Genomic DNA, 57048 nt, shown 5'->3' with positions numbered 1-57048 from the left:
GCGTAGCCGAGGACGGTGAAGAACGCCCAGTTGTAGCAGAGCGCGGTCAGCGACATGGTCAGCAGGCCGCGGTGCCGCAGCGCGCGCAGCGGGTCCAGCAGGCTGGTCTTGCGCTGAGGGCGCGGCGTCCGCTCCACCAGCACGACCGTGGCGATCAGCGCGACGGCCATCAGCACCGACACCCCGTAGAACGGGCCGCGCCAGCTCACGTGGCCGAGCAGGCCGCCGAGCAGCGGGCCCACCGCGATGCCGAGGCCGAGCGCGGCCTCGTACAGGATGATCGCGCCCGCGAAGCCGCCGCTGGCCGAGGCGACGATGACCGCGAGCGAGGTGGCGATGAACAACGCGTTGCCGATGCCCCAGCCGGCCCGGAAGCCGACGATCGCCCCGATGCTCGGCGACGCCCCGGCCAGCGCGCTGAACACCACGATGAGCACCAGGCCCGCCATCAGCGTGAACTTCGCGCCGATGCGACTGGACACCCAGCCGGTGATCAGCATCGCGACGGCCGTGACCACCAGGTAGCTCGTGAAGAGCAGCGTGACCTGGCTGGGCGTGGCGTTCAGCTCGTGGGAGATCGCGGGCAGGATCGGGTCGACCAGCCCGATGCCCATGAACGAGACCACGCAGGCGAAGGCGACGGCGAACACCGCTTTCGGCTGCCTGAACGGGCTCGCGCTCGCTCCGGCGGGATGACCACTCATCAATGCTCCATCTCATGGCGGCGCCGGCCATCTGGCCTCGGCTACGACGCTCGGCGGTTGCTCGGTTCCAGGGACTCGGCGCGGGTCGTCCGGCTCCGGCGGGTCAGCGGGAGGCGTCGGACCGGTCGTCGGGGATCAGGCGCGTCAGGCTCTCGATGGCGGGGAGCGCGGCGACCAGCGCGTTCCGCTCGTCCTCCGAAAGCCGGGTCAGCAGCCGGGCGAGCGCGTCGGTGCGCACCTTGCGCCGCGCGGCCAGGGCGGCGCGCCCGGCGTCGGTGATGTGCACCCGGACGACCCGTCCGTCCCGCGGATCGCCGGCCCGCTCGGCCAGGCCCGCCTCCTGCAACCGGGAGACGAGCTGCGTCATCGCCGGCTGGGTGACGCCCTCACGTGCGGCCAGCTCGGTCAGGCGGCAGGGGCCCGAACGTTCGAGCGTGGCCAGCGTCGCGGCCGAGGTGAGCGAGAGCTCCCCGCGAGCGGTCAGCCGCAACACCATGCGAGTGAGCCGTTCCAGGGCGGTCGTCACCTCGGTCGCCGGAAAGTGGCGCGCGTCCGCCATGACCGGAAAATTCATAAGACACTTATATCAACGCATTATGTATCCGGCCACCCCAGCACCTGCGCAAGCGACGATGACCCGCGCAAGCGAGGTGACCTGCGCAAGCGATGTGGATATGCGCTGGCAAGGCATGTGCGAGCGATGAGGGCGCTCTCCGCCCGATACGGCCCCTGATGGAGGACTCGGGCGTCCAGTGCGCTGACCGCTTACCTGTCGCCGGCCGTGATGCCCTGGCCGCCTTGGCCGGACCTTTTCCGGTGCCAGGTCGCTGGGAAGGAGGTCGGCGGATCCGGCGCCGTGTCCGGCGAGCTATCCGGTGAACCTTCGCGGGCACAGGATCGTCCTGTGCCCGTCCTGGGGCCTTTTCTCTGGCGCCGGGTCGGTGGGAAGGGGGACGGTGGATCCGGCGCCGTGTGCGGCGGGCTGCGGCGGTCGCCGCGGCTCAGCGGCGGGGGTGTCTGAGCTTGATGTTGCCCATGCCGACGCGGCCGCTGACGCGCAGCACCGGCAGGCCCGGCTCGGCGACAGAGGTGATCTTGTTGACGACGTTGCCCATGCCGGTCGTCACGTTCTCGACCACGACCGCCCAGCCCCGGGGCACGATGACGATGATGTTGCCCGGCCCGCAGGTGATGTTCAGCAGCACCTCGGGGTGCGGGCAGGTCGCCGCGGTGAAGTCGATCTTGATGTTGCCCCAGGTGCACTCGGCGACGATGTGCCGGGGGACCGTCCACTGGCCCGCCTGGGCGATGGAACCCGAGCCGGTGCGCAGCACCAGCGGCTCGGTGGCGGCGGCCATCACGGCGGTGGAGGAAGCCACACGCGGCAGGTCCTCGATCAGCGCGTCCAGCTCGGCGTAGGTCCTGGCCGCGTAGGTCCGGTCGAGCCGTTCTTCCAGCTCCTCCAGAGTGATCCGGCCCTCGCCGGCGGCGATGCGCAGACGTTCGGACACGGCCTCCCGGTCGGCGTCCGACGCCCGTACGTTTCCGATCGCATCCGTCATATCACCACCGTAGCGAAGGATGCCGATCTGCCGGAGCCTCCGTACCGTAGAGATCGTGGCCGGGGGCGCGGGACAGGACGGGCGATTGTGCGGTACGACGGGAAGCGTGGCGGAACCTCCTCGCACTACCATCTCGGCTGCCCGGGATCCTATTGGTGTGATCGGCACCGGAACGGTGGAGATGGACGGTCGTGAACGTCGGCGGTTGCCCCCTGGCGTGCGCCCGTTGTTCGGCGACGGCGGAGAGGGGCGGACGCTTTCGGTTGAGTTGCCCGCCGGGTCGGTCGTGTGGCCCGACCCCACCTACCTCCGCTTCCCCTCGGCGGTCCGCGGCCGTCCGGCCTTCTGGCTGAGCGAGGCGCCCGCGACCGGCTCCCTGTACGCGCGGCTGCGGGCCGAGCACCCCCGTTCGGGGCTGTGGCCGGTGCTGCTGGAGGAGTCGGTGCAGCCGTGGTCGGTCGGGCAGATCGCCCCCGACGCCGCCGCGGAGATCGACAACTACAACGTCGGCGCCTTCATGGAAGAGGTGTGGGCCGACTGGGTCCAGCGGGCGTCGGAGGACCAGATCGAGATCCTCGACCCTTTCGGCCCCCTCTGCCCGGGCCCCGCGGAACCCACGGAGCTCGTGGAACCTGGCGGGACGAGGCCCGACCCCGGCGCGGTGGCCGACTGGTACGCCGCCACGCTGGCCGAGCAGGGCATGCCCGTGGGCCTGGCAGCGGTCGACCGCGGCGCCGACGCCCTGGCCGTCATGGGATGGCAGGGCGCGCTGCACCACAACGAGTGGAACGTCCCGCTCGCCGCCGTGGTGCGAAGCTGGGAGGACCGCTTCGGCGCGCGGCTGGTCTGCATGGGGTTCAACACGCTGGAGCTCAGCGTGGCGGCGCCGCCCACCACCGCGCACCACGCCGTCCATATCGCCGCCGAGCACTGGGCGTTCTGCCCGGACGCCATCATCCAGGGCGCCGGCACCCTCCAGGACTACGCCGAGCAGCTCCGCGGCCGGCACACCTGGTCCTTCTGGTGGGACTGACCTCCGGCGGCGGGGAGCGACCCCGGGCGGCGCGGCATCCCGGGAGAGATCGTCCGCGCCGCCCGTGAGATGATGGGCGCGTGCTTCGCCGGATCGGGTGTGACGTGGACGACGGGCGGGGCGCAGGCGCCGCAGGCCCGGCGGGCCGTCACGCGCGAGTCGCCGCGAGGCCGAGTGATCGCCCGTCAACCACCAGGAGGTCCGCATGACTGCCGACGCGCCCGAGCCGGCGACCGAGACCCGGGCCGCCGGAACGCCCGCGACCGACGCGCGGAGCGCCGACGCCCCAGACACCCCTGGCAACCCGGACACCGCCGGTACCGAGGCCTCCGCGGCGGACGTCCCCGGCCCTGAGACCCCCGACGACGAGCTGAAGCGGAAGTTCCGCGAGGCCCTCGAGCGCAAGCGGCGCACCCAGGCCGACTCGAACGGCGGCGGTGGCGGCAAGGAGGGCTCCAAGATCCACGGCGCCCACGGACCGGCCGCGGGCAAGCGTTCGTTCCGCCGCAAGAGCGGCGGCTGACCACCCTCATCGCGGGCCGGCCCTTCTGGGACAGCAGGGCCATCTCGCCACGTCGGGCCTCCTGGGGCGGCGGGTCATGCAGTCGGCCGGGATTCCCCGGACAGCACGGTCACCTCGCCGGGCCGGGACTCCCGGAGCGGCGGGGTCATCCACTCGGGGCGGGACGTCAGGGCAGCGGGGTCACCTGGTCGCCCAGGCGCATGTGGCCCGGGCCTTCGGGGATCAGGCGGACGCCGAAGAACACCCTCCCGTCCCACTTGCGATGCCGCGAGAGGGTGCGCACCGGTTCGCTGCCCGGCGTGAGCGTGCGGGTGTCGATGGTGGTGAGCACGCAGCGGTCGCAGTGCTCGGCGAAGCGGTAGCCGACCTCGCCGATGCGCACGCGCGTCCAGGAGTCCTCGGCGAACGGCTCACCGCCGTCGACGACGACGTTCGGCCGGAACCGGTGCATCGGCAGCGGCGCGGGCGGCTCCTCGCCGCGCTCGACGGCGTCCTGGGCGATCCAGTCGTCCAGTGACCGCAGCGACGCCAGGGAGGTCAGCAGCAGCGGTCCGTCGTCCTGGAGCACCATGGTGTCGCCTGGCCGGCCGCCGTGCGACGGGCCGACGGGGCGCCGCCGCGGGTCCTCCAGCCACACCAGCCGGGCGGGCGTGCCGAGCGCCCGCGACATCCACCGGTCGGCCGCTTCGCCCGCTCCCACCGCCACGTGCAGGCGGTCGAGGCGCACCGGCCGGCGCGGACCGCCGGCGGGCGGGCTCACCTCGATCGGCGCGAGCCCGGGGGCGGCCAGCGTGATCGCGCCGGCGGCGGCGGGCGTGGCGGTCACCCCGAGCATCGCGTGCAGATCGCGCGCGGTGTGGACCTGACCGTCCTCGGCCGTGACCGCCCAGCGGCGGTCGCCGGCGAGGCCCCAGGGCTCCACGGCGGCCGTGTCCACCGTCACCCCGTCGAGGGACTTGACCGGATAAATGTTGATCTCCGTCACGCGCACGAACCCACGGTAACGCTCGACTATTTGGGAGCGCTCCCACCTGGCTCGATGGACACTCCTCCCAAATGCCGAAAATGGGCCTCTCCACCGTCATTGAGCGGCATTCGCCCCCAGATCACGACAGAACGCCGCCGCGTGTGCCCCCCAGATCGGGGAACAATCTTGTTGCGAGTGATTCACATCACTGACTTATTGCCGTAATGTATGTGGGAGCGCTCCCACTAAGGAGATTCCCGGTGTCCGTCACCTTCCCCGCGAATCGCACGACCGGAGCGGACGTGCTCAGTGGCCTCCCCCTGCGGACGGCCGAATGGATACTGTCCGCGAGAGCCGAGAGCGTCCGCGCGGCACGTGCACTGGTGGGCAGGGAACTGCGAAGCTGGGGCACCGGAGGGCTGGTCGACGACTGCACGCTGATCATCAGTGAGCTGGTCACCAACGCCATCCAGCATGGCGGCACGGCGTTCTCGCTCAGGCTCGGCAGCGACGGGAACTGGGTGTACGGCGAGGTCTTCGACGCAGGCGACGGCCTGCCCTGCGTGGGCTCGGAAGACCTGGACGCCACCTGCGGGCGGGGTCTGCTGATCGTCGGCACGCTCGCCGACGACTGGGGCGTCGTCGAGGCCCAGGGCGGCGGCAAGATCGTGTGGTTCGTCGCGGGCCTCGGTGGCGAACCCGTGAGCTGACCTCGCGGTTCGGGGGTCTGTGAGGTCTCGCCGGGGCACGGTGATCACCGGGCGGTGCGTGCTTCGGCGATCCGGTACGGCTTGCGCCGATGGCGGAGCCCGCCCTCAGGGGCAGCAGCCCGCCCTCGGGCAAGCCGTACCGGCACCAATCTCCCCGTGAGGACGGCCGTGGCGGCGCGCGGGGTCAGCGGAAGGCGTCCAGGCCCGTGACCGCCCGCCCGAGGGTGAGCGCGTGGACCTCCTCGGTGCCCTCGTAGGTGGCGACGGTCTCCAGGTTCACCATGTGGCGCATCACCGGATACTCCAGGGTGATGCCGTTGGCGCCGTGGATGCCGCGCGCGGTGGCCGCCACCCGCTGGGCCGCCCGCACGTTGGCGAGCTTGCCGAAGCTGACGTGCGCGTGGTGGGCGAGGCCGGCGTCCTTGAGCCGTCCGATGCGCAACGCCGTCATCATGGCGTGGTTGACGTCCACGAGCATGTCGGCGAGCTTGCGCTGGGTGAGCTGGAAGCCGCCGATCGGCCGGTCGAACTGCACCCGGCTCTTGGAGTAGTCGATCGAGGCCAGCAGGCAGGTGCGGGCCGCTCCCGCGACGCCCCAGACGATGCCGAACCGCGCCTCCGACAGGCACGACAGCGGCGCCTTCAGGCCCTCGGCGCCGGGCAGTAGCGCCTCCTTGGGCAGTCGCACCCCGTCGAGCACCAGCTCGGAGGTGATCGAGGCGCGCAGCGAGATCTTCTTGTGGATCACGTTGGCCGAGAACCCCGGGGCGGAGGTCGGCACCAGGAAACCGCGGATGCCCTCGTCGGTCCTGGCCCACACGATCGCGACGTCGGCCACCGAGCCGTTCGTGATCCACATCTTGGTCCCGTCGAGCACCCAGTCGTCGCCGTCGCGGCGGGCGCGGGTGCGCATCGAGCCGGGGTCGCTGCCGGAGTCGGGCTCGGTCAGCCCGAAACAGCCCAGAGCCTCGCCGGTCACCATGCGCGGCAGCCACTCCTGCTTCTGCTCGCCGCTCCCGTACTTGTGGATCGCGGTCATCGCCAGCGACCCCTGCACCGAGACGAAGCTGCGCAGCCCGCTGTCCACGGCCTCCAGCTCGCGGCAGGCCAGCCCGTAGCTCACCGCGTTGGTGCCCGCGCAGCCGTACCCGGACAGGTGCATGCCGAACACGCCGAGCTTGCCCATGCTCCGGGCCAGGCCGCGCGGGTCGGGGATCGTACCGGCCTCGAACCAGTCGGCGACATGGGGGAGGAGCTCGGCGCTGCCGTAGTCGCGCACCGCGTCGCGGATCGCGCGCTCCTCGTCGGACAGCTCACCATCGACGTCGAGAAAGTCATGAGGGTTCATACGGTCACCGTCATCGGTCGCGGAGGTGCCCGGTGCGGCGCTCCTGTTACCAGCACCCAATCACAGCCGCCCGGCCGCCGCAGGAGAGGGGATGGCCGGGACCCGCTCGGCCCCGGCCGGTGACCTCAGTCGAGATCCTGCCGCCGCTTGGCCCTCGGCGAGAGGCGCTTGAGCGCCCGGTCGAAGACGTCGCCGAAGGGGTTCTCCTGGACGAGGTAGGTCCAGGTGGCCGTGGGACGGCGAAGGCCGCTGTCGGGCGCGTCCAGACCGTCCGCGGTGATGGTCGCCGTGCGGAACGTCTCGACCGAGCGGCTCTCGACCTCCTCCATCAGGTGGCGGTAGGCGGAGACGCCCTCGCGGTGGAACTCCTCCAGCGGCCTGAGCTTGTGGCCGAGCGCCCGCAAGTGGATGCCTTCCCGCACGTCGGACATGTAGCCCAGGTACTCGGTCCAGCAGCGGTCCAGGTGAAACAGGAGGATCTGGCGAGCCGCGTCCTTCAGTACAGGGTCCTCCACGCTCCCGGACAGCTCCTCCCAGCGGTCGGGGACGGCCTTGGCGAGCGCGTCGGCCGCGGAGTCGCCGTGCAGCACCTTGTCGCGCTGCTCCAGCACCAGGTCGCGCTGCTGCTCCAGGAGCCGGGTGTAGCGCCAGGTGTTGCGGTGGATCTCCAGGTGGGCGCCCTCGGCGACCCGCTGGGCGTGGCCGACGACGTACCCGGCCCGCTTGTGCAGGACGACGCCGTCGTCCCCCGCCTTGGGCAGGGCCTCGTCGGGGGCGTAGTGCGAGATCAGAGGGTCTTCGAGGCTGACCAGGAACACCGAGCCGCCCGGGTCGCCCTGGCGGCCGGCGCGCCCGCGCAGCTGGTCGTCCAGGCGGCTGCTCGCGTGCCTGCCCGAGCCGATGACGTACAGGCCGCCCAGCTCGGCGACGCCCTCGCCGAGGCGGATGTCGGTGCCCCGGCCGGCCATCTGCGTGGACACGGTGATCGCCGCCCGCTCGCCGGCGCGCGCGATGATCGCGGCCTCCTGCGCGTCGTTCTTGGCGTTGAGGACGACGCAGTCGAGGCCGTCGGCGGCCAGGTCGGCGGCCAGGCGCTCGGACTCCGACACGTCCAGGGTGCCGACCAGGATCGGCCGCCCGGTGGCGTGGACGCGGCCGATCTCCGCGGCCAGCGCGCGCTCCTTGTCGGCGACGGTGCCGTAGACGCGGTCGGGTTCGTCGACGCGCACGCACGGCTTGTTGGAGGGGATGACCGCGACCTTCAGCCCGTAGAACTCCCTGAGCTGCTCCTCGACCGCCACCGCCGTACCCGTCATGCCGCATATCTCGGGATATCTGCGGATGAGGCCCTGGATGGTGATCGAGTCGAGGATCTCGCCGGTCTCGCTGGCGGGCAGTGCCTCCTTGGCCTCCACGGCGGCCTGCAGGCCGTCGGGCCAGCGCTGGAGCGTCGCCACCCGGCCGCGGGACTGGCTGACCAGGTGGATGCGCCCGTCGCGCACCAGGTAGTCCACGTCGCGGGTGAGCAGGGCATGGGCGTGCAGGGCCAGGTTCACCCGGGTCAGCACGTCGGGGGTCTCGTACAGGTTGATGCCGCCCAGGGCCTTCTCGACGGCGTCGGTGCCCTTGGCGGTCAGGAAGACGTTGCGTTCCTGGTCGTCCAGCTCGTAGTGGTAGCCGCGGGACAGCCGGCGGACCAGTTCGGCGGTCTCGGGCGCGTCCATCCCGGAGTCGGTCGCGCCGGCCAGCACCAGCGGGACGCGCGCCTCGTCCACCAGCACCGAGTCGGCCTCGTCGATCACCGCGACGGAGGGCTCGGGGACGACCAGATCGTCCGGCGACGTCGCGACGCGGTCGCGCAGCACGTCGAAGCCGATCTCGCTGACCGGGGCGTAGGTGACGTCCTTGGCGTAGGCCTCCCTGCGCTGCTCGCGCGTGGAGGACTGCTCGATGAAGCCCACCGACACCCCGAGGGCCTCGTACAGCGGACCCATCCACTCGGCGTCGCGGCGGGCCAGGTAGTCGTTCACCGAGATCACATGGACGCGTCTGCCCCGCAGGGCGTACCCGGCGGCGGCGATGGCGCCGGCGAGCGTCTTGCCCTCACCGGTCGCCATCTCGGCGACCTGCCCGGACATCAGCGCGAGGGCGCCGACCAACTGGACGTCGAACGGCCGCATGCCGAGCGTGCGGCGCGCGGCCTCGCGGGCGATCGCGCAGTATTCGGCCAGGTCGTCCGGGTCAGGGCGGGGAAGATCGGCCAGCGCCTTGATCCGCTCTTCGTGGCCGCCCGCCTGTGTCGCAAGACGCTGAAAGGGGCCGATGTTTGCGCTTCCCGGACGATCCAGGAGATTTCTGATAAATCGCGGTATCGAGGCCACGTCACCTCCAACGCCTCCAACTGTAACCGCGATTCCGCCCTCCGGCCGCCGCCTCAGCCGCTGTGCGCGGGCACGTCCTGCTTGGCCGACGCCGGGCGCTCCGACAGCGGGACCTCCTTGACGAAGAACGCCAGGACCAGGCCCACCAGGATCAGCGGCACCACGTACAGGAAGATCGGCGGCAGCGCCTGCGCGTACGCCCGGGCGATGACCTGGCGCACCGAGGGCGGCAGGTTGTGCACCATCTGCGGGGTCATCGCGTTGACCCCGCTCGCCGGAAGCCGGGCGCCGCTTGCGGCCAGCACGTCCGACAGGCGGTGGATGAAGATCGAGCCGACCAGCGACGTGCCGAGCGAGGCGCCCGTCTGGCGGAAGTAGTTCACGGCCGAGGTGGCCGCGCCCACGTCGCGGTGGCCGACGGAGTTCTGCACGATCAGCACGAGCGTCTGCATCACCATGCCGAGCCCGAACCCGGTGACGAACATGTAGAGGCCGTTGAGGACCATCGAGGAGTCGGCGGTCATCCGCGACAGCAGCGCCAGGCCCGCCGCCAGGATCGCCATGCCGGCGATCGGGAAGGCGCGGTAGTGCCCGGTCGCCGAGATGACCCGCCCCGAGCCGATCGAGGTGATCGTCATGCCCGCCACCATCGGCAGCATCAGCAGCCCGGACCCCGTCGCGCTGGCCCCGTTCACCATCTGCAGGAACGTGGGCAGGTAGGCGATCGCGGCGAACATGCCGACGCCCACGAACACCGAGATCGCGGCGGGCAGGGTGAACAGGTCGTTGCGGAACAGGCGCAGCGGGATGATCGGCTCGGCCGCCACCCGCTCGGCCAGCACGAACCCGATCGCGAGCACCACCACCCCGGCCCCGAGCGCGATGATCACCGGCGAGTCCCACGCGTACTGCGTGCCGCCCCAGCTCGTCACCAGCACGATGCACGTGGAGGCGCCCGCCAGCAGCGCCGTGCCTAGAATGTCCAGCCTTGGGCGTGCCTTCGGCCTGGGCAGCCGGAGCACGACGGCGGTGACCCCCAGCGCGACCAGCCCGAGCGGCAGGTTCACGTAGAAGCACCACCGCCAGCTCGCGTGGTCGGTGAAGAAGCCGCCGATGAGCGGGCCGATGACCGACGACAGGCCCCACACCGCGCCGATGACGCCCACGTACCGGCCGCGCTCGCGCGGGGAGACCAGATCGGCCACGATCGCCTGCACGCCGATCATCAGGCCGCCGCCGCCGAGCCCCTGGAGGGCGCGGAAGGCGATGAGCTGCGGCATGTTCCGCGCCATGCCGCACAGCACCGACCCGACCAGGAAGATCACGATGGCGGCCTGAAAGACGATCTTCCGGCCGATCAGGTCGCCGAGCTTGCCGTAGATGGGCAGGCCGATGGTCGAGGCCAGGATGTAGGCGGTGACGATCCAGCCGATGTGTTCCAGGCCCTTGAGGTCGCCGACGATCGTCGGCAGGGCGGTCGACACGATCGTCTGGTCCAGAGCCGCCAGGAGCAGGGCGACCATGAGGCCCGCGAAGACCAGGCGCACCTGCCTAGGCCCCAGCGGGGCTGCCTCGGCGCTCATCCACGCCCCTCTCCTGTACGGCTGCAAGGCCTTTCCAGCCTACGCACGGTCGAACCTTCGCACCCGCCACACCCACCGGATGCACCCACCTTGTGATCTCCCGGCTCCGCCGTCTTCCCGGTGCGGCACGCCCTACGGTCTGACCGCACCCGGCGCACGTTCGTGGACGTGCCGGCCGGCGCCGCCTCGGCGGCCGCTCTGGCCCGGCTCGCCGGCGGCGAGGACCGCCACGGAGGCCAGCAGGACGGCCGCGCCCGCGGCCGAGGTGACCGTCAGCCGCTCACCGAGCAGCACCACGCCGAGGACGGTGGCGCCCGCCGGCTCCAGCAGCGCGACCACCGAGGCCGTCGTCGCCCGCACCGACGTGAGCCCGGCGAAGAACAGGCTGTAGGCCAGCGCGGTCGGCATCGCCCCGAGGTAGCCGAGCAGCGCCACCGAGGCCATCGCATCCCCGCTCGGCACAAGGCCCTCGGCCGCCGCCACCGGCAGCAGCAGCACCCCGCCCACTGCGAACCCCCACATGGCCGTCCCGGCCGTACGGGACTGATCGGAACGTCCGGAATGACGGGAAAGCAGCGTCACCCCGGCATAGGCGACGGCCGACAGCAGGGCCAGCCCGATCCCGGTCACCGAACCGTCCGAGGGACCGCCCATCAACAGCGCCAGGCCCGCGAGGGCCAGCCCCATGCTGATCGCCCCCCTGCGGCCGAGCCGCTCCGCCAGCAGCAGCCGCGCCCCGAGGGCCACCAGCGCCGGGCTCGCGCCCAGTGTGGTCGCCGTGGCCACGGCCACGCCGCTCGCCGCGACCGCGCCGAAATAGGCCGCCTGCGACACCGCCAGCCCGGCCCCCACCAACACCAGCCCGGCCCACCCAGCCCGCCGCCCCCGGACCTCGGGCCGCCGGTCGCCGAGCCTGGTCAGACGGGCGGCGGCGAACAGCAGCAGGGCGCCGAAGACGAAGCGCCAGAAGGACACGGCCACCGGGCCGAGCCCGCTGACCCGGTACAACATGGCCGCCGCGGGGCCGCCCGTGCCCCAGATGGCTGCCGCGACGGTGACGTACAGCATGCCTCGCCGTACGGAGACGTGCGTCATGAACTCTCTCCAGAAGAGTGAAAGCGGAAAAGGCCCCAGAACGCGGGCAGCCGCCACCCACCGAGCCGTCAGGCCCGGTCAGTCGGAGAGAAACCGCCCGCTAACGCGCGGGCGGCGGAGAAACGATCAGAACGCGACGCATGGCGCCAGAGTAGCGTCCCGGCCGGTGCCGGCGAATGTCCCTGTTCCCCTTCCGTGACCCGGCGAATTGGTGGATGTTGGGTTGAGGCATCTCGTCCAGTGGAGGCGTGCATTGACGAAGGTCGTGCGCACGGCCGATGGCAGGAGACTCGCGGTAGAGGAGAAGAGAAGACCCGGCAGGACCGTACACACGGCTGACGGCAGGCAACTGGCGGTCGACGAGAGGGGGAAACCCGACGGGGAACCGGTGTTCCTGCTGCACGGCACCCCTGGGAGCAGGGTGGGACCATGCCCGCGCGGCTCGGTCCTCTACCGGCTGGGCGTGCGGCTGATCACCTTCGATCGCCCTGGGTACGGCCTCTCCGACCGCCTGGTCGGCCGCTCGGTGGCCAGCGCGGCCCAAGACGTTGTTGCGATCGCCGACGCGCTCGGCCTCGACCGGTTCTCGGTGGTCGGCCGGTCGGGAGGCGGCCCGCACGCCCTGGCGTGCGCCGCGCTGCTGCCCGATCGTGTTCTGCGGGTCGCGGTGCTGGTCGGCATCGCTCCGCGTGCCGCCGAAGGCCTCGACTGGTTCGGCGGAATGACCGAGTCCAACATCACCGAGTACCGCTTCGCTCTCGCCGGGCGTAGCCGCTTCGCCGACTGGCTCGCTCCCACCGTGCGGCGAATCCGCACCGATCCGGGAAGCCTTATCGCCAGTCTGTACCACGAGCTTCCGGAGGCGGACCGGCGCATGGTCGCCAACCCTGGTGTACGTGCGATGCTCGTCGCCAATTTCGCCGAGGCGTTGCGCCACTCACAGGACGGTTGGCTCGACGACTCCATCGCCTTTCTCGCCCCGTGGGGGTTCGACCCCGCGGCCATACGGGTGCCGACTCTCCTCTGGCACGGAGAGAAGGACAAGATCTCCCCGATCGGCCATTCGCGCTGGCTGGCCGCTCGCATCCGCACGGCGACGATACAGGTAGAGCCGGACGCCGCACACTTCGGCTCTCTGGCCGCGCTTCCAGACCTGCTGCCCTGGCTGGTCAACGGCGAGAAGGCCGCCTGAGGGGCGCCGCCACGGCCGTCGCGTCAGCGGTCACCACGGCAGCGGTTCCAGGTCACGCGAGATCCTGCGCCAGGCGGCCAGGTCGGCGATGTGCGGATGATCGTCGCCGAGCGCCTTGCGCATCGCGTGCAATACCCGTTCGCGGCACTGGCGCGCTTCCGCCGTGCGTCCCACGGCGTTGAGCGTCATGGCCATGTTGGCCTCGCAGACGAGCGTGTCCGGATGTTCGCCGCCGAGGATTTCACGCAGGCGGGCGAGCGTGCGGCGGTCCATCGCCTCGGCAGCCGGTTCAGCCAGCTCCGCCAAGCAGCTCGCCAGGTTGATCGCCGCCAGCAGCGTCATGGGGTGGTTTTCGCCGACCTGCTCCGCGAGACCCGCGAGGGACGCTTCCGCGAGCCGTCTCGCGTCCGGAAGGTGGCCCAGTTCCCGCTGGTAGGAGGCGATGTTGTTGACGCAGGCCAACGTGTACGGGTGGTCGGCCCCCAGGGTGGCGGTGAAGTGCCGCATCACATCAGAGGCGCGTTCGTGGGCGGCCGCGGTCTCACCCATCGTGGCGAGGCAGGAGGCGAGTTCCAGACGGCACAGGAGCGTCTCAGGGTGGGCGTCGCCGTAGTGCTGGACGTAGCTGTTGTGGGTCTGTTCGATCAGCTGGTGGGCCTCTGCCTCGGCGCCGTTCCGGCGCAGCGAGGTCGCGAGGCTGGTGGCGGTGCGCAGGGTGTCGGTGTGGCCCTCGCCGAGCACCTGGCTGTAATGCGCCAGGTTCACCCGTGTCGTATCCACCGACTCGGTGAGATGCCCGAGCTCCCGCAGGTCACGTCCCAGGTTGGCGATGGTATTGAGAGTGTTGAGGTGCAGTTCACCGCTCACTTGGTGCCGACGGCGCACGATCTCCTGGTCGAGTTCCCTCGCCCGGGCGAAGTCGCCGGTGAGCCGTAGGCTGATTCCGAGGTTGTTGGCGGCCGACAAGGTGCGGTCGTGATCATCGCCGAACAGGTCCTTGACCCGCTCATAGGTCTGACCGTCCCAGTCGAGGGCTTCCTGGAATTTGCCGAGCGTCCGCAGGTCGGCGGCCAGGCTGCCGGCGGTCATCAGCGTGTAGGGATGCGACTCGCCCAGTTCTCGTGTCTGCTGGGTCAGCACCTCGGTGTCCACCAGGTGCGCCTCGGCGTACCTGCCCATGGAACGGAGGGTATTGGCGAGGTGGAACCGCAGGTGGACGGTCTGGCGGTCGCCTGTGCCGAGCTTGATGTTCCACACCTCCTCGAGCCTGTTGCCCAGGTCCAGGCTCGCCTGGAACTCCCCGCGTCTCCATAGATAGCGCACCCGGTCGATGAGCAGGCGGCGGGTTTCCTCCTCGTCGCACTCGGCCGCCTTGGAAGGAACGAGGTGCGGCCAGATCTCGTCGTAACGGGGCCAGTTCTTGGGGTTGTCGACCTCGCCCACCCGAGGACGGGCGGCGACCAGGACGCGGTGCACGTCGTGGACGGTCGTCTCCCGCTCTTCGGCGTTCATCCGGTCGCGCACGACGGCCTGGATGAGCCGGTGCACCTGGATGGAGTTGTCGGCCAGGTCCACACGGGCGAGGGCGTATCGGCCCAACTGGCGGATCGCCGGGCCCAACATGACCTTCTCCCGCATCGCGTCGTCGTAGGGGACGAGGCACTCCACCATCGCGTCGCTGTGGAGCATGTACAGCGAGACCGGTTCGGGACCGAAGAAGGCGAGCAGTTCCAACAGGCGCACCGACGCCGGCGACTGCTGGCGGAGCCGTTCGAAGGACACGTTCCACGTCGCGGCGACGGGAGTGGGGTAGTCGGCAGGCTGCTCACCGATTTTCAACATCTCGGTGAGCTGGCTGAGGTACTGCTCGGGCGGCATGCCGGTCTGCTCCAGCCACGCACCGGCCTGCTCGATGGCCAGGGGCAGGTCGCCGAGCGCGTTGGCCACCTTCGCGGCGTCCTCCACATCGAGCCCCGGCGCGCGCCGGCGCAGGTGCTCGATGCTCTCCTCGCGGGTGAAGACGTCCACCTCCAGGGGATCGGCCACCCGTGACCAGGCGGGATTGCGCGAGGTGATCAATATGTGCCCAGGACCGGTGGGCAGGTAGGGCTCCAGTTCCTTGGGGTCGTCCGCGTTATCGAAGATCAACAGCCACCGCGAGTACGGCCGGCCCATGCGCAGAGCCTCCCGGGCGGCCTTGGCCGCCTCGGCGACACTGTCACCCACCCGGACGCCGAGTTTCTCCGCCAGGTCCGCCATCTCGGGGTTGATGAGTTCCAGATGTTCTGCGGCGATCCACCACACCACGTCGTAGTCGGCCATGAACCGGTGGGCGTACTCCAGGGCGACCTGCGTCTTGCCGACGCCGCCGAGTCCGAAGAGCGCCTGGGGGAGGACCACGGTCGTGCTGTTGCCGACGATCTGGTCGCGGAGCTGCTCCAGGACGGCGTTGCGGCCGGTGAAGGCGGCGTTGCGATTCGCGACGTTCCACACGGGCGGTCGGATGCCCGGGAAGCGGGGACCTGCCGGCGCGGGGTCCTCCATGCTCTTGGCGCTCTGCGGTGGCCGGCCCAGCACACGCAGCAGCGCCTCGACGGCCTGCGACTCGTTGAAGCGGGTGAGATCGACGGTCGGGCGGTCGCCGAGCGGCGGGCCCATGCGCACGTCGGCGACCCGCACCGTCACGACCTTGGAGCGCGGCCCCTTGGCTTCGGCGGTCGTCGCCGGCTTCCACAACGTGAGCGGCTGCATGGAGCGCATGTACGCGGCGGAGACCACGGCGACGACGTGACGAGAGGTCGGGGTCTTCTGCTGGGCCGACTCTGAAGTGTTCGCCGCGTTGTCATGGTCGTGCCGCACCACCTCAAGGCCGGACAGCTCCAGCACGGAGGCGATCCAGTCGGCCCACATGCGGTCCTCGGGCACGTAGCTCAGCAGGACCTCAGCCGGGGAGGTGGCCGGTCTGCGGACGAAGGTCTCACGGACGGTCAGCCGAAGATCCTCGCGCAGCGTGGGAAGGGAGGCGATCTCCCCTCGCGTGATCATGCTCACCAGGCGCTCGAACGCCGCCAGCAGGGAGGTCGGGGATCCCGGCGCGTCACCGAAAGCGGCCAGCGTCTCCTCGTAGGCGTAGAAGGGCTTGTAAGGAATCTCGACCGAGCCCCAGTAGTGGCGCAGGTCGTCGGGGGTCATGCCTTGGGGGAAACCCTCGAACCGGCGCTTGGCGAGATCGCGGCCCGCGTCCAGTTTCTCCTTCTCACCGTCGTCGATGCGCATGGGGACGGGCAGGATGCGGATGTCGCGGTTGCGGTAGCGGGTCTTGATGGTCTCCGCGACCGCCGACGCGCCCTCGATGCTCTGGTCGCTCAGGGTGAAGCAGACCACGACCGTGTCGGGCAGGTGGACGGTGCAGATGTCGGCGATGTCGCTGAGGCCGGTGCGACTGTCGATGAGGATGTAGTCGTAATGGGCCTTCATGTCGGCGCGCAGCGCGTCGAAGAACTGGCCGCCGCCCAGCCGGGTGTAGAAGTTGTCCCAGTCGAAGCTCGCGATCAGGGAGGCGTAGTCGCGGTTCTGGCGGCCGGCCGAGACGAAGTCGATCGTCCCCTCACCAGGGAAGTCGTCCCACTCGAGGGACACCGCGTGGCGTTGCACTCGCGCGTAGTCCAGATGCCAGTCGGTCGGGCGCGTGCCGGCATTGAGCGTCGCCAGCGAGTACTCGTTGATCATGTCGATGATGCCGGGGGTGCCGCCGACGCTGTCCGCGTCGAGGAAGGGGTGGAAGAACTTGTGGAGGCCGGGCGACTCGAGGTCCCAGTCGAGGATGAGCACTCTCTTGCCGTTGCTCGCCAGGATCCACGCCGTGTTCGCGACGGCCATCGTGCGGCCGGTTCCCCCCTTGTAGGAGTAGAACGTGATGATGTGGCCCTCGGGGGCGTCACTCATGGCTGAGCCTCCGCGTCGGTTCCGTTGTACGGGGACTGGGGACCTTGCAGCCTCGGGCGCTCCATGGACGCGCGCCCTCCAGGCGGGTACGTCGGTGCGCGCCGGAGAAAGTGGTGTATCGCCGTCCGCACCATCTCTGGGACCGCTTTACAAAACTGGTCGAACGTGGAGATGTCGTTCGCGACCGACCGCTGGACCGGGTGTCCCTCGCTGAGCTTGTGCTCCAGAATCGCTCCGAGGTGCCGCTGCAACCGGTGTTCGGCCTCCGTGGTCTGCGCATCGCTGTGGTTGATCGGCACCATCACGGTGATCCAAGGCTTGTCACCCTGGTCGAGGCGGCGCAGCGGCTCCTGGTACTTCTCCGAGACGGTGGCCCAGCTGTCCACCAGGATCAGCCCCGGGCTCGTCGGCGAATCGTCACCGAAGAGATGGTCATAGTGGTCGTCGATGGATCCCACATCGGCGCGGAAGCCGAGATTGCGGATCAGTTCGACGGCGTGTTCGGCGAGCGGCCTGCCGATCTCCGGGCGGTAGGGGTTCCACTCTTGCGGAGTGTGTCCGTAGTGGTATGGCTCGCGACCTTCTGGCAGGTTGTGGATGTCGGGCGCGACCACGGTGACCTTTATGCGATGGCCGCCGGCCCGGGAGGACTCGAAGGCGTCGAACGCGCTGCGGAGCGAGTCGTAGTCGGGCGGCGCGGTCGGCGCGAGCCGGGTCGACTCCCCGACTTCGACGATGCGGCGCGCGAGGTTGTAGACGGCCATGTCGTAGGCGCTGCGGTACTGCCTGAGTTTCATGATGCCGTAGAAGCCGTGCTCGATATACCTCGGTCCTAGGCCGGCATGGTTGAACTGAATGGACCGCGCGACCTCGGGGAGCTCTTCGGGTGGTACGGGAACCCAAATGGCGGGGATGATTGTCTCTGCCTTCTCCCAGCCGCGTGCACGATGGTACAGAATCCGCTCGGAAAAGGCAGTCCACTCCTTGCCGCACTGCTCGCTTTCGAAGTAGCGCTTGGAGTAGAGGGGGACGAAGACCCTGCAAGTCGCCAGGCCTTTGGCGAGCCGGTCAGGCCAGTAGCTACCTGAGTGAAGCTCGCGATCCATGAATCCGGGCTTGGAGCCGTGATCGAGGCCGCTCAGGACCATAACATGGCGGCACAGGTCGGTGAAGAGCTTCTCCACCCATTGATCGGGATCATAGCGATCATTAGCGTCGTGCCGCGGAGTATGCGCGTAGCTCAGAAAGAAGTAGGGGCCAGCTTGTATAGCATCTGACACTTGCAGACGCACCTCCAGCCCATGCCCCGCGGGAACCACGACTATAGAATGGCAGGCTAGGTGGGAACAATGACGACGGGCAATCTAACCGGAGAAAATCACCACGCCATGTTTATGTGTCACACCGGAAATGGGGTATCGGCCTGCCGTCAACGGCTCTTTGGGGGCTGCGGGATCGTCTTATGGTATGCCGATCGGGCGCGGAACCGGCATGCGGGAAGCCGGCCGGGACGGCCTCCCGCATGCCGAGGGTCCAAGCAGGCCGGCCCGATCTCGTTGAACCGGTGGATCACATCACGGACGGAGTCCTCATCGGCTTGGACCAGGCGGGCGATCACCGGGAACGTGTTGCCGCCGGCTGAGGCCAACAGCATCATCGGTCGCCGGTAGCAGACCGAGTTCGTGCTGCCCGGCGGACGATCCGCTGCCGTTTCTGCCCTTCAGGGTCCATCAGCCTGCACACCCTGACCGGTTCCGCCACCGCGCCTCCCCATCGCCGATCGGACATCATCCGTTCCCGTCCAACCGGCGTTCGGTGCCTTAAGCGACCCGGTGATCGTTTCCGGTCACGGCACTAGGAGTATCCGGCGTTGACGCTGCGTGACCATTCGACCTTATGCGCTGCGGCGGCCTCCCGCGCTTCTCGCTCGGCGGCGGCGGATACGGGTTCCGCCAGCCAGGGCCGGACCGTCTCGCGCATGATGCCGATGAACTGCTCACCGAGCTCGGTGAGCGCCCCCGAACCGGCGAGAGTCCCGATGGACTCGACGGTCAGTGCTCGCCAGCGCGCGAACGCGACGGCTGCGCGGTGAGCGGCCCCATCGCGATCGAGAAGGCGCCGCACCCGCCAGAAGTCGGTCACGGCGAGATGGGCGTAAGTGCCCTGGAGTAGCCCTTCGAGTGGGCGAGGGTCCCTGCGCCAGGGGGCGTAATAGAGGCCGGTGTCCTTGGGGTCGTACAAGCTGTGGATGTCGAGGATGGCACCCATCTTGACGTGCTGGAATTCGTGGATCAGCAGCAGCGCCAGCGAAGTCGCGTTCCCGGGGAGCGCGACGGCCACGGCGCCGAAGGCGTCGCGGGCCGTAGAGCTGATCTCGGAGCCGCCGGGGTGCGGCGCGAGGGGGATCAGGGTGCCGAGCCCGGCCGCCAGAGCCGGTGCGTACACAGCATGATCGCGCTGTATGAGCTCCCACGCCTCACCGAACATGGTCGCCCAGCGGTCGAACTGCCGGTCGTCGAGCCGCTCGGCCGGCGGATACTGGTGGCAGTCGCGGTACAGGTCGACGTCGTCCAGCGCCACGGTCAAACCCTCTGTCACCAGGTGACGCACCGGCGACCACGCTGGGCTGTCGCCGGGGGCGTCGAGGTCGACGAACCAGCCGCGACCGCCGGTGCGGACGCTGAAGCGTCGCTCGCCGGTCTCGATTGTGGCCTCGGTGGCCCCGCCGACGTCGAGGCGGCCGAGCGAAGGCAGATGGAGCAGGCCGCTCCGAACGGGCACCCGCAGGACGGCTCGGACCCCGGCGCGGATGGCGGCGACGGTGGCGAACGCTGACAGGTGACCGTCGTCGATGTCGCCCTTGAGGCATCGCATAGCCCACACACGCATGTAAGGGTGAGCCAGCGTGGCATCGAGCACCGACCGGGCTTCGCCGTCGATCAGCGTGAGCAGACGCCAGGCGTCCAATGAATCCGACGCGCCGCCCACACTGGCGAGGAGGGTTCGGCGCAGACTCTGCTGTCCCTCTTCGAGTCTGGCGATCGACTCGGCGCTCCCGTGACCGGAGGCCAGTTCGATGAAGACGGACGAGGGGAGGCTGTGCGTGGCGCGGTCGATCGCGCGCACCGTGTTCTGGATATGAGTGATCAGCCGCAGCAGACCGGCACAGTAGACGCTCGGGTTGAGGAACCCGGAGCCGGTGCGGTAGCGGTGCGCATAGAGACCGCCGCCGCACGAGGAGACGACCGGGCAGTTCTGGCACTGCTCGCCGAGGCCGTCCAAGCCGGTCTGGCGGGCAGTGATGCCGGGGTGGGCGGCCACGACGTCGAGTGCGTGCCGTTTGATGTCCAAACCGGTCGCCGGGGCGCCGTCGAAAGCGGTCTTGAGGGAGTCGGCTTGTTCGTAGGAACCATCGGTCTCGATCACCACGAGATCGCTCGGTTCGAGCCCGAGGGACTCCGTCAGGCTGCTTTTGTTCGCCAGGGTGCGCAGTGCCGACTCGAACATGCGGACGCTCATCGGCCTGCCGTCGGCCAGCCACTGGTCGAAGATCTGTATGAGCCAGTCGCCGTACGCTGCGGGGTCACCGGGAGGCGGCTGGTCCCAGGTGGCGTGCGGGAGCAGGAAGTCCACCCGGGGGGGCTCGAGTTGTGCCAGCGCCTCGTAGACAGCGACGGGGTCGTTGGCGATGTCGATCGTGCAGAGCAGCCCAGAGTACAGGCTCGGATATCGCTCTCTCAGCAGGGTGACGGCACGGATGACCTTGTCGTAGCTGCTGCGGCCGTCGGCGTACTTGCGGTGACGGTCGTTGGCTATCCGATCTCCGTCAAGGGAGATGCCGACCTTGACGCCCCGTGAGGCGAAGAGATCGCAGAACTCGGCATTGAGGAGGACGCCGTTGGTGTGGATCTTCAGTTCCAGCTCGCAGACGCCGTCGAGTGAGCGCGCCAGCTTGTCGGCGAGGCGGCCAAGTCGTCCGACTCCGGCCAGCAACGGCTCGCCTCCGTGCAGAACAACGCTGACGCGGCTCAGCCGGTGCCGCCGTGCGTGCTCGGCGATCCTGTCGGCGGTCGACCCCATCGTCTCGTCGGACATGACGATGGGTCGCCTCCGCCAGCTCTGGTCGGCGTGCTCGTACATATAGCAGTGGTCGCAGGCAAGATCACAACGGCTGGCGATCTTGATGACGAATTGCCGAAAAGGGAGGGCAAGCTGACTCACGAGAATGGCTAGATCGAGGACTGGAATGCGGCGGCGCTCACTCCATTGACCGACGGGTCCGGAAGAATATGGCCGAGTAGGCCGGCCTTCGCCAGCGTCCCCACTCTGGAGAGGGGCATATGCAGTATGTCGATCTGATCTGTGGTGCTTCCCGACTTGGTGTCCCTGGACACATTGTTCATAAGACTATCCGTCCATATCAAGCTGGATTGAATAAATCCAGGGGTCAAAGCTGGAGAGTAATCACTCCGTCGCTCTGAGTACGACCTTACATCGGGATCTCTTCCCTTGGTGTCGCCCTAGGTGGCATGACATTAGGGGATGCAGTCGCTCCGTGCCCAGGTCTTTACCTCGGGTCGGGGGATTTTTGTCGACGATAGGGGATGCACTGGGGGGCCTTTAGTTGGAAAGATCACGTTTGGGAGAGTTATCCCGTCCTGCGTAGCCCGTCCCGGTTGTCGGTTGAAGTAAGGCCGTACGCACTTTGCGGTGATCGTCTCCTTGTGGTGCGGAGGATTGATCGGACTGTGCCGTACCGGCGGGACTCCCGGCGTCACCCTCCGACTCTAGGTTGTGAGCGGCGATCGCGCCGCCCCTTTTGGTTGAATTATCGGCTCATCGAACAAAGGGGTGAAAGAGCAGGCTGAGACCTGATGTGAGAACGCGGCGGTTAAGGATCCGAGATCATCGCATTGGTGTCGCGCCGTTATTCCAAGATCTTATGCATGGTTCCATTCCCCCTTGACAGAGGGGAGGGTGCAGGCTGCAGTGGTTAGGTGGTGGCCACCAACCCGGAGACAGGTTTTCCGGCGCTTTACCGCGCCGCCGACCGAGGCGCGATCGTGGGGCAGCGCAGGCTGCTGACCGCGACGGGGGTACGCCTCACATCACTGGTAGCCGCGGCGATCTTCGGGTCGTTCTCGCTGACGGCCGGACGGGTCGACGCGGCCGCGCTCGTCGCGGCGGGCGCGCTGGCCACGGCGCTCGTCACCGAGGTGTACCTCCTCACCGCGCGGCCCGATCGCCAATGGTACGAGGCGAGAGCCGCCGCCGAGTCGGCCAAGACTCTGGCGTGGCGCTACCTTGTCGGCGGCGCGCCGTTCGGGCGCAGCGCCGAGGACGACGACGCCGACATGGACCTCCTCCTGCACCAGCGCTTCTCTGAGATCATCCGGGGCATCAACGGGTTCGCTCCGGTGCCGCCGATGGAGGAGGAGTCCCAGATCACGGCCGTGATGCGCGAGATCAGGTCCCTGCCGCTGGAGGAACGCAAGCAGCACTACATGGCCGGACGGATCAACGAGCAGCGCACCTGGTACTCCGCCAAGGCCCGGTACCACGACCGCCGCGCGTCGCAGTGGTCGGTCTCGCTCGCTGCGCTGGAGGCCGTCGGCCTGATCGCCGCCATCCTCAACGCCGACCAGGTGATCGACATGGACCTGCCGGGCATCGTCGGCGCCGTTGCCGCCGCCGGCATCGCCTGGCTCCAGACCCGCCAGCACCAGCAGATCGCCACGTCGTACTCCATCGCCGCCCTGGAACTGGCCGATATCGTGTCGCGGGTGGAGTGGCCTCGGACGGAGACCGAATGGGCCCATTTCGTGGACGAGTCCGAGGAGGCCATCGCCCGTGAACACATGCTGTGGTGGGGCTCGCGGAGCTGAGGAAAATCGTTCGCGGGCGGTCCAAACCGCGGCCGCGCCCGTGCTGGACCAGAGCGGCCTCCGCCGTCCCGGCCCCCGTCCGCCGGTCAACGGCCGCAGCAGCCCCGCCAGGAACCCGTCCGGCGGTGGGGGGGACACGCAGCGACGCATCGCGATCTCCGGGCACCGGGGGTTGCCGGCGTCCACCGTCACGCTCGTCGAGAAGGCCATCCGCGGCATCCTCGCCCGGCACGCGCCCGAAATCAGAGGGGTCTCCTGCCTGGCCGACGGGGCCGACCAGATCTTCGCCAGGGCGGTCGTGGACCTCGGCGGGACGCTGGAGGCGGTCGTTTGCTCGCAGCGCTACCGCGAGGGACTGCCGCCCAACTCGAGGGACGAATACGACACGCTCATGACGGCCGCCGAGAAGGTCCACCGCCTGCGGTACGTCGAGTCCACCGACGAATCCCTCATGGAGGGCAGCAAGCTCATGCTCGACCTGGCCGAGGAGCTGTACGCCGTCTGGGACGGCAAGCCGGCCCGCGGCTACGGCGGCACGGCCGATGTGGTCGCCGAGGCGCGCCGGCGCGGCATCGAGGTGCATGTCATCTGGCCCGACGGCGCCCGCCGGGAGTAGCCCATCGTGGGCCGGTGCCGGTGCCGGTGCCGGTGCTTGGGCCAAGGCCGAAGCCGGGGGAGTGGGCCGGTGGCCCGAAGCCGTGGTTGGGGAGCGTCGTGGCGTTGAAATTCGCCACCAGTACCTGACGCTGGATGACAGGTATGCCGTCCACGATGGACCCATGACCACGAAAGCAACACTCATCGCCACGACCATCGACTGCGCCGAGCCGAAGAAGCTCGCCGAGTTCTATGCCGCGATCACCGGTTTCGAGGTGCAGTACGCCGAGGACGAGTACGCCGGCATCGGGGACGGGACGACGAGCATCTACTTCGCCCGGGTCCCCGAGCGGGAGCCGGCCGCCTGGCCCGGTCCGGGCAAGCAGTTCCACCTGGACTTCCGCGTCCCGGACGTCGGCAAGGCCGTCCAGGAGTACCTCGAACTCGGCGCCACCAGGCCGGACTTCCAGCCCGGTGACGGCTGGGTCGTCCTGGCCGACCCGGAGGGCCACCTCTTCTGCGTCTGCCCCGAGCGTTCCTGAGGGCGCGGTCACGGCTCACCGGCCCCTCGCGGTCCACGGCTGCTCACGGACCCTCGCGGTCCATGGGTTCGTTCACCGGCCCCGCAGGTTTCACGGCCGGCGGGCCGGGTGCGCATCCCGGCCCGCCCGTCGGCGGTGATTCGATTACAGGGGCCTTCTTTGGGCAGCGGTAGTCGCCATGTCCGAGAAGCACCATCGGAGCGCCGGGGACGGTGCGGGCGGCGGCCGGGCCACCCCAGATCATGGGGCAATGGGGCGATCGACATCCGCGTTCCTGGCATTTGTCCTTAAGCTGGCGGGGTGCTCCCTCTGATGACCCCACATGTGCTTCCCGCTGCCCGCGTCCTGCCCGGGGCCGCGTCATGATCTGGCTCGGCGTGTCGATCGCGCTGGTCGGCGCGCTGGGGTACGCGGGAGGCGCGGCCCTGCAGCAGTACGAGGCCGTCCACGGGGGCGCCAATCTCAAGCTGATCCGCAGGCCCCGCTGGCTGATCGGCGGGGTCATCGGCCTGCTCGGCGCCGGCCTGCACGCCGTGGCGCTGAGCTTCGCCCCGCTCGTGCTGATCCAGCCGGTCAGCGTGGCGACGCTGGTGTTCGCCGTTCCCCTGGCGGCGGTGCTGCACGGCAGACGTCCGCACAAGGCGGAGATCCTCGGCTCGATCGCGGTGGCCGCCGGGCTGCTGGGGCTCATGCTGCTGATCCCGCAGAGCAACACCCGCCCCGTGCTGTCCACCCCGGCGGCGCTGGCCTTCCTGGCGGTGGTGGGCGTGGTGGTCGCGGTGTGCAACGTCGCGGCGCGGCGCGCCAAGGGGCCGTCGAAGGCGCTGCTGCTGTCGGTCGGCGCGGGGGCGGTCACCGCCTCGGTCTCCACGTTCGTCCGCGTCGTCGGCGGAGGGCTGGGCGGCGACCTGTCGCGCCTGGTCCACTGGTTCACGATCGCGATCCCCGTGCTGCTGGTCTGCGCCATCGTGCTGCTGCAGAGGTCGTACGCGGTGGGGTACTTCGGCATCGCCTACGCCGGGGTGCAGGTCGTGGACCCGATCACCTCGGTGATCGCGGGGGCGGTGCTGCTCGGCGAGCCGCTGCCGACCGGCGTCGGCGACGTCATCCCGGCCATTCTCTCGGCCGCGGTGCTGATCGCGGGAACGATCACGCTCAGCCGCCTCACCCCCGAGACCACCCAGGCCGTCACCCCTCCGCACGCCGAACTACCCGTCCCCATCTCCACCCGCGCCGGCGTCCGATGAGTTCCGTTCTGGTGGCCGCCCGTTCCCACAGTGTCGGTATCCGATAGTGCCGGTTTCGGTCGCCATCCGTGTCCGCCGGAATCGGTGTCCGGTGGCTCGCTGGACCTGAGGGTCAGGCGGGTGGGCGCCAGGTGAAGACGTCCTGGAACTGGCGCAGGGTGAGGTCGTCGCCGAGGCGTCCGGTCAGGGCCATGGCGGCGTTCCTGGCGCGGACGGCCAGGGGGTTGGACCACCGGGTCACGCGGCAGATGGCGCGCGACCTGCGCATGATGGTGCTGGTGCGGCGCAGCCGGGCCGCGGTGTAGGCGGGGAGGTCGCCCGCGAGGTGGGCCAGGACCACCGCGTCCTCGATCGCCTGGCAGGCGCCCTGGCCGAGGTTCGGGGTCATCGCGTGGGCCGCGTCCCCGAGCAGTGCCACCCTGCCGGAGTGGAAGGCGGGCAGGGGAGCGGCCAGGCAGCGGATGTCGTGCCACAGGATCGTCTCCTCGGGGGCCGCCTCGATCAGCCGGGGGATCGGGTCGTGCCAGTCGCCGAACAGCCTCAGCAGCTCGGCCTTGCGCGTCCCGGCGTCCCCACCGCCCTTGTCGCGGTTCGCGCTCGTGCCGCTCGGTGGGACGGGGGCGGTGGCGTAGGAGTACACCCGGCCGCCGGCGAGCGGCGTGATGCCGAACACCTGGCCGCGCCCCCACGACTCGCTGCCGCGGAACTCGCCCTCCGGCCGGTCGGCCAGGAGCCGCCAGCTCGTCACGCCGGCGTGCACAGCACCCGGGTGCCGGGGGAACAGCGAGCGGCGGACGGCGGAGTCGATGCCGTCGGCCGCCACCACCAGGTCGGCCCGCAGGTCGCCGGCGCTGGTGGAGACCGTTCCGTCCTCAGGGTCGACGCCGTGGACGTCCGTGCCCAGGCGCAGCGCGCCGGACGGCAGCCGGCGCGCGAGCAGGTCGACCAGCGTGGCGCGGAGCAGGATCACCGTCGGCTCGCCGAACCGCACCAGCGCGGCCTCCGCGCTGGTGCGCAGCAGCCACCGGCCGTCCGGGGTGCGGATGCCCGCCTCGCCCTGGAGCGCCGCCAGCGCGCGCACCTCGTCGCCCACGCCGATCGTGTCCAGGGCCCTGAGCGCGTTGGGCGCGATGGCGAGGCCCGAGCCGACCGGTTCGATCGACGGCGCTCGTTCGCACACCGTGACCGACCAGCCCTTGCGGGCGAGCGCCACGGCGGCGCTCAGGCCGCCGATCCCCCCGCCGATCACTACCGCATGGGACATGTCCCCTCCTTCAACTACACCTGTAGTTACGTTACTACAGGTGTAGTCTGGCCCCATGCGCAGGGAGGAACTGATCGCGGAGGCGGCCATAACGCTGCTGGTGGAGCGGGGGATGCGCGGCCTGACGCACCGCGCCGTGGACGAGGCCGCGGGTCTGCCGCTCGGCTCGACGTCCAACCTCGCGCGCACCCGCGCCGCGCTCCTCGCGCTCACCCTCGCCCGGCTGACCGAACTGGAGGAGGGGTACTTCACCGCCGTCCCTCCGGCGGCCGGCGCGCCTTCGGGCTTCGGTGCGATGGGGACGCCGGAGGAGCTCGGCGATCTGATGGCCGGTCTGCTCCACCGTCAGCTCACCGAGGGGCGGCGTACGTCGCTCGCCCGCTATGAGCTCGCCCTGGAGGCCACCCGCCGTCCTGAACTGCGCCAGGTGTACGACGCGGCGGGGCGCCGTTTCCGCGAGGTGGCCACGGCCGTGCTCGCCGCGGCCGGCTCTCGCGACCCCGTACGGCACGGCGGGCAGCTTGTCGCCTTCGCGGAAGGGGTGCTGTTCGACGCGATCGCGGGCGCCGGAGCCGTCCCCGCGCCCGAAGATCTGCGCGCGGGGATGCGGGAACTGCTCCGCGGCATGCTCGCCTGAGCCTCGCGACGCCGCCGGCCCTGCCGGCCCTACGGGCCCCCACGCATCGGCCGATCTTCGCGCGCCGTCGTCCCCGTGTGTGGGCCGGACGGGTCGTCAGGTGCGGTCGAGGGCTTGTTCGAGGCGTTCCCGGTGGGCGGGCCATTCGTCGTCGAGGATGCTGAAATGGACCGTGTCGCGCCAGGTGCCGTCGGGGCGCCGCCGGTGCCGGCGCAGCGTGCCCTCGTACACGCCGCCGATGCGCTCGATGGCCCGCTGTGAACGGGTGTTGAGGATGTCGGTCTTGAGCAGGACGCGGTTGTGGCCGAGCTTGTCGAAGGCGTGGCCGAGCAGCAGAAGCTTGCACTCGGTGTTGACGGCCGTGCGCCAATAGGCTCTGCCGTACCAGGTCCAGCCGATCTCCACGCTGTCGTCGAACCCCGGCACGTCGTGCAGGGTGGTCGAGCCGATCGGCTCGCCGGTCCGGCGCAGGATGACGGCGAACGGCACGATGCCCGGGTTCTCGATCAGGGACTGCGCGACCCGCAGCATGTCCTGCTCGGTGCGGGGCGTCGCCACCGGCAGCCAGCGCCAGACGTCGTCGTCGCCTCCGCCCGCGGCGTGCAGGCCGGCGATGTGCTCGGGGCCGAGCGGCTCCAGGCGGACGAAACGGCCGGTCAAGGTGGTGGGATCGGGCATTCTCGCGGTCATGCCGTGAAGTGTGGCCGCCGGAGTGGTCTGGCCGACAGTGCCACCGGGGGCGGATTCCCGGCGACCACTTGGCGGCGGGGCGTCTGACTCTAGGCTGGAGGCCGGGACCGGCGGGGCGCGGGCCGTCCGCACGCAGGACGAGGGCCGCGCGCGGCGAGGACCGGCGAGCGGTCGACAGGCATACCGTCCGGTCGGTACGCTCCAGGCACTGGGACGACTGGGGAGCGCGATGTCCGCACAGATCGACACCGGCCCGCCGGGTCTGGATCTCGGCCGCCTGCGAGACCATCTCGGCCGGCACGGGCTCGCCGAGGGCGGCCTGGCCGCCGAGGTCATCCACGGAGGCCGGTCGAACCTCACCTATCTCGTGCGCGACGGCGAGCGCCGGTTCGTCGTCCGCCGCCCGCCGCTCGGGCACGTCCTGGCCACGGCGCACGACATGGGCCGGGAGTACCGCGTGATGACCGCGCTCCGCGACACCGGGGTCCCCGTGCCGCGCACGTACCACCTGTGCGAGGACCCCGAGGTGATCGGGGCGCCCTTCTACGTCATGGAGTACGTCGAGGGGGGCCAGCCCCCGGCGACGCCGGCCATCGAGGCCGAGCTGACCGACATCCTGGCCCGGCTGCACGCCCTCGACCCGGCCGCCGTCGGGCTCGCCGACTTCGGCCACCCTGAGGGCTTCCTGGAGCGCCAGGTCAAGCGGTGGAAGCGGCAGCTCGACGCCTCCCGCAGCCGGGAGATCCCCGGCATCGACGACCTGTACGACCGCCTGGCGGGAGCTGTGCCGCTCACCCAGCGCCACGCGATCGTCCACGGCGACTTCAAGCTGGGCAACACGCTGATCGCCGGCGGCCGGGTGCGGGCCGTGCTCGACTGGGAGATGTCCACCCTCGGCGACCCGCTCACCGACCTGGCCCTGTTCCTGCTGTACGGCGACTTCGCCGCGCTCGACACCGGCGGCCGGCCGGAGGCGGGCACGGCCCTGGTCTCCGCCGCGCCCGCGCTGGCGGAGCGGTACGCGGCCGGCGCGGGTCTGGACGTCACCCGGCTCGGCTGGTACCTGGCCCTGGCCTGCTTCAAGCTCGCGGTGATCGCCGAGGGCATCCACTTCCGCTACACCCAAGGGCTCACCGTCGGAGAGGGCTTCGGCGAGATCGGCGGGCACGTCGCGCCGCTCGTGGCCCACGGGCTGCGCGCGCTCGCGTCCCTGGAAGGCTGACGTCCCGTGCCGCAGATGGACTTCCCGTACGCGCTCACGCCACTGGAGGGCTGATGGACTTCGCCTACGACGACACCACCGAGGACCTGCGCGAACGGCTGCTGGCGTTCATGGACGAATGCGTGTACCCGGCGGAGGAGGCCTTCGAGTGGCAGGCGGCGGAGAGCGGCTGGACCGCCCCGCCCATGCTGGAGGACCTCAAGGACGAGGCGCGCAAGCGGGGCCTGTGGAACCTCTTCCTGCCGGGGGCGCACGGCGCCGGGCTGACCAACCTGCAGTACGCCCCGCTCGCCGAGATCATGGGACGCAGCCCGCGCATCGCCCCGGCGGCCACGAACTGCGCCGCGCCCGACACCGGCAACATGGAGGTCCTCTCCATGTTCGGCAGCGACCGGCAGCGCAAGACCTGGCTGGAGCCGCTGCTCAACGGCGAGATCAGGTCGGCGTTCGCGATGACCGAACCCGAGGTCGCCTCCTCCGACGCCACCAACATCGCCACCTCCATCGCGCGCGACGGTGACGAGTACGTCATCAACGGCCGCAAGTGGTTCGCGTCCGGGGCGATGAACCCGCGCTGCGCCATCTTCATCGTGATGGGCAAGACCTCCGAGGAGGGGCCCGAGCACCGGCGGCAGAGCATGGTGCTCGTGCCCCGCGACACCCCAGGCATCACCGTCAAGCGCGGCATGCACGTCTTCGGCTACACCGACGGCGACCACGGCGGCCACGCCGAGGTGCTGTTCCAGGACGTCCGCGTGCCGGTGGACCACCTGATCGGCGAGGAGGGCGGCGGGTTCGCCATCGCCCAGGCGCGGCTCGGGCCGGGCCGCATCCACCACTGCATGCGTCTGATCGGCATGGCCGAGCGGGCGATCGAGCTGATGTGCCGCCGCGCTCTGTCGCGGGTCGCCTTCGGCAGGCAGGTCGCCCAGCAGGGCGTCGTCCAGGACTGGATCGCCGAGTCGCGGGTCAAGGTGGAGCAACTGCGGCTGCTGGTCCTGAAGACCGCCTGGCTGATGGACACGGTGGGAAACCGGGGCGCGCACACCGAGATCCAGGCCATCAAGATCGCCACGCCCCGCGAGGTGGAGTGGATCCTGGACAAGGCCATCCAGGTGCACGGCGCGGGCGGCGTCAGCCAGGACTTCCCGCTGGCCGGCCTGTGGGCGGCGGCCCGCACGCTGCGGCTCGCCGACGGTCCCGACGAGGTGCACAAGCGCTCCCTGGCCCGCCGCGAGCTCAAGAAGCACACCCCGCCCGCCTCTCAGTGACCCGCTGAGTGACCGGCTCAGTGACCTGCTGGGCCACCGACCGGCTCAGTGACCCGCTGGGCGACCGACCCACCGACCCACCGACCGACCGGCCGAGCCGACGACGACTCGGCGACCGACGAAGGGACCTGTCTCAGTGACCGTGGACGAGGCGGCGATCAAGGAACGGGTGCGCGCGTTCCTGTCGCAGAACGACCCGGCCGCGACCGCACCGCCGGACTTCCTGCGGGCGCGGTTCGACGCCGGGCTGGCCTGGGTGCACTTCCCCGAGGGCCTCGGCGGCCTCGGGGCGCGCCGCGAGCTGCAGGCCGTGGTGGAGGCCGAGCTGGCGGGCACCCCGCAGATCGACGTCGGCAAGATGGCCATCGGGCTCGGCATGGCGGCGCCCACGATCCTCGCCTTCGGCACCGAGGAGCAGAAAAAGCGCTTCCTTCGGCCCCTGTGGACCGGCGAGGAGATCTGGTGCCAGCTCTTCAGCGAGCCCGGTGCCGGTTCCGACCTGGCGACCCTGGCCACCCGGGCCGTCCGTGAGGGCGACGAGTGGGTGGTGGACGGGCAGAAGGTCTGGACCTCCGGCGCCCACCACGCCCGCTGGGCCATCATGGTCGCGCGCACCGACCCGGACGTGCCCAAGCACCGGGGCATGACCTACTTCGTGTGCGACATGCACGCCCCCGGCGTCGAGGTGCGGCCGCTGCGGCAGATCACCGGCGAGGCCGAGTTCAACGAGGTCTTCCTCACCGGCGTCCGGCTGCCGGACGACCTGCGCCTCGGCGAGGTCGGGGACGGCTGGCGGGTGGCCCAGACGACCCTCATGAACGAGCGCGTCGCCATCGGCGGCTCGCCCGCGCGGCGCGGCGGAGGCGTGGTCGGAGTCGTCGCCGACACCTGGCGGGAGCGTCCTGAGCTGCGCACCCACGACCTGCACCAGCGCCTGCTGCATCTGTGGGTCGAGGCCGAGGTCACCCGGCTGGCCGGGGTGCGGCTGCGCGAGCAGCTCGCCGCGGGGACGCCCGGGCCGGAGGGGTCGGGCATGAAGCTGGCCTTCGCCCGCCTCAACCAGGCGCTGTCGGGCCTTGAGGTGGAGTTGCTGCGCGAGGAGGGCCTGCTGTACGACGACTGGAGTTTCCGGCGCTCGGAGACGGTGGACTTCTTCGGCCGCGGGCCCGGCTACCGCTACCTGCGCGCCAAGGGCAACTCCATCGAGGGCGGCACCTCCGAGATCCTGCGCAACATCATCGCCGAGCGCGTCCTCGGCCTGCCCTCCGAGCCCCGCGCCGACAAGAACGTGCCCTGGAAGGACCTGCCGCGATGACCGCACGCCCGGCGAACCAGAGGTGGAGAGCGACCCGATGACACTGCTGTACTCCGAGGTCGAGGAGGAGCTGCGGGCGGCCGTCCGCGCCCTGCTGGCCGACCGGCGCCCGCCGTCCGCGGTGCTCGCCCGCGCCGAGAGCGCCCCCGGGCACGACGCCGACCTGTGGAAGGCGCTGGCCCGCGACATCGGCGCCGCCGGGCTGCTCATCCCCGAGGACCTCGGCGGCGCGGGCGCCTCCGCCCGCGAGGCGGCGGTCGTGCTGGAGGAGCTCGGCCGCGCGGTGGCCCCGGTGCCCTTCCTGACCAGCGCCGTCATGGCGACCGGCGCCCTGGTGGCCTCCGGCGCCGGCGCGGCCCGCGACCTGCTCGCCTCCCTCGCGACGGGGGAGAGCACGGCCGCGCTCGCCGTCTCGTTCGCCGCCTCGCCGTACCCGCCGGGCCCGGACTGGGTGCGGGCCGAGCGGGGGAGGCTGACCGGACGGGTCACCGCCGTCGCGGGAGCCGAGGGCGCCGACGTGCTGGTCGTCCCCGCCTCCGGAGCGCTGTACGCGGTCGACGCGGCGCACGCCGTCGTCGAGCCGGTCACCTCGCTCGACCTCACCCGGCCGGTCGCCACCGTGACCTTCGACGGCGCGCCGGGCCGGCCGGTCGCCGCCGGCCTCGCGCCGCTACGCGCGGGCCTCGCGCTGGGCGCGGGGCTGCTGGCCTCCGAGCAGCTGGGGGTGGCCGAGTGGTGCCTGGCCACGACCCTCGCCTACGTCAAGGAGCGGCACCAGTTCGCCCGGCCGGTCGGCTCCTTCCAGGCGCTGAAGCACCGGCTCGCCGACCTGTGGATGGAGATCGTGCAGGCACGCGCCGCGGCCCGCAACGCGGCCGACGCGCTCGCGCGGGCCGGCGCCGGCGACGACCCGGCCGCCGAGGTGGCCATGGCGGTCGCGGTGGCGCAGGCGTGGTGCGGGCCGGTGGCCGTGCACGCGGCCGAGGAGTGCCTGCAACTGCACGGAGGCATCGGGATGACCTGGGAGCATCCCCTGCACCTGTACCTCAAGCGCGCCAAGGCGGACCAGATCGCGCTCGGCACTCCCGGCGACCACCGCGACGCCCTCGCCGGCCTCGCCGCTCTCCCCGCCCCGCTCGCCGTTTGAGCGTTCAGGAGGAGGGCGCCTGAAGCCGCGAAGGCTGGTGGGCTGTCCGTTGACGGTCGCCGGGCGGGGCGCCGTACGGGCGGCGCCGGCCTCGCCGTACCACGACCCGCCGACCCGGCGCCGATCACAACCAGCACACGTCGGATGGAGATCCGCGCCGTGGCCGCCGTATGAGGGGTGGCGCGGGAGCTTCTGGGGGTCAGGGGCGCGGGGAGGCCAGGAGGAGGTCGGCGAAGTGGCCGCCGTATGAGGGATGGGGCGGGAGCTTTTGGGGGTCAGGGGCGCGGGGAGGCCAGGAGGAGGTCGGCGAAATGGCCGCCGTATCGGGGATGGCGCGGGAGCTTCTGGGGTCAGGGGCGCAGGGAGGCCAGGAGGAGGTCGGCGAAGTGGCCGCCGACCTCGGCGGCCGACAGCGGGCCGTCGGCGTGGTACCAGGTGCCGAGGTGGTGGACCGAGCCGAAGAAGAAGTCGACCACGAGATCGGCCGGCACGTCGGCGCGGAACACGCCGGCGCGCCTGCCCTGGTCCACCAGGTCGCGGAAGCGTTCGTGGTAGCGGCGCCGCTCCGCCCGCACGGCCTTCTGGGTCTCGGGCGCGAGCTGGTGCATCGACCGGAAGAAGATCTTGGAGTCGTCGAGGTTCTCGATGCTGGTGGCGACCACGTCGGCCGCGGCGGCGTGCACGCGGTCGGCGATCGGCCCGGGCGCGTCCGCGAACCTGTCGAGCCGTTCCATCTGCAGCCGCAGCACGCGGGCGTAGATCTCCTGGAGCAGGTCATCCTTGGAGGTGAAGTAGTGGTACATCGCCCCCTTGGTGACCCCGGCGGCGGCGACGACCTCCTGCACCGACGTGCTCTCGAACCCCTTCTCGGCGAACAGCCGCGTCGCCTCGGCGATCAGCCGCTGCCGTACGGGCTCGTCCGGCCGGACGCTCTCGCCCGGCCTGTCCTGTGTCGTGGTGGCCGGTCGCCGGGCCCCGTTGCGCGCCATCTCGCACGCCTCCCCTGAATCGCGATGACACCCAGCGTACCGACTGGTCGGTCAACTGATGGGGGACATGGCGTCTTCTGGCGTGCTGATTTACCCGGGTCCGGATAACTTCCGCGCCCATGCTGTGTCGCGGGTGTGCTAATTCCGTTACCTTGGGAAAGTTGGAGCCCCGGGTTGGGTACTCCATAACGTAGTCGACTGAGCCCGAAATCGTGGGGGTTTCCGGTGCCCAATGGGTCCATCTACGTGCCGCAGGACGACAAGTTCAAGTGGGGCTCACCTTCGGTGATGTACGAGCTCCGGTGGCGCGAGACCAGGTCGGAGCGCCGCCGTCGGCGCCACTTCATGGCGGGAGCGGGCCTCATCCTGTTCACCGCTCTCGCCTTCTACCGCTCCTTCCCGCTGCCCTTCCTCATCGGGCTGCTCGGCGGCGGCGCGGTATGGGTGGTCGACGCCTTCGTCTCCTGGCGGATGTTCGAGGCCACCGCCGTCTGGCGCGGCAAGCGCAGCGGCGCCGTCCGCACCGGCCGCCTGCTGCGGCGCGGGCTCGGCAAGCACGGGTACCGCGTGCTCGACGGGCGCGCCGTGCCGGGCAAGGCGTCCATCGACCACCTGGTGATCGGCCCGGGCGGGGTGTGGATCGTCGACAACGAGGCGTGGCCCCCCGACACCCACATCGCCGCCTACGGCGGCAAGCTCTTCTTCGGTGAGCGGTCGGGCACCTCGGTCGCCAAGGGACTCGTGGACGCCGCCACGACCATGGCCGAGATGCTGTCGCGCGAGTCGGGCATTCCCATCGCGGTGACGCCCCTGCTGGCCGTCCACGGCGGGCGCGTGAAGCCCCCGTTCGTGAGCGCCGAGGGCCTGACGCTGTTCCTGCCCCGCAAGGCGGCGCGGTGGATCATCGGCGACGCGCACGTCGACCTGTCGCAGGAGCAGGTCGAGGTCCTCGCCCGCACGGCCGCGCGCATCCTGCGGCGCATGTCCTGACGCCCGGCCCGCTCCTGCGCCGGGGCGGATGCCCGGGTCTCCTCCTCCGCCGGCCGATGGCCGGGACGCGGGTCCGGGTCGTCTCCCCGGAGCCAGGGCGGCCAGTGCGGCCAGTGCGGTGACCACCTACGCTCACCGGGCGCGGCTCTCCACCCCGGCCATGTGCTGGAGGTGGTCGGCGCCGGGGCGGCGGGTCGGCCGAGCCCGTCTGCCCATGACCGGCCGGGGGCCGGGCGAGGGTGCGGCGATGCCGGCGCCTGCAACGGCGCCCGGCCCGGGGAACGTCCGTGGACGGCCCACTAGGCCAGTTCCTCGATGAAGGCGGCGAGCTGGGCGACGTTGCGGCACTCGTGCATGGGCACCACGCCGCCGTAGGCGCCCGCCACGGAGTCGCCGGTGTCCCACTGCGCGCGCGGCTCGGGGTTGAGCCAGTACGCGTGCCGGGCGGCGCCCGCGAGCTCCTTCAGCACCGGCAGCGCCGGAGACTGGTAGTTCGACCGCGCGTCGCCCAGGATCAGCAGGGACGTCTTGGGGGTGATGGCGTCGGCGTACCGTTCGGCGAACCTCTCCAGCGCCCGCCCGTAGTCGCTGCGCCCGAAGCGGGTGATGTCCGCCTCCCGGGTCATCCGCGTGATCGCCTCCACGACGTCTGCGCCGGGCGCGAAGAAGCGGGTGATCTCGTCGGCCGTGTCCACGAACGCGAACGCGCGCACCTTGGCGAACTGCTCGCGCAGCGCGTAGGTCAGCAGCAGCGTGAAGTGCGAGAAGGCCGACACCGAGTCGCTGGCGTCGCACAGCACCACCAGCTCCGGCTTGTGCGGGCGCCGGGGCCGCATGTGGGTCACGACGGGCACGCCGCCGGTGCTCAGCGACGCCCGCACCGTGCGCCGGAAGTCCAGCCGGCCGCGGTCGCCGTGCCTGTGCTTGATCGTCAGACGGGTGGCCAGGCGCCGCGCCAGCGGGTGCACCTCGCGCCGCAGCCGGGACAGGTCGGCCTTGGTGATCCGCAGGAAGTCGATCTGGTCCACCGGCGGCCGCACCGCGGACCTGGCGATCCTGTCGATGCCGGACTCCTCGGCGATCCTGCGGCGCACGTCCGCGGCGACGGCCTCCTCGAAGCCGGCGATGCCGTCCGACAGCCGCCGGCGGGCGAGCTTCTCGGCCAGGCCGCCCCGCTCCTGCCCGCGCAGCAGCCCGGCGAGCATCCCGGCCATCAGCGTGCCGGGGGACAGGGCGCGCAGCACCGAGTAGGAGAACCAGTTCTGCCGGCCCGAGGCGGCCTGCTGGCGCCCGAACCGCTCCACCATGGCCCGGACGAACTCCCCGAAGGCCGGGTCGCCGGTGGCGCCCGCGTCGGCGGCCAGCAGTTCGGCCAGCCGCTCGCGCAGCTCGGGCACCTCGGCCCGCTCCAGGTCAGGACCGTCGCCGCCCGTCCGGGCGGCGGGGCGCGGGCCGCCGGTGACCGGCGGGAACCACAGGTCGAACAGCGTGTCGAAGGCCGGGCGGTACGCCGGGCGCTTGACCAGCGTCGCCGCGTACGCCTCGCGCAGCGCCTCGCGATCGGTCATCTCGATCACCTGGAGGGCGCGGGCCGCGTCCAGCCCTTCGGCGGGGGACACCGGCACCCCGGCCCCGCGCAGCGCCGCGAGGAACCGCACATGCCTGTCCAGCAGCGGCGTCACTCGGTGAGCCCCAGTTCCTTCACCGCGCGGGTCTGGTCGGTGGCGTGCTTGAGCACCACGCCCAGCGTCGCGGCCGTCGTGGCCTCGTCCAGGTCCGCGCGTCCGAGCGCGAGCAGCGTCCGCGCCCAGTCGATGGTCTCGGCGATCGACGGCGACTTCTTCAGCTCCAGGGCGCGCAGCGTGGCGACCGTGCGGGCGAGCTGCTCGGCCAGCGAGGCCGCGATGCCGGGCACCTGCGCGAGCACGATGTCCCGCTCGCGATCGGGCGAGGGGTAGTCCAGGTGCAGGTACAGGCAGCGCCGCTTCAGCGCCTCCGACAGCTCCCGCGTCGCGTTGGAGGTCAGCACGACGAACGGCCTGCGGGTCGCGGCGATCGTGCCGAGCTCGGGGATCGTCACCTGGTAGTCGGACAGGATCTCCAGCAGCAGGCCCTCGACCTCGACGTCGGCCTTGTCGATCTCGTCGATGAGCAGAACGGCCGGTCCCGTGCGCCTGATCGCCTTCAGCAACGGCCGCTCCAGCAGGAACTCCTCGCTGAAGATGTCGTCGTGGGTGTCCTCCCACGCCTGCCCGCCGGCGGCCTGGATGCGCAGGAGCTGCTTCTTGTAGTTCCACTCGTACAGCGCCCGGGCCTCGTCCAGACCCTCGTAGCACTGCAGCCGGATCAGCTCGGCCCCGGCCGCCTGGGCGACGGCCTTGGCGAGCTGCGTCTTGCCGACCCCGGCCGGGCCCTCGGCCAGCAGCGGCTTGCCCAGCGCGGCGGCGAGGAAGACCGGCGTCGTGATCGCGTCGCCGGCCAGGTAGTCCGCCGCGGCGAGCCGTTCCCCGGCGTCGGCGGGTGAGGCGAACCACGGCGTCATCGGCACTCCCGTCATCGACCCGAATGTTGTTCTACTCTAACCGGTCCCACAGGTACGAAGCGGTCCACAAGGTGCGCTAATCTTGAGCTGCATTCTGCGCCGCTAGCTCAGTTGGTTAGAGCAGCTGACTCTTAATCAGCGGGTCCGGGGTTCGAGTCCCTGGCGGCGCACCACGGCAATGGCCGGTGGCCTGGGCACTCTCACTTGACGGGGGTGCCCATCGTCATTTCCGGCGCCGTGATGTTCTGGCGCCGTGCTGTTCTGGACGTGAACCTTTCACCGCGAAAGCCTCGCCCTGCTGGGCCGGGGCCACTCGGGCGGCATGGGGGTGAACCGGCGTGGCCGCGGGCGCGTCGGAGCGATCATGCAGATGTCCGATGAGTCGCTCATCGAGGGCATGGCGTCGGGGGACCAGGACGCGACGGCCGTGTTCGTGCGGAGGTTCCACGCGCGGGTGTACGGGCTGGCGCTCGGGGTGGTGGGCGACCCGGGGCTCGCCGAGGAGGTGGCGCAGGACGCCTTCGTGCGGGCCTGGCGGCACGCGGCCACCTACGACGCGCGGCGCGGGCACGGGGCGACCTGGTTGCTGACGATCACCAGGAACGCGGCGGTGGACGCCGTCCGGCACCGCCGCAACCTGCCGGTCGAGCCGGGGGGCATCGCCGCCCGGCCCCCCGCGACCGCCGAGGCGGCCGACCGCGCAGGGGCCGAGCGGTTGTCGCTGGAACTGGAGGGTCTTCCGCCCGAGCAGAGCAGGCTGGTCGTGCTGGCGGTGGGCTACGGGTTCACGGCCGCGGAGATCGCCGAGCGCGAGGGGATACCGCTGGGGACGGCGAAGACCCGCATCCGGCGCGGCCTGGCCCGGCTGCGCCGGAGCCTCGGGGCTCCCGGCGAGGACCGGCCGCCGGAGGCGGGATGAGCGCGGTCACTTCAGTTCCACGCGGTCGAGCAGGTCGCCGGTCACTTCCGCTGCACGCCGTCGAGAAGATCGCCGGTCGCTTCACGTCGATGCCGTCGAGCAGGTCTCCCGTCATTTCAGGTCGATGCCGTCGAGCAGGTCGCCGGTCACGTCGCCGGGGGAGGCCGCGCCGCACAGGGTCAGGGCGTTGGCCAGCTCGTTCCGCAGCAGGGTGAGGACCCGTTCGACGCCGGCCCGGCCCGCGACCGCGAGCCCCCACAGCGCGGGCCGCCCGATCGCCACGGCGTCCGCGCCGAGCGCGAGCGCCTTGACGACGTCGGTGCCGCGCCGCACGCCGCCGTCCAGCAGCAGCGGCACCTGTCCGCGTACGGCGTCGGCGACCAGGGGGAGCCGGTCGAGCGAGGCGGGGACGGTGTCGAGCTGGCGGCCGCCGTGGTTGGACACGACGATCGCGTCCACGCCGTGCTCGACGGCGAGACGCGCGTCCGCCGGGTGGAGCACGCCCTTGAGCACGATCGGCAGCGAGGTCGTCTCGCGCAGCCAGTCGAGGTGCCGGAAGGACAGGTCCGGGGACAGCGCGACCTGCCGCACCTCGTCATCCCGGCCCTCCTGACCCTTCTGGACCATGTTCGCGCAGTACATGCCGGGCGGCAGGTCGTAGAAGCCGCTGCGGTCGCCGCGCTCGTTGCGCCCCAGGGCGGGGGAGTCGGCGGTGACGACGAGCGCGCGGCAGCCCGCGTCCTCCGCCCGCCGGACCAGCGACGTGGTGAAGCCCAGGTCCGGCTGGATGTACAGCTGGAACCAGAGCTTCGGCCCGCAGGCGGCGATCTCCTCGATCGTGACCGTGGAGAGCATCGCGGCGATCATGATGACGCCGGCCTCGGCGGCGGCGCGGGCGGTGGCGAGCTCGCCGTCGGGATGGGCCAGCCGGTGGAAGGCCGTCGGCGCGAGCAGGACGGGCATGGACGCGGTCTCGCCCAGCACGGTGACCTCCAGCCGGGGCGGCCCCTGGCCGCGCAGGACGCGCGGCACCAGAGCGCGGCGGCGGAAGGCGGCCTCGTTGGCGGCCACCGTGATCTCGTCCTGGGCGCCGCCCGCGAAGTAGTCGTAGTGCGCCGGGTCGAGCCGGGCGCGGGCGGCCGGTTCGAACTCGCGGAGGTTCACCGGCGGCGTCTCGCGCGTCACGGCGCCGGTCCCGACATGGTCCATGCCGGTTATACGAGTCCAGGCGCTCGCCAAGATTCACAATCAATGTGAAGATTCAACGAATCTCGCGAATCGGTTGTTTCCGTATAACTGGTCCCGGAGATGAGGAGACCCATGATCGTCGCCATCTCGGTCCTGGTCGTGTTCCTGAGCCTGCCGTACTGGCTGCCCCGCACGGTGGTCGCCCTGCGGGTCTGGATCTTCGCCCGCGTCAACGGGGCCGAGGGCATCACCGTGCCCGGCGGCCGGTTAGGCCCGTCCCGGTTCATGGAGCTCTACTCCCACCCCGCCGCGAACGGCCGCAGCAAGGGCGCGGCGCTGTCGGACCTGTTCTGGTACTGGCTGTCCCCGGGCCCCGAGCTGCACCAAGAGCACCTGGAACCCGGGCCGCGCTACGAGGAGGTCGCCCGCTGCACGCGCCGCATCCTGCGGATGCCCAGCCGGACGGCCGACGACCTGGCCGTCCGGAGCGTGGAGGCGGCGCTGCCCGGCCAGATCGGCCTGGTGCGGCTGCGCGACCTGGTCATGCCCGTCTGGGCGGATCTGTACTACCGGGTGGTCTTCGGGGGGGAGTGCCCGGAGCAGGTCCGCCGCATGATCGTGGCCAACGCCGACGACGTCGTGACCGCGCTCAAGTGCTCCGGCCTGCGGCACATGCGGCGCAGGCTCCGCCTGACCGACCACCTCGAGAGCGTGCTGGACGAGGTGCCGCACGAACTGCCCCGCCCGTTCTCCCGCCGGGAGCGGGCGCTGTACCTGCACGGGACGTTCTTCACCACCGCCGTCGTGCAGAGCTCGGAGGCGACGGCGCACGTGCTGCTGATGCTCGCCCGGCACCCGGAGATCCAGGAACAGGCGGTGACCGACGAGAAGCTGCTGGCCCACGTCATCGAGGAGACCTTCCGGATCTTCCCGCTCTTCGGGATCGCCCATCGCATCACCTCGGCCGACATCACGCTGGACGACGCCACGATCCCGGTGATCCCGGCGGGGTCGGTGCTGTGCTTCGACTACCTGCGCTACCAGCGCTCGGGATACCACGACCCGGACACCTTCGACCCGTGGCGGGAGGAACGCCCGACCTACATCCCGTTCGGGGTGGCGGCGAACCGCCCCTGCCCCGCGTGGCACCTGGCGCCGCTGACCGTGCAGGGCGTGGTCAGGGAGCTGCTCGGCCGCTACGCGTTCGCGACCTCGGCCGGCCACACCCGGTCGCTGCCGAACCGCGGTCCCTGCCTGGTCACCCCGCGGGCGGCGTCAGCGCGGCCGCGCCCGGCCCTCATGGCCGCCATGCGGGTGCGCGACCGCTGGGAGGACGTGGGGCGCAGCGTCGTCCAGCTCTTCCTCGGCACCTTCATGGTCTGGCACGCCCGCCGCCTGCGGCTGTGCGCCCGGTACTTCGCCGCCGAGGAGAGCCGGGCGCAGCCCGCCGGACGACCCGCCGGATGACCGACGTGCCTGCGGCCGCCGCCCATCGCGGCATTCGGGTTGTGCGCCGAAGTGGATCAGGTGCAGGGTGTCGGGATGGGCGACACCTATCGGCGATTACGGCGGATGGTCACGCTGACCCTCGTGCTCACCGCCGCGGTCTGGCTGGCGGCGACGACACTGCTGCTCGGCAGCCGGGCGACGATCGCCTCGGCCGCCAGGGAGGCCAACCCCGCGCTGCTGGCCTCCCTGGCCGCCCACGCCGCGCTGTCGGACACCGACCGCGCCGCCTGGCAGAGCTTCCGCGGCGGGGAGGTCAAGCTCACCGGTCCCGGCCGGCGGTACCGCGACGACATCACGACCGCTGGTGAGAACCTCGTCCGCCTCGCCGAGCTGGACACGACCGGGACGGCGGGCCGCCAGGCGCTCCTCGCGGTCAACGGCCAGCTGGTGACCTACCAGGGCCTGGTGGAGCAGGCCGACGCCAGTTACCGGCAGGGCGCCGACGACCTCGGGTACGCCTATCTCACCTACTCCTCCAACCTGCTGCACGGCCCCGGCGGGCTGCTGTCGCGCATCGAGGACATGGCGCGGCTCAACCGCCGCGCCATCGAGCGCAGCCACACCTCGCCGTGGGTGGACCCCGGCACGCCGCTCGTGGCCCTGCTGGCGGCCGGCGTGCTCCTGGGGCACCTGCTCCGCGTCCAGGTCTTCCTGTCCCGCGCGTTCCGGCGGACGATCAACCCGCCGCTGCTGGCCGCCACCCTGGTCCTGTGCGTTCTGGCGATCTGGACGACCCTCGCCCTGAACGGCGGCCACCAGGCGTTCAGGTCCGCCGAGCGGCAGGCACTGCCGGCGCTGAGCCAGGTCTGGCAGACCCAGATCCGGCGGGCGGACCTCGGAACGGCCGCCCTGCGGGCGAACGCCTCCCGCGTCGCCTCCGCCGAACCGGACCTGACGGCCGCCGAGCCCGCCCGGGCGCGGCTCGACACACTGATGGCGCGGGCGCTGGACTCGGGCGGGCTGACGGCGGGCCTGCCGATCGGCGCCGTCGCCGTCGCCGTGCTCGCCACCGCCGGGCTGCGGCTGCGGCTCTACGAGTTCCGAGGCTGAGGAGGCCGGGGATGATCAGGCGATTAGGACCGGCGCTGGTGCTCCTCTGCTGCCTGTCGGCCCTCTCCTGCGGCCGGTCCGGCGGCGGCGAGTCGATCTCGGTGCTCGGTCCGTGGACCGGCCAGGAGGAGCAGGCGTTCCGCGCCATGTTCGCCGGCTTCGAGCAGGCCACCGGGATCCACGTCGACTACACCGGGACGCGCGACGCGAGGTCCGTCCTCGGCAGCGAGATCCACAACGGCAATCCCCCCGACCTCGCCGTGCTGGCGACGCCCGGCGAGTTGCGCGACTACGCCGCGGCGGGGGTGCTGCGTCCTGTCGACGACGCGCTGAAGGCGTCCGATCTGCGCGCCCAGTACGGCGCCGGAGTCGGCGACCTCACCGTCGTCCCCGGCCCGACGGGCGAACGGCACTCCTACGCGGTCATCGTCAAGGCGGCTCTGAAGAGCATCATCTGGTATGCCCCCGGGAAGCTGCCCGCGGACGCCCGTATCCGGCTGACCGCGCCCGGCCTGACCTGGAAGGAGCTGACCCGGGTCGCGTCCGGCCTGGGGTCCTCCGGCGGGCGGCCCTGGTGCATGGGGATGGAGGACACCGCCAACTCCGGCTGGCCGGGCACCGACTGGATCGAGGACCTCCTGCTCCACCGGTCGGGGCCAGGGGTGTACGACCAGTGGGTCGCGGGGACGCTGCCGTGGACCTCCGCGCCCGTGAAACAGGCCTGGCAGGCGTTCGGGTCGGTCGTGGCACAGGCCGGCGATCGCGGACGCATCCTGCTCACCAACTTCGGGCGGGCCGGGACGCGGATGTTCGTCACGCCCCCGGAATGCTTCCTCGACCACCAGGGGTCGTTCATCACGGCGTTCTACGGCCAGGCCCTCGGCAGGGGGAACGCCTCGCCGGGTCCGGAGACCGATTTCGACTTCATCCCCTTCCCCTCGGGTGACGAGCAGAACGGATCCCCCGCCGACGGCCAGGACGGCGACGGGCAGGGGGATGGGCAGGGAGATGGGCAGGGCGACGGCGGGCGAAGCGGTGAGGGGCAGGGACGGGCGGAGGAGGTGGCGGCGGACCTGCTCGGCATGTTCCGCGACACCCCCGCCGCCCGCAGGTTCCTCGCCCATCTGACGACGCGAGCCGCCCAGGAGGCGTGGATCCGGCGCCCGGCGAGCGGCGCGATCTCGCTCAACCGGTCGGTCCCGGTCGACGCCTATCCCGACGCCCTCTCCCGCCGCATCGCCGGGACGCTCACCGCCGCCGGCGCCGTGCGCTTCGACGCCTCCGACTCCATGCCGCAGACCATGGCCGCCGCCTTCGGCCACGCGGTCCTGGCCTACATCGCCGACCCCGGGCGGCTGGACGCCCTCCTCGCCGACCTCGACCAGGTCCGCCGAGCCTCGCACTGACCGCGACCATCCTCCTGGCCCGTGGCGAGCCCGGCCGTTCGCGGCTGCATCGGCGCGTTGCGGGATCGGGGCCTTCGCAGCAGGTGCGGTGTGGGCCGTCTGACCTGCGCCGATAGAGTGTGGTTTGTACGCCCGGCGGGAACGCGGAACCGGGGCACGACCGCCCGCGGGACCGGATCGCGCCAGAGCACCGACCAGGCGCGGGCGTCCTCGCGCAGCAGAGCAAGGGAGCGGGCCACGCTCGAAGACCGCAGGCACGTCCCTCATGTCCCGCCGACGGCCGGCACCGGGCGGGACGTGCTGATCGGCGCGGCCCTGAGCCGGGCGGTGCGTGACATGGACGCCTACTCGGGGGCGGTCTACCTGCCCGACGACGAGGGGCGGCACCTGGCGGCGACCGTGATCTGCGGCGCCCCTCCCGCGATCTTCACCATGCCCGACCGGATGTCGGTGGACGGGCCGTACGCGACGGCGATGGCCTACCGCACGGGGCGGCCGGTGAGCGTGGGTGCCACGGACGCGAGCTTCCCCGCCGCGCGGCTGCTGCCGCTGGTCCCCTTCGCCTACTCGGTGGTCGCGGTCCCGCTCATCGCCGAGGAGGGCCCGATCGGGACGCTCACCGTGGCGTGGGTGCCCCCTCGCCGGCATCGGCTCCCCGACGCCGAGATGCTTCGCCTGAGGGGCATGGGCGCCTCGCTGAGCCGCGACCTGGCGCGCCTGGGCGAGCGGGGCGCGTCCATCAGGGCCAACCGTCCCCCGGTGGTCATGCCGCTGTACGACGGCACCGCGCAGGAGCGGGAGTGGGGCCTGCCCGGCATCCCCGGCTCGTTCGGCATGTCGCTGATGTACCAGGTGTACAAGCTCTCGGCGATGCTGAACGAGGCCAGGGGCCTGCCGGAGATCATCCACGCGGCCGAGCAGCGGGTGATGGCGCCCTTCGGCGCCTGCTGCTTCGCGCTGGCCACGATCGCGGAGGGCCGGCTGCGGCTGGCCGGGCAGACGGGCTGCCAGGTGGGTCTGGCGGAGGAGATCCACGACGTCCCCCTCACCCGGTCCACTCCCTACACCGACGTGATCCGTAACCGCGACCCGCTGTTCTTCACCGGTGACGACGTCCTGAGCTCCGACTATCCGTCCACGACCGCCGGCGGCCTGCAGTCCCTGGCCGTGCTGCCGATCGGCCCGAGCGCCGCGCCGGTCGGCACCCTCATCCTCGGTTTCGACCGGCCCCGGCGGTTCGGGGCCGGCGAGCGCGCCGTCCTGCTGATGATGACCAGTCAGCTCGGCCTGGCGACGGAGCGGGCGCGGCTCGGCGAGAACGAGCGGGCCCTCGCCCAGGGGCTGCAGAAGAGGCTGCTGCCGCGCACGCTGGCCGAGCTGCCGCAGGTGGTCACGACCGCCCGCTACCTGTCGGCCCCCACCTCCGCCGGGGTCGGCGGTGACTGGTACGACGCCTTCTGCCTGCCCGGCGGCCGCATCGCCCTGATCGTGGGCGACGTCGAGGGGCACAACATCGACAGCGCCGTGATCATGGGCCAGCTGCGCAGCGCGTTGCGCGCCTACGCGGCCGAGGGGCACAGCCCGGCGGGGGTGCTCGCCAGATCCAGCGCCCTGCTCGCCGACCTCGACACCGACCTGCTGGCCACCTGCTGCGTCGTGCGCATCGACCCGGAGGCCGGCGTCGCGGAGGTGGCGCTCGCCGGCCACCCCGTGCCGCTGGTCTGCGGGCCGGACGGCGTGGTCACGGTGCCCGACGTCCCCCCCAACGTGCCGCTGGGAGTCCCGCTCGACGGGGCGCACCGCACGGCCGAGATCCCCCTGAGCCAGGGCTCGCTGCTGATGCTCTACACCGACGGCCTCGCGCAGTCGGCCGCCGGCGATCCGGTGCTCGGGGCCCGCGACCTGCTCGCATCGGTCGAGGAGCCCGGTGACGCCTCCCTGGAGCGGCTCGCCGACCGTCTCATCGCCGTCGCGCCGGACCACGAGGTGCGCCGCGACGACATCGCCGTCCTGCTCGCCCGCTACGAGGGCGACCCGTGCGGCGAGCGCCGCCGCATCGACCGCATGGCCATCCAGCGGCACGACCTGCAGGGCGTCGGGGCCGCCCGCAGGTTCGTCCGGCGCCACCTGCGCGAATGGGGCCTGGACGAGCTGTCCGACGACCTTGAGGTGATGGCCTCGGAGATGGTCACCAACGCGCTCATCCACGCCGACAGCGACGTGGAGGTGCGGCTGCGTGAGTACCCCGACCGGGTCCACCTGGAGGTCCGCGACACCGACCCCCATCCCGCCGTGCCCTCGCCGATCACCGCCTCCGAGGAGACCAACGCGGTCGCCGAGCACGGCCGCGGCCTGATCATCGTCGGGCGGCTCGCCACGACGTGGGGCAACTCGCCGAGCGGCCGCGGCAAGACGGTCTGGCTGGACCTGGACACCGGTCACGGGTCAGGGTCGCCATGTTTCGGGCCGCGGAGGCGGGTAGGGCCGGATGCGGCAGATGATGATCGCCGGCAGGTGACCCGGCCAGGGGGAGAGGGGGCGCGGTCGTGAACGCACGTGACCCGCATTCACGGTTCGAGGACGAGGGGATTCCCGACCTGCAGGACGGCACCCCGCAGCAGCAGTGGGCGGTCGATCCCCAGGAGGCGCCGCTGCCGGCGGACCGGCCGATCGCGGTGGACGACTTCGGCACCACGATGGAGGAGCAGAGCCAGGGCGAGTCCCTGGAGGGCCGGCTGCGGCGCGAGGTTCCCGAGGAGGAGCCGGTGTTCGGCGTCGGCGAGCAGGAGGCCGCGACGGGCACGCGAGGCGTGGACGAGCGCGGCCTGGACGAGCGGGGCCTGGATCCGGAGATCCCCGACGGCCCGCCGTCCGATGAGGACGCCGAGAACGGCCTCGGGGTCGGCTCCGACCTCGACACCCGCTTCGAGCCCGATGACGACCTCGACGACGACTGGTCCGCCCAGCCCGAGGAGCCGTCCGGGACGGTGTGGGACGAGCCGCGCCGCGCGGGCCGCCTGGTGGAGCCGGACGAGGGCGTCCGGGGCGACACCGAGGCCGAACTGATCGCGGACGAGGTGGGCCCGGACGGCGGCGGCTACACCGCCGAGGAGGCCGCGATGCGGGTGGAGCCCGAGTGACAGCCTGCCGATCCGGGCCCGGGCGAAGACGATTCGCGGTCGCCCCGGCCGGCCACACCGGCCGGGGCGACGGCGGCCACCTCCCCGGCGAGCGGGCCTGTACCCGGGCATGACGCACCAGGGCGAGAAAGCGGTCTTTCTCGTCCTGGGCGGGTCATTCGAAGTCGTCCGGGTTGAGTTCCTTGAGGCGTTCGCGTTCGGCGTCGCTGATCTCCGTCTCGCCCTCGCTCGCGCGAGAGCCGAAGGGCATCCCGTGCGGGACGCCGCCGGCCGCCGCGGATCCTTCCTCAGCGGATGTGAACGGCGCGCCGGACGCTCCGCCGGTGTCGCGCTCGACGTGCCCGGACTCCTCCTGCTCGACGTGCCCGGACTGCTCCTTACTGGATGATGTGCTCATGTCGTCCCCCGTACATCCACGGCGGGCTCCGGCCCTGTTCCGGCCGGGCGGGGCCGGCGTCGCCGCCGTGGGGCCCTGTGTGCCGGGCGAGCGCGGTGCGGGCCGTGGAATCGTCGCGTGAATCCCTACCCCTCTGACGCGCGGTTACACTGCGCAGCCCCTTCGACCTGCGGTTTCATAGCCGGAGGGCCGGCGGTTGGCACCTCCGGGGCAGGGTAGAGGCCGACCCTGGGGCGCTACGGTCCCGCTGGAGGAGGAGCCATGATGGCAGCCCGTTCCGAGGCGAGGCCGTCCGCTCGACGCCCATGGGTGCGCATTCTGCTGACCGGGCTGGTGCTCTGGCTGCTGACGGTGGCGATCACCTTCCTCACCGGGAACCCGAACCTGATCCCCACCCTTGTGCTGCTCGGCAGCTTCCTGGTGCCGGTGACCTTCGTCGTGTGGGCCTTCGAGCGCCGTGACACCGGGGAGCGTGGGACTCGATGCACTCCATCGCCCTGATCGTCACGCTGGTGCTGACCAGCACGCCCGGCGAGCTCGTCCTGCTCACCCGGGGCTTCATCCCCGACCCGAGCGAGGCGCAGTTGCGGTCGTTCACCATCGTGTACTGGGCCGGTCTGGCCGTGGTCGCGCTGGCCGGCGTCGGCTGGCTGCTCGGCCTGTGGCGCTCGACCCGCCGCCCCGGCCGCGTCCCGCCGGCCTTCCGCGTCCCCACGGGGTCTCCGCCGAGATGACCCGCTCACCGGAGCGGCGCGCCGGCGCCTGATACGGTCGGTCGCGTGATGGATCGGCGCCACGGCACGGCGGAGATGCTGGTCCGCCTGCTCGACGACGCCCATTTCGCCGCCCTGGAACAGATTCCGGCCCTGGTGGCCGAGCACGCCGCGCGCGCGGGCCTGTACGACGTGCGCATCTATCTGGCCGACCTGCAGCAGAACGTGCTGCGCCCGCTCACCGCCCTCGGCCACATCGCCGGCAAGGACAAGGCCGACACCGACGACACCGACGACACCGACGAGATGGCCGAGATGGCCGAGATGGCCGAGATGGCCGACGTGGTGATGGTCGCCGGCGAGCCGGGCACCGAGGAGGTCACCGAGCTGAGCGTCGAGGGGACGCTGGCGGGCCGGGTCTTCCAGGAGACGCGGATACTGTCGTCGGAGGCGCCCGGCGGCGGCACGATCCTCTGGGTGCCCATGCTGGACGGTGTCGAGCGTCTCGGTGTGTTCCGGGCCGCCACGCGCGATCCCCGGGACGCCGCGTCTCACGGAGAAGAGGCCACGGACGCCGCCGCCGAGGAGATGCCGCGTGAGACCGGCTTCGCCTACCGCGAGGCCGTCGAGTCCCTGGCGTCGCTGGTCGCGCTCCTGGTGATCAGCAAGCGGCCCTACAGCGACTCCTACGCCCGGCTGGTGCGGACGCAGCCGATGAACGTGGCCGCCGAGATGCAGTGGAACCTCACGCCGCCGCTGACGTTCGCCAACGACACCATGGTGATCGGCGCCGTCCTGGAGCCCGCGTACGAGATCGGCGGCGACGCGTTCGACTACGCCATCGCGGGCGACGTCGTGCACCTGGCCATCTTCGACGCGATGGGCCATGACACCTCCGCCGGGCTCACCGCCAACCTGGCCGTGGCCGCCTGCCGCAACAGCCGCCGCCAGGGCGCGGGGCTCGTCGAGGCCAGCGAGAGCGTCGAGCGCGTCCTGATCGAGGAGTTCGGCAGGGGCGTCCGCTTCGTCACCGCGATCATGGCGCATCTCGACCTGACGACCGGCCTGCTGACGTGGGTCAACCGGGGGCACCACCCTCCCGTGGTGATCAGGGACGGACGCTGGACCTCCACCCTGGAGTGCCCGCCGTCCCACCCTCTCGGCCTGGACCTCGGCCTTCCCGTCACCCTGTGCCGGGAGCAACTGGAGCCGGGCGACCGGCTGCTGCTCTACACCGACGGCATCACCGAGGCCCGCAACCGGCACGGGCAGGAGTTCGGGCTGCACCACTTCGTCGACTTCATCATCCGGCACAACGCCGCCGGTCTCGCCGTCCCCGAGACCCTGCGCCGCCTGATCCGCAACGTGCTCGACTACCACAGCGGCGAGTTGCAGGACGACGCCACGGTGCTGCTGGCCGAATGGCGCGGCGGCGGCGCCCGCCGGCTCGCACTGCGGGCCTGACGGGCGCCCGCCGGTCGGCGACCGCGCGCCTGAGCGCCGCGGCCGGGGCGCGGCAGGTCAGCGGGTGCCGATGAGGCGCTCGGCGAACCAGTCAATGGTGCGGCGCAGCCCGGTGGTCACCTCCACTCTCGGCCGCCAGCCGAGGCGCTCGGCCGCCAGCGAGGTGTCCGGGCGCCGGACGCCGGGGTCGTCCACCGGCCGGTCGACGAAGTCGATCGGCGAGGAGGAACCCGCCAGGTCGCGGATGGTCCGGGCCAGATTCAGCACCGACATCTCCGTGGGGTTGCCGATGTTGACCGGTCCGGCGAAGTCGCTGTCGGCCAGGGTGAGGATGCCCTCCACGGTGTCGTCCACGTAGCAGACCGAACGGGTCTGCCGTCCGTCCCCGGCTACGGTGATCGGCTCGCCGGTGAGGGCCTGGCGGATGAACGTGGGGATGGCGCGGCCGTCGTGGGGGCGCATGCGGGGGCCGTAGGTGTTGAAGATGCGCACGATGGCGGTGTCGGTGCCGTAGGAGTTGCGGTAGGCCGTGGTGAGCGATTCGGCGAAGCGTTTGGCCTCGTCGTACACGCTGCGCGGGCCGACCGGGTTGACGTTGCCCCAGTACGTCTCGCGTTGCGGGTGTTCCAGGGGGTCGCCGTACACTTCGCTGGTCGAGGCCAGCACGAAGCGGGCGCCCTTCTCCCGGGCCAGGCCGAGGGCGTGCAGGGTGCCCAGGCTGCCCACCTTGAGCGTCTCGATCGGATGGCGCAGGTAATCGATGGGCGAGGCCGCCGAGGCGAAGTGCAGCACCTGGTCCACCTGGCCGCTCACGTGGACGAACCCGGTCAGATCGCACTCCACCAGCCGGAACGCGGGGCGTTCCAGCAGGTGCGCGACGTTCTCCGGGGATCCGGTCAGGAAGTTGTCCATGCACACGACGGCGTCACCCCGCTCCAGGAGCCGCTCACAGAGATAGGAGCCGAGGAATCCGGCGCCTCCGGTCACGACGGTTCTCACCATGGATGTCCCTCCAGCAAGGTCGCGATGGCGTCGAGGACGTCCCGGACGTTGATGCGCAGCAGGCCCGGGTCGGGCGTGCCGCCGTGCGGATCCCCGGACCGGCCCGCCCACAGCGGGATGTGCGGCCCGCCCTCGGGCGGCCCCCACAGCCGGGGCGGCGTCGGCCCGAAGAGCACGACCGACGGGGTGGCGTACGCGGTGGCCAGGTGCGCCACGCCGGTGTCGCCGCAGACCACCAGGCGCGCCGAGGCGACCAGGGCCGCCAGGTCGCCGATGCCCGTACGGCCGGCCACGACCCGCCGCTCCGGGATCCCGGCGAGGGCCGCGACCCGCAAGGCCAGGTCCCGTTCCGCGCCACCCCCGGTGATCAGCACCCGGTGCCCGGCCCGGTGCAGCCATGCCGCGACCTCCGCGAACCGGTCCGGGGGCCACCGCCTGGCCGGGAAGGCCGCCCCGGGATGGACCACCGCGTACCCGCCCGCCTCGTCCGGGCGCACCATCGGAGGGCCGGGAGGCGGGGGGAGCGCCAGGTCGCCGGCGTCGGCGGGCAGGCCGTACCAGCCGAGCAGGGCGCACCACCGGACCACCTCGTGGACGTCCTGCCGCCACGGCGGGCCCTGCACCTGCGGCAGGTCGGGGTGGGCGTGGCAGAGCAGGCGTCCGGGGGAGGTCGCGAGCAGCGCGGCGGTGCTCTGCGGGCCGCTGCCGTGCAGGTTGACGGCGATGTCGGGCGCGCGGACGGGGACCGGGCCGGTGCCGGAGACGTCCACCGAATCGTCCACGGCGTCGATCGTGCGCACCAGCGCCGCCAGCGGCGCGGGCGTCGCCAGGACGATGCGGTGCCCGGGGTAGGCGCGCCGCAGCCCGCGCAGGGCGGGCACCGCCGTGAGCAGATCACCCAGTCCCAGCCCGCGCAGGGCCACCAGCACCGGTGCCATCGTGCCCGCCGCTCAGGGCCAGGAGGTCTCGGTGGAGGAGCAGACGACCAGCTCGCGCAGCTCGCAACCCGGTGGCCGGGTCAGGGCGAAGACCACGGTGGCGGCCACCTCCTCGGGGTCGTTCAGCCGGGCGTCCGGCCCCGGCTTGTACCGCTCGTCGCGGTCGTCGAAGAAGTGGGTGTGCATGCCGCCGGGCACCAGCAGCGTGACGCCGACCTCACCGGCGAGCTCGGCGGCGAGCGCCCGGGTGAAGCCGACGACGCCGAACTTGGCGGCGCAGTAGGCCGTCGCGTCGCTCACGGCGCGCAGGCCGAGGGTGGAGGCGACGGTCACCACGCGGCCCTTCGAGCGCCGCAGGTGAGGCAGGGCGGCCCGCACGACCGAGGCGGTGCCGAGCAGGTTGACCGCGATGACCCGCTCCCAGCGGTCGGCGGCCACGTCCGAGAGCCGCCCGCAGGCGTCGATGCCGGCCGCCGTGAAGACCCCGTCGATGCCGCCGGCCCGCTCGGCCAGCTCGGCGACCGCGCGCTCCGCCTGCGCGCGGTCGGCGAGGTCGGCGATCGCGTGGTCGACGCCGCTCTCGGGGGCGTTGACGTCCACGACCAGCGGCCGGCCGCCCGCCTTGGCGACGGCCTCGGCGGTCGCGCGTCCGAGCCCGGACGCCCCTCCGGTGATCAAGATGTTTCCCAGCACCAGGTCCTCCTCGGTGATCGGGTCGTTCGGGCTCTAGGAGGCCGCGCGCACGGCGGCGATGAGGCCGGTGGTGGAGCGGCCGGGGACCAGGGGGAGGATCACGATCTCGCCGCCGGCGCGGTGCACGGCGGCGGCTTCGGGCAGGTCGTGCCCCCGGTAGTCCCCGCCCTTGACCCACACGGCGGGCCGCAGGCGCTCGATCGCGGCGACCGGGGTCTCCTCGTCGAAGACCAGGACGGCGTCCACGCACCCCAGGGCCCGCAGCACCTCCACGCGGTCGGCCTCGGCGACCACCGGCCGGTCCGGGCCCTTCACCCGCCTGGTCGACTCGTCGGAGTTCAGGCAGACGATCAGCGCGTCGCCGAGGGCGCGGGCGCGGCGCAGCAGGCTGACGTGCCCGGCGTGCAGCAGGTCGAAGCAGCCGCCGGTGGCGACGACCGTCCCGCCCGCCGCCCGCACCCGCGCCGCCACCGCCTCGGCCTCCATCCCGGCCTCACCGGCGGCCACGGTCATGCGGACCCGAGGGGCCGGGAGGCGGACCGCCGACGCGCCGCCCTGTCCGACGAAAGCGGTGGCGGCGGCGACCGCGGCCGTGACCGCCTCCCGGACCGTCGCGCCGTCCGCCATGGCGGTCGCCGCGGTCGCCGCGAACCTGTCGCCGGCCCCGCAGGAGTCCTGGCCGGTGACCGTCCTGGGCGGGGGCACCTGGACGGCCGGTCCGCCGCGCGTGGCCAGCACCGCGCCCCTCCCGCTCAGCGTCACGGCCACCGCCGCCGCCCCGAACCGCTCGGCCAGGTCGCGCGCGGCCTGCCCGGGCGAGGAGTACGGCCGCTCGCACAGGACGCGGGACTCGGCCTCGCTGGGCGTGACCAGCGCGCATCCCCGAGCCGGAGGGCCGCCGCGCGGGTGGGGGTCCCAGACGACGGGCCTGGCCAGGGTGGACAGGACGTCCCTGTACAGATCGGTCACCCCGCGCCCGTAGTCGGACGCCAGCACGGCACGCGCCCCCCGCAGCACGGCGGCGACGCGGTCATCCGGCAGGTCACCCAGCAGGTCATCCGGCAGGTCGTGCGGCGTGGCGGCGACGCGGCCGCCCAGCGGGTCACGAAGCACGGCGGCGACGCGGCCGTCCGGCGCGCCGGCTTCGGCGGGACGGCAGGGCGCGCGGCCGTCGCCCGTGTCCAGCCTGACCATGGTCTGGCCGCGGCCCCGCACCCGCGTCTTGCACGGGGTGGCGCCGCGCAGCGGCAGCGGCAGGACCTCGACGTGGCCGGCGAGCAGACCCCTCAGACGGCGGCCCGCCGGATCGTCGCCGATCGCGGTGACCAGGACGACCTCGGCGCCGTCGCGGGCGGCGAGCAGGGCGGCCAGCCCGGCGCCGCCGGGCCTGGCGTGCTCGGCGGTCACCTCGACGACCGGCGCCGGCGCGTCAGGGCAGAGCCGCTCCACCTCGCCCTCGATGTCCACGTCCAGCAGCGAGTCGCCGATGACGACGATGGGGCCCCGGCTCACGCGCACGCCTCTTCCACCACGGCGCACAGCATGTGGATCACCGCGAGGTGCACCTCCTGGACGGTGGCGGTGTCCTCGGCCAGCACCGCGAGGGCGTCGTCGCACAGTCCGGCCAGCGGGTTCGGCGCGGGGCCGGTCAGCGCCCAGGTGGTGAGGCCGCAATGCCGCCCGGCCTCGGCGGCCCGCAGGATGTTGGTGCTGCTTCCGCTGGTGGACAGGCACATCAGGACGTCTCCGGGCCTGCCGTGCCCCCGCACTTGCCGTGCGTACACCTCATCGGCCCCGAAGTCGTTGCCGATCGCGGTGACCGTGGAGGTGTCGCAGTGCAGCGGAAGAGCCGCGTAGGGGCGGCGATCGTCGCGATAGCGCCCGACCAGCTCGGCGGTCAGGTGCTGCGCCTCGGCCGCCGATCCGCCGTTGCCGCAGGCCAGCAGCCGCCCGCCGTCGGCCAGCACCGCGGCGAGCTTGCTGCCCCAAGCATGGATCTTCGTGGCCTGGTCGTCGACGGCGGCCAGCGCCGTGCTGAGGCGCAGCAGGTGTGGATGCATGACTAGCCTTCCGCGACGAGGCGGCCGAGCCGGCCACCGATCAGAACCCGGCCGACCGACTCGGTCGCGGCGGCGGTCAGTGCGATCTTCATCGGACCCTCTCTCCCGCCGCGGTCAGGCCGCGTACCGCGCCCAGGACGTGCTCGGGAGTGACCGACGACAGGCAGGGATGCCCAGGGACGGGGCAAACCCGGGCCCGGCTGGCGCGGCAGGGAGCGTTCTGGTCGCCGAGCAACACCGACGGCACCCGGTACGGCGCCCACCGCGTGGCCGGGACGACCGGCGCGAACAGGCTGACGACCGGCGTGCCGACCGCCGCCGCCAGATGGGCGGGGCCGGTGTTGGCGACGACGACCGCGCGGGCGCCCGCCAGCACGGCGGCCAGTTCGGCGAAGGTGGTGGCGCCGCCGAGGTCGCGGGCGTCGTCCCCGGCGACCCGGGCGGTCAGATGGCGCTCGCCCCGGGCGCCGGTGACCACGACGCGGTGGCCCGCGCGGGCCAGCGCTTCGACGGCTCGCGCGCAGTGCTCGGCGGGCCAGGCCCGCGCGGGCGCCGTGGCGCCGGGATGCAGGACCACGTAGCCGGGCGGTCCGGTGAGCCGGTCGACCGGCGGCAGCGGCCGGCGCACCGCGAGCGCTCCGTCGTCGCCGGGGGGCGGCTCGAACCCGGCGGCCCGGACGAGGCCGAGCATGCGTTCGGCCTCGGGCACGTCGACGGTCTCGTCCACGACGTGGCGGACGTCGAGAAGCGACCCGGGGTAGTCGCCGCTGATCGCGGCGACGCGCGGCACGCCCGCCATCCGCAGCAGCAGCGCCATGGGGAGCGGCGACTGGTGGAAGGAGGTGAGGATCAGCGCCTGAGCCGGGGCCGCCGCGCGCACCGCGCCGACCAGCCGCGCCGTGTGCTCTTCGGTCGCGGGCGGCGGATCGGCGGAGATCCACGGGACGTCCCACTCCAGCACCTCGTCCACGCCGGGCAGCAGTTCCCCGGCAGCCCGGCCCTGGGGGCCGGTGAGCAGGACGACGCGGCGCGCCCTGGCGGCGACGGCCCGGACGGCCGGGCCGGCGAGCAGGACGTCGCCCGCGTTGTCGGACCGCACGACCAGGGCCGTCCCGGTCACCGCCGCACGCTCAGTTCGCCGCGCAGGCGGTGGGCGCAGGCCAGCGGAGGGATGGCGGCGCTGGTGACGACCATGCGGGCGATCTCCCTGGGAGTGCGGGGGCCGGGGGACACGCGCGCCCAGGCGAACTCCGCGGTCATGGCGGCCCATCCCGCCCCCGCCACCACGGCCGCCCTCCCCAGCCGGCGACGCCGCCCGAACAGGCCGCCCGGCCCTGTGGCGCGGCGCGGGACGGCCGCCGTGGCCAGGACCAGGGACAGCACGCCGAGCAAGGTCGTGACGGCGTGCCGGCGCAGCCGGCCGGGGGCGCCGCCGATGGCCGAGCGCCAGCCCGGGCCGTGCAGCCGGCGCATGAGGGCGTCGTCGGCGTTGCCCCTCTGAAAGCGCGCGCTGGCCCAGAAACCGTCGTCGCGGACCGGATGCCGGGTGACCCGTTCGCCTTTGACCAGCCGCGATCCCGCCGCACGTACGCGCAGCGCGAGGTCGGCGTCCTCGCGGTAGGCGCGGGGGAACCGCTCGTCGAAGCCACCGGTGGCCTCCAGCGCCGCACGCCGGTAGGCGATGTCCGCGGTGATCCACTCGGCGCCGGCCAGGCCCGCGGTGTTGCGCTCGGCGTCGGTGGGACGCCTGTGGGCCGGCAGCGGCACCTCAAGGCGCGCCTGGCTCGCTCCGACGTCGGCGGTAAGGCCGGCGAGGTCCGCGCGCAGGGCCTCGCCCCAGCCGTCCGAGGGCACCACGTCGTCGTCCAGGAAGACGACCCACGGGGTGGTGGCCGCGCGCCAGCCGGTGTTGCGGGCCGCGGCGGGGCCCCGGCCGCCCGACCGCAGCATCCGCACGCCCGGCCGCGTCCGGAGCGGCTCGGCCCCGGACGTCAGCGGGCGATCGTCCACCACGATGACGGGAAGGTCCGGATCGACCGCCGCCAGCGTGGCCGCGAGCGAGGCGCGGCCCACGGTGGGCACGACGACCGTGATCACGAGGCGAACACCCCGCTCCTGCGGATGAGGTAGGGGCCGAGGACCAGCACGTCGACCGGGGCGGAGCCGAAGCACTCCAGCGCGTCGCGCGGGTCGTCCACGATGGGACGGCCGGCGGTGTTCAGGCTGGTGTTGACCACCACCGGCACGCCGGTGCGGGCGTCGAACTCCGTCAGCAGCCGGGCGAGCAGCGGATCGCGGGTGCGGTCGATGGTCTGGATGCGCGCGGTGCCGTCCACGTGGACGACGGCGGGGATGCGGTCGCGCCATTCGGGGCGCACGTCGTGGACGAACAGCATGTACGGGCTCGCCATCGGGCCGCGGGTGAAGATCTCGTGGGCGCGGTCGGCGAGGACCATGGGGGCGATGGGGCGGAACTGTTCGCGGCCTTTGACGGCGTTGAGGCGTTCGGTGTTGCCGGGTCGTCCGGGGTGGGCGAGCAGTGAGCGGCGGCCGAGGGCGCGCGGGCCGTACTCCGAGCGGCCCTGGAACCAGGCCACGATGCGGTCGGCGGCCAGCTCGGCGGCGACGGCGGCGGCCAGGTCGGCGGGCCGGGTGTGCGGGACGCGGGCCACCTCGAGCCAGGCCGCGAGCTCCTCGTCGGTCCACTCGCGGCCGAGGTCGGCGCCCGTCATCGGCACGACGGCGTCGCCGTGCAGGTGTGCCAGGTGCAGCGCGCCGCCGAGCGCGGTGCCGGAGTCCCCGGCGGCCGGTTGGACCCAGATGTCCTGGAACGGGCCCTCGGTCAGCAGGCGGGTGTTGGCGACGCAGTTCAGCGCCACCCCGCCGGCCATGGTCAGGTACCGCTCGCCGGTCCGCTCGTGCAGCCACCGGGCCAGCTCCAGCAGCACTTCCTCCAGCCGCGCCTGCACACTGGCCGCCAGATCGGCGTGGTCGGCGGTCCACGACTCGCCCCGCCGCAGCGCCTTGGCGTACTGCCCCCAGTCCACCGCCTCCACCCGGAACCCCCCGTCCCCGGTGGTGTGGACACGCTCACGCAGCTCACCCAGATGACGCGGCTCACCGTAGGAGGCCAGCGCCATCACCTTGTACTCATCACTGGAGCGCAGGAACCCCAGATGCTCGGTGAC

The 57048-nt window shown here is 71.9% G+C and carries 49 protein-coding genes, 1 tRNA gene and 1 pseudogene (1 of these 51 only partly in view); 24 read left to right on the top strand and 27 right to left on the bottom strand.

What is annotated here, in order from left to right; genetic code table 11:
- From ACWEN6_RS26885 to ACWEN6_RS26875, 3 genes are all read right to left on the bottom strand, one after another.
- On the bottom strand, positions 1-704 hold the start of the coding sequence (locus ACWEN6_RS26885; protein WP_452573889.1) for an MFS transporter. The gene continues 1096 nt to the left of window position 1, outside the view; 704 of the gene's 1800 nt are visible here — the first part of the coding sequence; its start codon is at positions 702-704; the stop codon falls past the left edge of the window.
- A gap of 103 nt (positions 705-807) precedes the next feature.
- Entirely contained in the window at positions 808-1263 is a 456-nt protein-coding gene (locus tag ACWEN6_RS26880) for a MarR family winged helix-turn-helix transcriptional regulator (RefSeq protein WP_452573887.1), read from the bottom strand.
- A gap of 442 nt (positions 1264-1705) precedes the next feature.
- Positions 1706-2266: a DUF1707 SHOCT-like domain-containing protein gene (locus ACWEN6_RS26875; RefSeq protein ID WP_452573885.1), complete on the bottom strand. Its 561-nt coding sequence runs from the start codon at positions 2264-2266 to the stop codon at positions 1706-1708.
- A gap of 157 nt (positions 2267-2423) precedes the next feature.
- Here ACWEN6_RS26875 and ACWEN6_RS26870 point away from each other — a divergent pair, with 157 nt between their 5' ends.
- Both ACWEN6_RS26870 and ACWEN6_RS26865 read left to right on the top strand, forming a co-directional pair.
- Entirely contained in the window at positions 2424-3299 is an 876-nt protein-coding gene (locus ACWEN6_RS26870; RefSeq protein WP_452573883.1) for a DUF4253 domain-containing protein, read from the top strand.
- Between the two features lie 205 nt (positions 3300-3504).
- Positions 3505-3822 carry a DUF5302 domain-containing protein gene (locus ACWEN6_RS26865; protein ID WP_452573881.1) on the top strand — a complete coding sequence of 106 codons (318 nt, stop codon included), beginning with the start codon at positions 3505-3507 and terminating at the stop codon, positions 3820-3822.
- 166 nt (positions 3823-3988) lie between these two features.
- On the opposite strand, the gene ACWEN6_RS26860 is transcribed toward ACWEN6_RS26865, so the two are convergent.
- Positions 3989-4813: an MOSC domain-containing protein gene (locus tag ACWEN6_RS26860; protein ID WP_452573879.1), complete on the bottom strand. Its 825-nt coding sequence runs from the start codon at positions 4811-4813 to the stop codon at positions 3989-3991.
- Positions 4814-5049: 236 nt separating this feature from the next.
- On the opposite strand from ACWEN6_RS26860, the gene ACWEN6_RS26855 reads away from it, so the two are divergent.
- A complete protein-coding gene (locus ACWEN6_RS26855; protein WP_354922492.1) occupies positions 5050-5499 on the top strand; it encodes an ATP-binding protein in 450 nt (149 codons plus the stop codon).
- Between the two features lie 184 nt (positions 5500-5683).
- On the opposite strand, the gene ACWEN6_RS26850 is transcribed toward ACWEN6_RS26855, so the two are convergent.
- The 4 genes from ACWEN6_RS26850 to ACWEN6_RS26835 all read right to left on the bottom strand — a co-directional run bounded on the left by ACWEN6_RS26850 (position 5684) and on the right by ACWEN6_RS26835 (position 11906).
- Complete coding sequence (locus ACWEN6_RS26850) at positions 5684-6847, bottom strand: acyl-CoA dehydrogenase family protein (protein ID WP_354922495.1); 1164 nt, start codon at positions 6845-6847, stop codon at positions 5684-5686.
- Between the two features lie 125 nt (positions 6848-6972).
- Complete coding sequence (gene secA2 / locus ACWEN6_RS26845; protein ID WP_452574083.1) at positions 6973-9219, bottom strand: accessory Sec system translocase SecA2; 2247 nt, start codon at positions 9217-9219, stop codon at positions 6973-6975.
- Positions 9220-9281: 62 nt separating this feature from the next.
- The gene (locus ACWEN6_RS26840; protein WP_452573877.1) at positions 9282-10811 is read right to left on the bottom strand and encodes an MDR family MFS transporter; all 1530 of its coding nucleotides are present in this window, start codon (positions 10809-10811) and stop codon (positions 9282-9284) included.
- A gap of 132 nt (positions 10812-10943) precedes the next feature.
- On the bottom strand, positions 10944-11906 hold the full coding sequence (locus tag ACWEN6_RS26835) for a DMT family transporter (RefSeq protein WP_452573875.1): 963 nt from the start codon (positions 11904-11906) through the stop codon (positions 10944-10946).
- 211 nt (positions 11907-12117) lie between these two features.
- Between ACWEN6_RS26835 and ACWEN6_RS26830 the strand changes: the two genes are divergently transcribed.
- On the top strand, positions 12118-13098 hold the full coding sequence (locus ACWEN6_RS26830; RefSeq protein ID WP_452573873.1) for an alpha/beta fold hydrolase: 981 nt from the start codon (positions 12118-12120) through the stop codon (positions 13096-13098).
- A 30-nt stretch (positions 13099-13128) separates the two neighbouring features.
- Here ACWEN6_RS26830 and fxsT read toward each other — a convergent pair whose 3' ends face one another.
- From fxsT to ACWEN6_RS26810, 4 genes and pseudogenes are all read right to left on the bottom strand, one after another.
- Positions 13129-17043 (bottom strand): FxSxx-COOH system tetratricopeptide repeat protein, encoded by a 3915-nt coding sequence (gene fxsT, locus ACWEN6_RS26825; protein WP_452573871.1) that lies wholly within the window; start codon positions 17041-17043, stop codon positions 13129-13131.
- Positions 17040-18323: a TIR-like protein FxsC gene (locus tag ACWEN6_RS26820; protein WP_452574081.1), complete on the bottom strand. Its 1284-nt coding sequence runs from the start codon at positions 18321-18323 to the stop codon at positions 17040-17042. The genes fxsT and ACWEN6_RS26820 overlap by 4 nt, the downstream gene beginning before the upstream one ends.
- Positions 18324-18550: 227 nt before the next feature.
- Positions 18551-18831: pseudogene (locus tag ACWEN6_RS26815) on the bottom strand (helix-turn-helix domain-containing protein); the annotation flags it as partial.
- A 66-nt stretch (positions 18832-18897) separates the two neighbouring features.
- Entirely contained in the window at positions 18898-21264 is a 2367-nt protein-coding gene (locus ACWEN6_RS26810; protein ID WP_452573869.1) for an FxsB family cyclophane-forming radical SAM/SPASM peptide maturase, read from the bottom strand.
- 776 nt (positions 21265-22040) lie between these two features.
- On the opposite strand from ACWEN6_RS26810, the gene ACWEN6_RS26805 reads away from it, so the two are divergent.
- The 4 genes from ACWEN6_RS26805 to ACWEN6_RS26790 all read left to right on the top strand — a co-directional run bounded on the left by ACWEN6_RS26805 (position 22041) and on the right by ACWEN6_RS26790 (position 25314).
- On the top strand, positions 22041-22928 hold the full coding sequence (locus tag ACWEN6_RS26805; protein ID WP_452573867.1) for a DUF4231 domain-containing protein: 888 nt from the start codon (positions 22041-22043) through the stop codon (positions 22926-22928).
- 40 nt (positions 22929-22968) lie between these two features.
- Positions 22969-23544, top strand: a complete 576-nt coding sequence (locus ACWEN6_RS26800; protein WP_452573865.1) for a hypothetical protein — start codon at positions 22969-22971, stop codon at positions 23542-23544.
- 163 nt (positions 23545-23707) lie between these two features.
- Entirely contained in the window at positions 23708-24067 is a 360-nt protein-coding gene (locus ACWEN6_RS26795) for a VOC family protein (RefSeq protein ID WP_452573863.1), read from the top strand.
- A 362-nt stretch (positions 24068-24429) separates the two neighbouring features.
- Entirely contained in the window at positions 24430-25314 is an 885-nt protein-coding gene (locus ACWEN6_RS26790) for a DMT family transporter (protein ID WP_452573861.1), read from the top strand.
- A gap of 112 nt (positions 25315-25426) precedes the next feature.
- Here ACWEN6_RS26790 and ACWEN6_RS26785 read toward each other — a convergent pair whose 3' ends face one another.
- Positions 25427-26578 (bottom strand): FAD-dependent oxidoreductase, encoded by a 1152-nt coding sequence (locus tag ACWEN6_RS26785; RefSeq protein WP_452573859.1) that lies wholly within the window; start codon positions 26576-26578, stop codon positions 25427-25429.
- A 55-nt stretch (positions 26579-26633) separates the two neighbouring features.
- On the opposite strand from ACWEN6_RS26785, the gene ACWEN6_RS26780 reads away from it, so the two are divergent.
- A complete protein-coding gene (locus tag ACWEN6_RS26780) occupies positions 26634-27215 on the top strand; it encodes a TetR/AcrR family transcriptional regulator (RefSeq protein WP_452573857.1) in 582 nt (193 codons plus the stop codon).
- A 96-nt stretch (positions 27216-27311) separates the two neighbouring features.
- Here the strand turns inward: ACWEN6_RS26780 and ACWEN6_RS26775 are convergent, their stop codons facing one another.
- Positions 27312-27905: a GNAT family N-acetyltransferase gene (locus ACWEN6_RS26775; protein ID WP_452573855.1), complete on the bottom strand. Its 594-nt coding sequence runs from the start codon at positions 27903-27905 to the stop codon at positions 27312-27314.
- A 229-nt stretch (positions 27906-28134) separates the two neighbouring features.
- On the opposite strand from ACWEN6_RS26775, the gene ACWEN6_RS26770 reads away from it, so the two are divergent.
- From ACWEN6_RS26770 to ACWEN6_RS26755, 4 genes are all read left to right on the top strand, one after another.
- Positions 28135-29127, top strand: coding sequence for a phosphotransferase family protein (locus ACWEN6_RS26770; protein WP_452573853.1), 993 nt, complete (start codon positions 28135-28137; stop codon positions 29125-29127).
- A gap of 53 nt (positions 29128-29180) precedes the next feature.
- Entirely contained in the window at positions 29181-30398 is a 1218-nt protein-coding gene (locus ACWEN6_RS26765; protein WP_452573851.1) for an acyl-CoA dehydrogenase family protein, read from the top strand.
- A 142-nt stretch (positions 30399-30540) separates the two neighbouring features.
- The gene (locus ACWEN6_RS26760; protein ID WP_452574079.1) at positions 30541-31713 is read left to right on the top strand and encodes an acyl-CoA dehydrogenase family protein; all 1173 of its coding nucleotides are present in this window, start codon (positions 30541-30543) and stop codon (positions 31711-31713) included.
- 37 nt (positions 31714-31750) lie between these two features.
- Positions 31751-32860, top strand: a complete 1110-nt coding sequence (locus ACWEN6_RS26755) for an acyl-CoA dehydrogenase family protein (protein WP_452573849.1) — start codon at positions 31751-31753, stop codon at positions 32858-32860.
- A 350-nt stretch (positions 32861-33210) separates the two neighbouring features.
- On the opposite strand, the gene ACWEN6_RS26750 is transcribed toward ACWEN6_RS26755, so the two are convergent.
- Entirely contained in the window at positions 33211-33849 is a 639-nt protein-coding gene (locus ACWEN6_RS26750) for a TetR family transcriptional regulator (protein ID WP_452573847.1), read from the bottom strand.
- Positions 33850-34074: 225 nt separating this feature from the next.
- On the opposite strand from ACWEN6_RS26750, the gene ACWEN6_RS26745 reads away from it, so the two are divergent.
- Positions 34075-34839: a nuclease-related domain-containing protein gene (locus ACWEN6_RS26745; protein WP_452573845.1), complete on the top strand. Its 765-nt coding sequence runs from the start codon at positions 34075-34077 to the stop codon at positions 34837-34839.
- A gap of 299 nt (positions 34840-35138) precedes the next feature.
- Here ACWEN6_RS26745 and ACWEN6_RS26740 read toward each other — a convergent pair whose 3' ends face one another.
- Both ACWEN6_RS26740 and ACWEN6_RS26735 read right to left on the bottom strand, forming a co-directional pair.
- Positions 35139-36521, bottom strand: coding sequence for a vWA domain-containing protein (locus ACWEN6_RS26740; RefSeq protein ID WP_452573843.1), 1383 nt, complete (start codon positions 36519-36521; stop codon positions 35139-35141).
- Complete coding sequence (locus tag ACWEN6_RS26735) at positions 36518-37396, bottom strand: AAA family ATPase (protein WP_452573841.1); 879 nt, start codon at positions 37394-37396, stop codon at positions 36518-36520. Before ACWEN6_RS26735 ends, ACWEN6_RS26740 begins: the two co-directional genes overlap by 4 nt.
- Before the next feature lie 81 nt (positions 37397-37477).
- On the opposite strand from ACWEN6_RS26735, the gene ACWEN6_RS26730 reads away from it, so the two are divergent.
- Together ACWEN6_RS26730 and ACWEN6_RS26725 are read left to right on the top strand one after the other, a co-directional pair.
- Positions 37478-37554, top strand: a tRNA-Lys gene (locus ACWEN6_RS26730).
- 191 nt (positions 37555-37745) lie between these two features.
- Positions 37746-38300 (top strand): RNA polymerase sigma factor, encoded by a 555-nt coding sequence (locus ACWEN6_RS26725; RefSeq protein ID WP_452573839.1) that lies wholly within the window; start codon positions 37746-37748, stop codon positions 38298-38300.
- A gap of 111 nt (positions 38301-38411) precedes the next feature.
- On the opposite strand, the gene ACWEN6_RS26720 is transcribed toward ACWEN6_RS26725, so the two are convergent.
- The gene (locus ACWEN6_RS26720) at positions 38412-39509 is read right to left on the bottom strand and encodes an alpha-hydroxy acid oxidase (protein ID WP_452573837.1); all 1098 of its coding nucleotides are present in this window, start codon (positions 39507-39509) and stop codon (positions 38412-38414) included.
- 111 nt (positions 39510-39620) lie between these two features.
- On the opposite strand from ACWEN6_RS26720, the gene ACWEN6_RS26715 reads away from it, so the two are divergent.
- From ACWEN6_RS26715 to ACWEN6_RS26695, 5 genes are all read left to right on the top strand, one after another.
- Positions 39621-40955, top strand: coding sequence for a cytochrome P450 (locus tag ACWEN6_RS26715; RefSeq protein ID WP_452573835.1), 1335 nt, complete (start codon positions 39621-39623; stop codon positions 40953-40955).
- Positions 40956-41030: 75 nt separating this feature from the next.
- Complete coding sequence (locus ACWEN6_RS26710) at positions 41031-42047, top strand: hypothetical protein (protein WP_452573833.1); 1017 nt, start codon at positions 41031-41033, stop codon at positions 42045-42047.
- An 11-nt stretch (positions 42048-42058) separates the two neighbouring features.
- Positions 42059-43453 carry an ABC transporter substrate-binding protein gene (locus ACWEN6_RS26705; RefSeq protein WP_452573832.1) on the top strand — a complete coding sequence of 465 codons (1395 nt, stop codon included), beginning with the start codon at positions 42059-42061 and terminating at the stop codon, positions 43451-43453.
- 297 nt (positions 43454-43750) lie between these two features.
- A complete protein-coding gene (locus tag ACWEN6_RS26700) occupies positions 43751-46003 on the top strand; it encodes a SpoIIE family protein phosphatase (RefSeq protein ID WP_452573830.1) in 2253 nt (750 codons plus the stop codon).
- Positions 46000-46593: a DUF5709 domain-containing protein gene (locus ACWEN6_RS26695; protein WP_452573828.1), complete on the top strand. Its 594-nt coding sequence runs from the start codon at positions 46000-46002 to the stop codon at positions 46591-46593. The genes ACWEN6_RS26700 and ACWEN6_RS26695 overlap by 4 nt, the downstream gene beginning before the upstream one ends.
- Before the next feature lie 154 nt (positions 46594-46747).
- On the opposite strand, the gene ACWEN6_RS26690 is transcribed toward ACWEN6_RS26695, so the two are convergent.
- Positions 46748-46990: a hypothetical protein gene (locus ACWEN6_RS26690; protein ID WP_452573826.1), complete on the bottom strand. Its 243-nt coding sequence runs from the start codon at positions 46988-46990 to the stop codon at positions 46748-46750.
- Between the two features lie 261 nt (positions 46991-47251).
- Here ACWEN6_RS26690 and ACWEN6_RS26685 point away from each other — a divergent pair, with 261 nt between their 5' ends.
- Genes ACWEN6_RS26685 through ACWEN6_RS26675 form a run of 3 tightly spaced genes read left to right on the top strand, consistent with a single transcriptional unit; the run spans position 47252 to position 49167 of the window.
- Positions 47252-47491 (top strand): hypothetical protein, encoded by a 240-nt coding sequence (locus ACWEN6_RS26685; RefSeq protein ID WP_452573824.1) that lies wholly within the window; start codon positions 47252-47254, stop codon positions 47489-47491.
- A complete protein-coding gene (locus ACWEN6_RS26680; protein ID WP_452573822.1) occupies positions 47473-47724 on the top strand; it encodes a hypothetical protein in 252 nt (83 codons plus the stop codon). Before ACWEN6_RS26685 ends, ACWEN6_RS26680 begins: the two co-directional genes overlap by 19 nt.
- 48 nt (positions 47725-47772) lie before the next feature.
- Positions 47773-49167, top strand: a complete 1395-nt coding sequence (locus ACWEN6_RS26675; protein WP_452574077.1) for a PP2C family protein-serine/threonine phosphatase — start codon at positions 47773-47775, stop codon at positions 49165-49167.
- A gap of 57 nt (positions 49168-49224) precedes the next feature.
- Here ACWEN6_RS26675 and ACWEN6_RS26670 read toward each other — a convergent pair whose 3' ends face one another.
- The 8 genes from ACWEN6_RS26670 to ACWEN6_RS26635 all read right to left on the bottom strand — a co-directional run.
- Positions 49225-50169, bottom strand: coding sequence for a UDP-glucuronic acid decarboxylase family protein (locus ACWEN6_RS26670; RefSeq protein WP_452573820.1), 945 nt, complete (start codon positions 50167-50169; stop codon positions 49225-49227).
- Positions 50163-51107, bottom strand: coding sequence for a glycosyltransferase family 9 protein (locus ACWEN6_RS26665; protein ID WP_452573818.1), 945 nt, complete (start codon positions 51105-51107; stop codon positions 50163-50165). The genes ACWEN6_RS26670 and ACWEN6_RS26665 overlap by 7 nt, the downstream gene beginning before the upstream one ends.
- A 12-nt stretch (positions 51108-51119) precedes the next feature.
- On the bottom strand, positions 51120-51800 hold the full coding sequence (locus ACWEN6_RS26660) for an SDR family oxidoreductase (protein ID WP_452573816.1): 681 nt from the start codon (positions 51798-51800) through the stop codon (positions 51120-51122).
- A gap of 33 nt (positions 51801-51833) precedes the next feature.
- The gene (gene rfaE2, locus ACWEN6_RS26655; RefSeq protein ID WP_452573814.1) at positions 51834-53312 is read right to left on the bottom strand and encodes a D-glycero-beta-D-manno-heptose 1-phosphate adenylyltransferase; all 1479 of its coding nucleotides are present in this window, start codon (positions 53310-53312) and stop codon (positions 51834-51836) included.
- Positions 53309-53860 carry a D-sedoheptulose-7-phosphate isomerase gene (locus ACWEN6_RS26650; RefSeq protein WP_452573812.1) on the bottom strand — a complete coding sequence of 184 codons (552 nt, stop codon included), beginning with the start codon at positions 53858-53860 and terminating at the stop codon, positions 53309-53311. Before ACWEN6_RS26650 ends, rfaE2 begins: the two co-directional genes overlap by 4 nt.
- 88 nt (positions 53861-53948) lie before the next feature.
- A complete protein-coding gene (locus ACWEN6_RS26645) occupies positions 53949-54980 on the bottom strand; it encodes a glycosyltransferase family 9 protein (RefSeq protein ID WP_452573810.1) in 1032 nt (343 codons plus the stop codon).
- Positions 54977-55957, bottom strand: a complete 981-nt coding sequence (locus ACWEN6_RS26640; RefSeq protein WP_452573808.1) for a glycosyltransferase family 2 protein — start codon at positions 55955-55957, stop codon at positions 54977-54979. The genes ACWEN6_RS26645 and ACWEN6_RS26640 overlap by 4 nt, the downstream gene beginning before the upstream one ends.
- Positions 55954-57048: carbamoyltransferase family protein (locus ACWEN6_RS26635; RefSeq protein ID WP_452573806.1), on the bottom strand; the 1095-nt coding region annotated here is incomplete at its 5' end. The genes ACWEN6_RS26640 and ACWEN6_RS26635, both read right to left, overlap by 4 nt.

Source organism: Sphaerisporangium sp. NPDC004334, assembly GCF_053602655.1.
The sequence above is the reverse complement of the archived record's forward strand: the minus strand, read 5'-3'. Positions and strand labels throughout refer to the sequence as shown.

Excerpts from the sequence above, each read along its gene's own strand:
- ACWEN6_RS26840 (WP_452573877.1), bottom strand. The coding sequence starts at position 10,811 with ATGAGCGCCGAGGCAGCCCCGCTGGGGCCTAGGCAGGTGCGCCTGGTC.
- ACWEN6_RS26675 (WP_452574077.1), top strand. The coding sequence starts at position 47,773 with ATGGATCGGCGCCACGGCACGGCGGAGATGCTGGTCCGCCTGCTCGAC.
- ACWEN6_RS26765 (WP_452573851.1), top strand. The coding sequence starts at position 29,181 with ATGGACTTCGCCTACGACGACACCACCGAGGACCTGCGCGAACGGCTG.
- ACWEN6_RS26665 (WP_452573818.1), bottom strand. The coding sequence starts at position 51,107 with ATGGCACCGGTGCTGGTGGCCCTGCGCGGGCTGGGACTGGGTGATCTG.
- ACWEN6_RS26710 (WP_452573833.1), top strand. The coding sequence starts at position 41,031 with ATGGGCGACACCTATCGGCGATTACGGCGGATGGTCACGCTGACCCTC.
- ACWEN6_RS26755 (WP_452573849.1), top strand. The coding sequence starts at position 31,751 with ATGACACTGCTGTACTCCGAGGTCGAGGAGGAGCTGCGGGCGGCCGTC.
- ACWEN6_RS26865 (WP_452573881.1), top strand. The coding sequence starts at position 3,505 with ATGACTGCCGACGCGCCCGAGCCGGCGACCGAGACCCGGGCCGCCGGA.
- fxsT (WP_452573871.1), bottom strand. The coding sequence starts at position 17,043 with ATGAGTGACGCCCCCGAGGGCCACATCATCACGTTCTACTCCTACAAG.
- ACWEN6_RS26780 (WP_452573857.1), top strand. The coding sequence starts at position 26,634 with ATGCGCAGGGAGGAACTGATCGCGGAGGCGGCCATAACGCTGCTGGTG.
- ACWEN6_RS26770 (WP_452573853.1), top strand. The coding sequence starts at position 28,135 with ATGTCCGCACAGATCGACACCGGCCCGCCGGGTCTGGATCTCGGCCGC.
- ACWEN6_RS26790 (WP_452573861.1), top strand. The coding sequence starts at position 24,430 with ATGATCTGGCTCGGCGTGTCGATCGCGCTGGTCGGCGCGCTGGGGTAC.
- ACWEN6_RS26715 (WP_452573835.1), top strand. The coding sequence starts at position 39,621 with ATGATCGTCGCCATCTCGGTCCTGGTCGTGTTCCTGAGCCTGCCGTAC.
- ACWEN6_RS26725 (WP_452573839.1), top strand. The coding sequence starts at position 37,746 with ATGCAGATGTCCGATGAGTCGCTCATCGAGGGCATGGCGTCGGGGGAC.
- ACWEN6_RS26680 (WP_452573822.1), top strand. The coding sequence starts at position 47,473 with ATGCACTCCATCGCCCTGATCGTCACGCTGGTGCTGACCAGCACGCCC.
- ACWEN6_RS26720 (WP_452573837.1), bottom strand. The coding sequence starts at position 39,509 with ATGGACCATGTCGGGACCGGCGCCGTGACGCGCGAGACGCCGCCGGTG.
- ACWEN6_RS26875 (WP_452573885.1), bottom strand. The coding sequence starts at position 2,266 with ATGACGGATGCGATCGGAAACGTACGGGCGTCGGACGCCGACCGGGAG.
- ACWEN6_RS26795 (WP_452573863.1), top strand. The coding sequence starts at position 23,708 with ATGACCACGAAAGCAACACTCATCGCCACGACCATCGACTGCGCCGAG.
- ACWEN6_RS26650 (WP_452573812.1), bottom strand. The coding sequence starts at position 53,860 with ATGCATCCACACCTGCTGCGCCTCAGCACGGCGCTGGCCGCCGTCGAC.
- ACWEN6_RS26775 (WP_452573855.1), bottom strand. The coding sequence starts at position 27,905 with ATGACCGCGAGAATGCCCGATCCCACCACCTTGACCGGCCGTTTCGTC.
- ACWEN6_RS26750 (WP_452573847.1), bottom strand. The coding sequence starts at position 33,849 with ATGGCGCGCAACGGGGCCCGGCGACCGGCCACCACGACACAGGACAGG.
- ACWEN6_RS26835 (WP_452573875.1), bottom strand. The coding sequence starts at position 11,906 with ATGACGCACGTCTCCGTACGGCGAGGCATGCTGTACGTCACCGTCGCG.
- ACWEN6_RS26880 (WP_452573887.1), bottom strand. The coding sequence starts at position 1,263 with ATGGCGGACGCGCGCCACTTTCCGGCGACCGAGGTGACGACCGCCCTG.
- ACWEN6_RS26850 (WP_354922495.1), bottom strand. The coding sequence starts at position 6,847 with ATGAACCCTCATGACTTTCTCGACGTCGATGGTGAGCTGTCCGACGAG.
- ACWEN6_RS26785 (WP_452573859.1), bottom strand. The coding sequence starts at position 26,578 with ATGTCCCATGCGGTAGTGATCGGCGGGGGGATCGGCGGCCTGAGCGCC.
- ACWEN6_RS26670 (WP_452573820.1), bottom strand. The coding sequence starts at position 50,169 with ATGGTGAGAACCGTCGTGACCGGAGGCGCCGGATTCCTCGGCTCCTAT.
- ACWEN6_RS26690 (WP_452573826.1), bottom strand. The coding sequence starts at position 46,990 with ATGAGCACATCATCCAGTAAGGAGCAGTCCGGGCACGTCGAGCAGGAG.
- ACWEN6_RS26685 (WP_452573824.1), top strand. The coding sequence starts at position 47,252 with ATGATGGCAGCCCGTTCCGAGGCGAGGCCGTCCGCTCGACGCCCATGG.
- ACWEN6_RS26735 (WP_452573841.1), bottom strand. The coding sequence starts at position 37,396 with ATGACGGGAGTGCCGATGACGCCGTGGTTCGCCTCACCCGCCGACGCC.
- ACWEN6_RS26705 (WP_452573832.1), top strand. The coding sequence starts at position 42,059 with ATGATCAGGCGATTAGGACCGGCGCTGGTGCTCCTCTGCTGCCTGTCG.